Raw genomic sequence first — 57,291 nt, forward strand, 5'->3', positions numbered from 1 at the left:
TCTAGTCGCGTACCACCATCTCATGCGCAGCGGTCACGTTCAGCCGGAATGAGCGGTCACGATCACCGGAATACGCAATGGAGCAGGCGTTAAGAGATTGCACGGACTTTCAGTTACGAAATTCCCGTGGTCGCTACACGCAGTGACCCCTCAATTGAAGGGGCACTTTGCTAGAGGCCATCGATGAGAGGAAGACGGGGTATTACGGCAGCCGACGTAGTGCGGGCTTGCGTGTCGCTGCGAAAGCAGCGCCGGCGAATCGGTCCCAAAAATGTGAGGCTTGAGCTTGGAAAAGGGAGCTATGAAACAATCGTGCGGCATTTGCGCATGCTGGCATTTCGGGACTGCAGCGACCGACAGTCTTGATATTGCTTAGGAACTAAGGTGGTGGGAGGAGCACTACGTGTCTCGTTTTGCATCTCTGAATCTACCTATGAGTGATTGAGGCCCGTGCGAACGGGCCTTTTCGTGGGTTTGCGCGCGTACTATCAGAATCGCCGCCTCTGCCGGACCTTTGCCCGCCAAAAACATGCGGGCGGCCCGCAAGCGCCTCTTGGTCGCCTCGTCCACCACTTTCTTTGCCACGGCATGCATCACCAATCAATCTCCCAGAGATACGACGCACCAGCATCGCATCGGTTGTCATCTTTTATGGAATTCTCAATAGTGGTCGCAAATGGGGCGTATGCATAGAGCTCGGCGCCGCTAGCAACATACTGCGTGTGCGAAATCGTGCCGGACCCTACTCACGACGCTTCGCGCCAGCGCCGCAACTGCTCGGCCTGTAGCTTGTCGCGCGCACGCCGCCCAATGTGCAGCATGCAACATGAGGATGCTGGCAGCGCTGGCGAACGCCGGTCGGTAATCGGGCTGTCAGATTCTCTGCGGCAGGTTGATGCCGCTCTGCATCGGGTGTAAGGTGGCGCGGTGTGAGCACGATTGCATGATTTTTTTGAGCTGCTCATGTCGGTCACTCGCTATGATGAGACAGCGGAGAGCGCCAAACACTAGGAACCGCAGTAGTGGCTGGGAGGGTGATATCCGTATGGCAGACAAGGCAAAGGCGCGCTACTTGATTTCGTCCGAGACCGCGCAGGAAAAAGCCGAACTTTTGCAGAAACTGGCCGGCGGCAAGAACGCGTTGCGCATCAATCAAGCGCTTGAAACCGTGGCGTTAGGATGCGGATTCGACGAGTGGCGCGAGTTGGTCGCTATTACCGCGAAGCTGGAGGCAGGCGAGGCGTATTCCCTCGGCGTCTCTGCGCTCATGCTGGCCGATGACCAGCACGTTGACGCGGAGACACTATTAGCTCGCCGCGCGCTTCAGCTAGAAGCCGTTCGAGGTGTCATCACATGTTCCTATGCCCGAGCGCGAGAGCTCGCGATGCAATGGGCGCTCTCCGGCACGTCGCATGGTCCCGAAACATCTACCACAGGAGCCATTCGCGCAGACTACAGAGAGGGCGACGACAAAACAGCAACTCAAGCAGACTACCGGGAGGGTGACGACAAAACAGGCCGCTCGGTCGTCGGTGACGACTCAGAACCGACGCTTGAGGACGTGCTTAACGATGCGTTGTTTGCGGCCACACAGGAGTCCGGTCCTGACGAACCTCCGTACGCGCCGCCTTCTACGCCCCCTGCACCAGTCGCGGTGAGCTACAAGAAGCGTCGCTTACCAGCCGATGAGAGGTAGGTTGTTGGCTGTGGTGGACGAATCGCCGCCGTGTTGGCCACTAAAAGCCAGCATGAGCTCTCGACAGTGGCGATGCGGCGAGCTTCACATACGAAGTTGCGGTCAATATTCAGGGTACCGCCACGGATTTCAAACGAGACCGTCGACGTGCTCGCCGTCGAACATTAGTCGGTATTCGAGTGTCAGGCTAACCGAGCACAGTGAGGCAGCTTAAGATGTTGCGAGATTCAGGTCATGTTCCTCTAACTTGGTTCTTGGTTTGCAGCGCATCGAGAACTCCACGGGCGCTCCCCCCTCAAGTTTCCGTCGGTCAGGCCGTTACAGTATTGAGTAAACGAAGCGACCGAGAGCAGCAAATGGAATACAGCCCCGAAGTCGGACGCGCAATTGGGGTGGGATTTGGTGCGCAGACTGCTGCTACGAATTCGATGTTCGAAAAAATAAGAAATGCTAGACGAGAGTTTATCCAAAGGCCTTGCGACCCGATTCTTCAATGAGCATGCCGAGTATTGTTTCGCTTTAGACCGCAACCGACTGCGATGCGAGGCCGATGCTCGTAAATTTGCGCATCATCCTGACAAGTGGAGGCAGTGGCTTCGGAGCATCGACGGCTCACTGGGCAAGACGCTTCTGTCGAAGGTTGAAAATGGCGGCAAGCGCAAGTTCTTGACTGTCTTCCACTATCTTGGCGCCCCCGATAGCAATCCGGTAACTGAATGGGACGAGCCAATCATCCCGATTATGTTTCGGTCGTACACTTACCCTGCAGCGCAAGTGGCTCATAGATTTCCCGACAGATGCTACGTAAGCAAGCATGCATTCGCTCGGCTGATACAGCGGCTTGGCGTGAGCGAGGGCTCGAAGCAGGGTACGTACGACTTCTACACTCTTAACGAAGAGCTTGTTCCATTGGTGACGTGGTCAACGGTCTGGATGATGTGCTTGATGGACGTCGTTCATCTTGCTCAACTTCCGAAAGAACTCCTCGCTTTTCCTATTCCATCTTCCAACGGAATGTTTTTCGCCACGTTGAACATGTCGAGGCCGATGCTGAACATTCGAACCTGGGTCCATGACCGGCAGTTATCGGCACGTCAGCGCTCGCTTAAGTCCAAGCTTCAGCAATCGCTGGATGAGTCAGAAGCGAATCTGATTTCGTGCATAGCGGACGACATGCGGCCGCCCGGTTGTGGTTTTGCGGTGAAAGCCGTTTGCAGTCGTCTAGCCAGCTTCTCGAACGAGTTGCTTGATGCGGCCTTTGAACATCTGAGTGACTCTCCGGAGAAGGCAGACTTGCAAGTGCTTGTCCGCAAAACGGTTGAGGCATTCAAGCTTTCCCCGGGCACGCTTGCCGCTTATCAATCGCTTAGTCGTGAGGCGTTTCTGGCAGCGTTTCGCCGACCAGATGGCGAGCAGCATCTCATCATGCTGCTCGAAAAGGCTGTTCAGAAGGACCCGAACCTCGCGGAAGCCTTCGGGTCCGATTGAGAGAGCCTTGCCGCGGGGGACTCTCGCGGGGCGGTGGCCGAGTGCCGTGATAGATGCGAATTAGCCCGAGCGAAGCGGGCTTCTTGGGTTCCTAGAACTGAAATTACGCGGCAGCGGAGGTCTTTGTTTACGGCTAGTCCTCAAACGGGTTGCCGGTGTCTTTCACTTCGGTATTGAGGTTGTATTCCGCACGCACGGCTTTCAGCACGCCCTCGATGTCGCGCTCGAAGCCGACCGCGTTGCCGAAGTTGGTCATGTTCCAGTTGCAACCTGTCTTATCAGGCTCCTGCAATCGCGGCCGCGGCACACGAATCTTCACGCCATCCTCGACGACTTCCTGCCGTCGATGGATTCGCCGGTTGACCTCCTGCTGTAGCTGCGAGGCATTGAGCGTCTTGCGTATCACCGGAGTCTCCTTCAGTTTGCTCAAGCCAGTCTAGCTCAAGTGAGGCGTTCTGAGACACGTCGCCCTGGTTCGTTCGGGGTACGCGCGGAAACTGAGTCGGTGTGGATAATGCACGGAATTTGGCGAAGTCGGTAACGGTAGAGTGATAGTGCGCGGTCTGCGTTGGTAGTGTGTCGACGTCGAATAGTTGATGAAAAATGTGGTCAAATAGATGATGAAAATTTCATTACCTGTTTGACCATCCACCTGGTTCACCGATTTGGCTTTGCTTTATGCAGTAAAGCGCCCCAGCCACTTCGGCGTCGGTGGGCTCCCTTTTTCACGCGGGGGAGTTAGACGGAATTCACACCCTGCTTTTTTTGGCAGCCTACCCCTTATAGGCACTGAACTTTCTGTGCCTTCAGCTGCCGTTGCGTGTCAGTTGCGCTCGTGCTCTACTGCCACCGCTTTCAAAGACCAGCACCCACTCCACCGCCCCGGCCGGATACTCCTCCGGCCATGCCTCTACCAGCAATCCCACTGCGTCCCGCATCCGCGACTCTGCCTTTTCGCCGTCCAGCCCTCCTTTGCGCCATCTGTCCCGATTGTTTCCACGATGCTCTGCGCGCAGGCCATCCTGTCGATTGCACGTCACAGGCGTTCGCGCATCTGGTCGCGCAGGCCAAGTTCGCGCGTGACGACCTCGACGTTCGCGGCGTCTGATAGCAGAAGGTTGAGTAGTTGCCGCTGGCGTCGCGCCCGGGCTAAGCCGGGCAGCCGCTGGGCGTTATCGTCGTGAGGTAGCGAGTCCATCCGCTGTGTAGCCGACCGCTTTATCCGGCTGAACGAAGGAGAGATGGCGACTATCTGTCTTTGGGCGGCTCTTGCCCGTCTGCAGGCAGGTCATCGCGCGACCAATATTCCTCCGTCTGACCCGCGAGAAAGGTCTTAGCCGCTGCTTGCTGCTTCAGCTTGTATTCAAGTACATCGGACTCTTTAAGCATTCCATCCGTCGCGGCCAGGATTTCATCTTGAACGAGCTTTGCAACATGCGCGCGGGCTACTGTTAGCAGTCGCGCGGCCTCTCCAAACGTGATGAATTGTTCCGGCATGGTGGCCAGCTCCGGAGTGAAGAAGTGGTTCGACGAACCTGCCACACAGTGTAGCCCCGCCGCGACATGACGTTTCGACTGCAGCAATGAGACGCCTCAACGCCCGCCGCGTCTGCGAATCCGAACAGGCACCCACCCATCCGTCGCGTTTCGCGTCGGCCCCGCGCACCGGAACTGCTCCGACCTCGAGCCCTGCCGCCACAGGCACAAGCCCACATTCTTACTCAACAACTAACGTTCCGTGTTAGTTGTCGCAGAAAAAAGCACCCGAAAAAGTGCGGTCGGGGCATGGCGCCGCAAGGCTTTGCTTCTTGCTCTCAAGTATCCTCTGCAGATTTGCAACCAGACAAAGAGACATGTCTCACGTTTTCGAGCCCACGACGTGGGGGCTAATGTTCACGCGTTCGCGTAAATGGCGCCTGAGCCTCGATAGTGACACCCAAGAGATTCACCTTTTGCTCGAAGGTGAGCGTTACCGGGTGCATCTCGGGAGCAGTGACGAGCCCGTCCTTGTCCATCCTGGGATTCTCTGGTCGGCGCTTACTCTCCGGATGGATGGGCTGGCTCCGACCCGCGTTGACGGTCTGCCCGCTGGACAGGTGCGCGTGCTTCAGAAGGCGATTGTTGATGGGAAGGCGGCCGCCCAGCGAGTAGCCCGTCAGAAGGAATTCAACGCGGTGTACGCGCAGATAAGCGCCTGGGTGTCCGGGCTGATACGCGGTGGCGACAGCATGCGGGCCCGGACGGGCTGGGTGCCTATGGAAGACCAACTGGAGATGCTGAAGTCGCGCCCCAAGGTCGCACTCAGTACCGACGCGTTGCTAAGTCATGTGCGTGACCCGGCGAATCGCGCTTCCCTTCCGGGCGACCCGAGGACGCTCAAGAGCATTCTGAAGTTTGACGACGACCAGTGGCTGTCTTTTTGCCGGATTTGTAACGTCGGTGGCCTGGATGACGAAAAGAACTGGCCGCGTGAGCTCTTTGACCACATCGAAAGCAAGCCCCTGACGCCAGACCAGATTCGCGCGGTTATGTGCTTCGAGAACAGGATGCTGGTTGTGGCGTCCGCGGGCTCCGGCAAGACCTCCACCATGGTGGCAAAAGCCGTGTACGCCGTGCACCGCGAGATAGTGACCCCCGACCGGATATTGCTTCTTGCGTTTAACGCGAAAGCTGCCGAGGAGCTGGGTGCTCGAAGCGAGACCGCGTTCAAGCGTGTTGGCCGGCCCGACGTCACTGTGGAGGCCAAGACTTTCCATAGTCTCGGACTGAGCATTATTGGCAAGGCAACGGGGCGAAAGCCAACCGTGCCGGACTGGGCGGTTGACGCCGCCGCTGGCATGCGCAAGCTTGTAGCGCTGGTCGACGGCCTGAAGGACCGCTCGACCGAGTTCAGGACAAGATGGGACCTTTTCCGCGTGGTGTTCGGCCGCGACCTGCCAAAGCCTGGCGCCGCATCAGCCGCTGACGGCTGGAACAAGGACGGCGTCGGCTACGTGCGGACGATTCGGGGCGAGCGCGTGCGAAGCCACGAGGAACGCCTGATTTGCGATTGGCTGTTCTACAACGGCGTCAATTACGAATATGAGCGTCGATATGAATTTGACACGGCGACCGCCGAGCACCGTCAATACGTTCCGGACTTCTACTACCCGGACATCGACGTCTACCACGAGCATCTGGCGCTCAATGCCGCCGGCCAGCCGCCGGCTGAGTTTGCCGGATACCTCGACGGTGTCGCCTGGAAGCGCGCCGAGCACGAACGGCGCGGCACAAGGCTGATAGAAACTACGTCACACCAGTTGCGAACGCGCTCGCTGGACGACGTTTTGGGGAAGCAGTTGACCGCGCTCGGCATCGCCCTTGACCCCAATCCCGACAGGCCGATACCGGACGGCGGGTTCCCGCCCATGGAGAGCGAGAAGCTCGTCGCGTTGGTTCGCATCTTTATGACTCACGCGAAGAGCAACTGCCTGAGCATTGATGCCTTGTTGCGCCGGCTGAATAGCGAGGGGGGCGACAGGTTCATCCACCGGCACAAGATGTTCCTTGAAATCGCCGCGCCGGTGCTTCGCGCCTGGGATGATGCGCTTGCTGCCGAGGATGGCATTGACTTCGAAGACATGCTGAACCAGGCAGCGGCTCACCTCGAAGCTGGTCGCTATGAATCACCGTATCACCTGTTGATGGCCGATGAATTCCAGGATGCATCCCGTGTTCGCGCGCGTCTGTGCCGCGCCTTGGTCAACCGTCGGGGGCGCTTCTTCTTTGCTGTCGGTGACGACTGGCAATCGATAAACCGGTTCGCCGGCTCAGATATCTCGGTCATGACCGGCTTTGCCGGCTGGTTCGGCTATTCGGAAGTGCTTAAGCTTGAGCAGACGTTCCGCTGCCCTCAGGAGCTTTGCGATATATCGAGCGGATTCATCGGGAAGAACCCAAACCAGATGAAGAAGAAGGTTCGCTCGGAGACGCCCGCGTTCGGGCCGGTCCTCAGGGCATTTCAGGTCGACAGCCGCGGTGAAATCAAGGACGCAATTGACGCGTATCTCGCGCAGCTTCACCGGGAGATGGTGGAAGGGGCCGTGCCTCTGGGCAAAGACGGGAAAGTGACGGTTTTCGTCCTTGGCCGGTACAACGCAGACAACTATTACGTACCGGACAACTGGCGTGGGCGATATGGTCGGTTTATCACGTTGTCTTTCACGAGCATGCATCGCTCGAAAGGAGCGGAGGCGGATTACGTCGTTTTGCCGGCCATGCTCACCCGCGCGTTCCCAAGCACAAGAGTGGATGACCCCGTTCTGGACATGGCGATGCCTACTGGTGACAAGTATCCGCTGAGCGAAGAACGACGATTGTTCTACGTCGCCCTAACCCGCGCGCGTCGAGGCGTAACGATGTTCACGGTGAAGGGGGAGTCGTCTTCCTTCCTGGATGAACTGGTCCGGGACAAGGCGGTGAAGGTGGAAGCGACCGGCGGCGACCTGGTTGAAGAAGAGCGTTGTCCCGCATGCGGAACCGGCGTAATCGTTTCACGCGAAGGCCGCTACGGCTTGTTCGAGGCATGTTCTGCCTACCCTCGGTGCGAGTACAAACCGCGCCGGGCAGCCAAGACCGCGCGAACACGTCAGTCAGCCATATGAGCAACGTCATATTCATGCCATGGATTGGCGCAAAGTACGAGGCCGAGGGATTTCGCGGTCTGCGAATACTTATCGTTGCCGAATCCCACTATGGAAGCAAACGAAGCGAACGGCCCACGGCAACACCGGAGCTCGTGAAGGCGCTCGGTCAACGGCTCAAGCATCCAGATGCGACTGCACGTCTGCGGAAACATCCGCACTTTGCGCGGATAGTCACAGCGGTTAGCGGTGCGGCAAGGGCGTCGATGCTCACAACGCAGGAACGGGCGGATTTTTGGGAACGGGTCTGCTACTACAACTTCCTTCAGGAATTCATGTCTGCTCCGCGCGTGCTCCCGCCGGCGAAATCCTGGACGCTGGCAAGGACGCCTTCCTGGAAGTTCTTGCTGCCGTGCAGCCGGATGTTGTTATCGCTTTCAGCAAGCGACTTGGCGCCCTGCTAAGACCCCTTTGCTGCGAGGTGCCGTTGGCGACGGTGCATCACCCCTCTACCGGCTTCGCTTACGCGAGGTGGCAGCCAGTTATTGCAACGACCTTGGATGATGCATATGCCCGCCGCCGTTCGTTGGGCGTTGGCGCTTGCGACTCAGGCCAAAGCCCGCAGTACGTGGCATGGCGAAGGGCATCGCGAAAGGCAAGGGCTGCCCACGGGCCCCACCTGCCACCAGACGTGCTTGCCGACGTTCACGCTCGGTGGGTCGTTGAGATGGCAGTAGCAAAGGCGGCGGCGAGGTAACCTACGAAGGGCTTTGTCCTTGATGGAGTTACCTGATTAGCATAGGGGTGTGTCGGCGGGATGCCTTTTCGATTAGCGCCACCGGTGAAAGAAGAATCAACCCCTCCACCGCCCCGGCGGGATAATCTTCCAGCCCGCCTTGCCAGCAACTCGACCGCTTCCCGCATGTGCACCCGAAGCGCTGCTTCTTTGTCGCTCGTGCCCGCGCTTCTCACCCCGATTGTTTCCAAAACTGATTGCGCTCAAGCGGCCCGGTCCATTGCTCGACGCAATCCGCCGTGTTTCCGCTAGGCCCATACGCCGGAACTGCCAAGGCCTCCAAACCCCTGCAGCTATAGCAAACTCAATTGAACCTGTTCCCCTCGAAGGCTGGCTCAGATACGCTTCGGGTTTTAGCCCAACGTCCATCGCTCAACGCACTTTATTCATGGCAACAACGAAGCTCCCACCCGGTAATCAGTTCGATTTCTACGTTCCATGCAAACCTGCTGCAAAGAAATTCTCAAAGCCGGCCGGAGTCAAGCCCTCGGCCTTCGTTGGGAGCAATTTCAAGGCGGCCGCTGCAGTGCCCTTTGGCAGCAAAGGCATTCTTCCCGGCACAGTTTCTATCTCCAACACCGAGTTCGCGGCGGCCATTCTCGAATGTGGCTACGGCCGGCGAGCGGATTGGAAGGCGCACCTTGCACTTAATCCGCGCGAACGTGCCGACTTGAGGTCCTATTTGAAAGCGCGTTTGGCTCTGGTTCTTGCATGTTTCCACATGGACGGAAAGTGCCGACTTCCTCGACCGTTTTACAAACGAGTCGAACAATCAGAAAAGGTAGCCTTGTCGTTCATATTGGGCAGCATGGGTGCATACCTCGCCGCGCGTAAATGGCTCAAGGCGGGCGATGACCCAATGAAGTTGTGTTTGCATGTCGGCATTTACGCGAAGGTCAGCCTCAAGCCGGAGCGTCTGGTGTCGTTTGCATCTACCTCGAAAAAGTCTCCGGATTTCCTTGTCGAGGCAGATTCGGGCGACTGGCACGTCTTCGAAAGCAAAGGAGGTGTTGCGTCGGAAAGGTGGGCGAGGATATGCGAAGGTCTGAAACAGCTGGAAGGTCTTCCGGCTATCGGTTGGGCCGGCTCCCCGACAATGCCCGTCAAAACGGCGGTTTGCGTGCACACCAGCGTCGACATCGGCAAGCCGTTGGCGTTTATGGCCGTGGACCCTCCGTCTGACGTTCAGGCAGGAGACGAGGGCTTTGTCCTCATAAAAAGCGCTGCTCGTGTTCTTCAAATCATCGAAGCCATCGAGCAATTCAAAGCGCTTAGAGCGGATGCGGGCGTCCAAATTCCGGAACAGGAAGGCTGGACCGTCGCGCCGACTTCGGTTTCGATGGATATGAAAATTGGAATTCCCAATCGGTATCTGCGAGCAGAAGGGTCACTTCTCCGTGCAGTGGCAGTGTTCTTGGCCGTGCGTGAGTTTTTGGAAAGGGAGCGTCCGGCCAGCAAGTGCGAGACATTCTCGGACCGTATGCGCCGGTCCGTTCGCTTGAAACTAAGAGCGAGTTCAAATGGCGAAGATGCGCTCGTTGTTCCGCCTGCTTGGCTGAACCGCAAGCTCAAGAGACTGCCACGCCATAGAGACGAAGGCCTTTTTCTTTCGGAGTGTGCTCGGGTCCTTCGATTCGAGAGGCTGTTGAAGTTCGTCGAAGTCGTTGATACCGAGCGCGTGAGGATTACGATTGCGGAAGGCCCTGACACGCTTCTTACTTCAGCGGGTCTTGTCCTCCTGGGAAATTCTGCGGGGGCTTCCACGATTGAGAATGTTCAGGACGCTACCTCACGCGGCTAATTGCCATATCTCGACGGCACATGGAGAGACTGCTCCTCAGGTAGCCATCGTTTTATTCATACGTGGCAGCTTGCTAACAGAGGTGACGGCCCAGCAGCGGCCCTCGCAGAATGGACCGTGGTTACGCGAGCCTCACTTATATCCCTCGCACCTAGGCCTTGACCGATACTATTTACGCGCTATGCGCTACATCACAGTTGCCTCATTCCTGCCAAACTACCGGGTTATTCGTCTTATAAACAACGTCACTGCGTTCTCGAACCCCAACGATGTTGAATGAGGCGGCCCAGGTCCTTTGAGCCAATGCTAGGGGCTGGCGCGGTTCCCGACGCAGATTTGCGGGAACGTCTTACAATTGGCCGGCCCTCTGTCCCGTGAACGCGCACGCCAAATGACAATCTCCGAAACCCTTGCGAAGCAACTCCAGGCGCATAACTCTGGCCCATTCCTGTTTGCCGGTTCCGGTCTGTCTCGGAGGTACTTAGGTCTCGACGACTGGGCGGGACTGTTGCGTCGTTTCTGCAGTCATATCAAGGCATACGAGTACTACCTGTCTTCAGCGAACGGCGACCTCCCGAAGGTCGCCGCAGCCATGGCAGAAGATTTCCACGAAGTCTGGTGGAGTCACGCCGACTACGCCGCGTCTCGAGAAAAGCACTCGAAGAAAATCACCGAGCGTACCGGGCCGCTCCGCGTTGAGATTTGCGATTATTTAAAGAGTGTGGGGCTCACCGACCTGAGCCAGAGCCAATATAGTGAAGAAATTGCCGCGCTGAGCAGGTTGAATGTCGACGGCATCATTACCACTAACTGGGATACGTTCCTGCAGTCGCTGTTTCCTGACTACCGGGTTTACGTGGGCCAGGACGAGCTTCTTTTCTCGAACCCGCAGTCGATTGGAGAAATCTACAAAATTCATGGGTGCGTGAACACCCCCGGAGTCTGGTGCTGACGCAACCTGACTATCAGGGCTTTAACGAGCGAAATGCATATCTTGCGGCCAAGCTGATTACTATTTTTGTCGAGCACCCCGTGATTTTTATGGGTTATTCGCTGAACGATGGGAACATCATTTCTCTATTGCGCGCAATCTGCGCCTGCATTGGCCAAGACAAGCTGCAGCAGCTGAATAACAACCTGATTTTCGTGCAGCGCGCGCGTGATGCTGAGCCGGAGTCCGTCTCCCAGACCATCATCGCCCTAGAAACGGTTCAAATCCCCATCACGCTTGTCAAAGCAAACTCGTTCACCGGAATCTTTGAAGCCATTGAATCGACGAAGCGGAAGATTCCGGCACGGGTGCTCCGATACTGCAAGGAGCAGCTCTACGAGTTGGTGAAAACGACCGAACCGCACGGCAAGTTGGTCGTGGTGGACGTAGACCAGGTTAACGGCCGCCGGGATATTGAATTCGTGGTCGGCGTCGGCGTAGCGGCAGAACGTGAGGAAGAAGAACGTCGTAGGCTTGGCGATGTAGGTTACAGGGGAATTACCCCGCTCGATTTGTTCCATGACCTTGTTTTCAGAGACAAGGGGTACGAGGCACCGAGGGTACTGGCGGAAGCTATGCCGCGCCTATCAAGAGGGCTAACATACCTGCCCGTATTTTTCCTGCTTCGTGCCGTAGGCATCACGTCTGCGGCACAATATGCGGCCTCCGGAATCGACGTTGATAAATACGTCGACTTGCCGCCGAATGCTTTCCAGTTGAAGAGTCTTAAGAAGGGGTTCATGCGCAACTACCGCGACATGACGGTCACAGAGATGATTCAGCGCAACACGCCCGAGATTGTCGCCCAGTATCTGCCGTTCACGAAGTGGACCCTGGACGACTACGGCACGATACACGCGTTCCTTGTGGCTCACGCTGACCGCTTCAGCAACTCGAACTATTCGACAGCATTCCGCAAGTTGGCCTGTCTGTATGACCGCGCTGCTTACGGCTGGGAATAATCACGCTGTGTGACGTAGAAGTGCGGCTGAGGGATGGGTATTTTAGACTTCCGATTTTTCGACCGCGTTCCGTGGTACGATAATCGGAAGCTCACTGCCCGTGGAGGCGCTCTTGTCGCAATCTCTACCTGGCTTTTCCCCGTTACCCAATCACTCTGACTGCCGGGTGGTATCCGGGCCGGCGCTAGTAGCTGCCCGGTTGCTTGAACTACATTCCAGCCTCGACGAGGCGCTGCTTAAGGATGTCAACGAGCACGGTTTTCGAGCTCGCCGGGAAGCGACTGCTTCTCATCCTCCTACGGCTGCTGGCACGTATCACTGGATTGGGTCTGTCTTCGCATTGCGCTCGAACTTGACCTTACGAGATTGGACGAAGCAGGACCTGCGGAACTGCCCGTTTATCGTGTCGCCGGACAAAGCGGTTGCAATCGCTGTAATGACGGGTGATTCAGACACCGGTCTGGTGGCTGGGCGTCCAACAAATCAGGCTCAGAAGGGCGCCGTCATTAGGCAGGCAGTGGCAAACAATCGACAGTCGGAGCTTTTCGATGGGACGCTCGTCTCCGCTGAGCTCGCGCGGTCCGGAGAAGGTACGCAGCTTTGGATTTTGCTATACCACGCGGGAGTTGGCGAAGATGGCAAGGAAGAGCTGCGAGCGGAGCTGTCTTTCCCCTCCCGCTTTGAACGCAAACAGATTGTTGGATGGCGGGAACGGATTGTCCTGAGCGCTATACGGCCCGACGGCGAAACAGACGTTCGCCACGACGTTCCGACTGCCCCAATCGACGTACCTGTCGAGCGCCGCACTGGTACTGCCTAACCCGAGAGCTAGATGTTTTTCAACCCGTCGAGACTGGAATTCGCCCGCACGCGACGCGGCTGGACGAAAGCGCGCCTCGCGAAAGAGCTGGGCCTGCAGGTTCGCTCAATTCAAGGCTATGAGTCCGGGGAGTACGCCCCGGACCTGGAGCGGCTGGCAGTCATCAGTAGCCTGCTCCGATTTCCCGTCGACTTCTTTTCTGGAGACGACCTCCCTTCCATTGCTCCGGACACCGCCAGCTTCCGCTCGATGTCCAAAATGTCAGCAACTTTAAGGTACACGGCGCTGGGCGCGGGCGTAACCGCTTTCCTGCTCAATGACTGGATAGAGGAGCGATTTCGGCTTCCCGAAGCCGACCTTCCGGACTTAAGCGACCTTTCTCCAGAAGACGCTGCCGCAACCTTGCGGCGGATGTGGGGCCTCGGCGAGGCTCCGATTGGGAATCTCGTTCATCTTCTTGAATCGCGCGGTGTGCGCATTTACTCCCTCGCAATCGAAGCGAGGGAGGTGGATGCATTCAGTGTTTGGCACCGCGGGCGCCCGTTTGTTTTCTTGAACACTATCAAATCTGCGGAACACAGCCGGTTTGATGCGGCACACGAGCTGGGTCACCTCGTGCGTGACCGGCACAGCATGCTCCATGGAGAAGCACATAGTCCTGACATGGAACGCGAGGCGAACGCGTTTGCTTCGGCTTTCCTGATGCCAAGGGCAAGTGTGATTGCGCGCAAAGTTGGGCTGCTGACTCTCGACAAACTGATTGAGCTAAAGCGGATATGGGGGGTGTCAGTCGCTGCCTTAGCGTTCAGAATGAATCAACTGGGGATGTTCTCCGAGTGGACATATCGGAATCTCTGCATCCAGATTGCAAAGAACGGGTACCGGACCTCGGAACCCAGTCCTATGCGGCCGGAAGTCTCACAATTGCTTCGCAAGGTATTCGACTCACTTCGCAGTGAAGGCGTTACCCGCGGTGCGATGGCGAATCAGCTGTGCCTTGCGCAGAAAGACATCGACAATCTCACATTCGGTCTTGCGCTGTCGAGTGTCGCGACCGGCGATGGGGGAGACCGGACGATGGCAAAGGCTACGCACACGCCGACCACTGCTCGTCTTCGGATGGTGAGCTAGGCATCATCGGAAAATGATAGACCGTCAGCCCTACCGCATGGATACAAGATGGCCTCTCTGTTTTTTTTCGTATTCGCATGTCGACGAACGGCTTCGCGACCAGTTGGAAATTCACCTCGCTCAGCTAAAGCGGGACGGCCTCATTGAAGCCTGGCACGACCGACGCATTCTCGCGGGCTCGAATCTCGACGACAGCATTAACGAGCAGCTTCAGGCTGCTGATATCGTGCTGCTGCTTGTCAGTCCGGATTTCATCAATTCCGACTACTGCTATTCACGCGAGATGGCGCTCGCGCTGGAGCGTCAGGCACGCAAGGAAGCGCACGTGCTCGCTGTGATTCTTCGCGCGTGCGACTGGACGAGTTCGCCGCTTGGCAAGCTGCTCGCGTTCCCGACCGACGCGCGCGCTGTAACGTCGTGGCCGAATCAGGACGAAGCATTTACAGATGTCGCAAAGGCGATTCGCAAGGTTGTCAATTCGCTGGCGTCCAAGAATGCGGTTGCCGCGACGACCATTCGTCCGGCTCCTGTTGCTAGCGCTGCCGCACCTGCCGGGGCCTCCGCTGTGCCAGCGCCCGAGCCGCTTCCCAGGTCGAGCAACCTGAGATTAAAGAAAGAATTTTCTGACTTGGACCGCGATGTATTCATCAAGGACAGCTTCGATTTCATGGCCCGCTTCTTCGAGGGCAGCCTTCAGGAGCTGGAAGCGCGCCACCTGATTTCAAAGGTCGGTTTGAGCGAATTGACTCGCGCAAATTTACGGCCAGCATCTACAAAGGCGGGAAGGCCGTCGCGCAATGCACTGTCGCCCTCGGCGCGTTCGGGCGGGCGACTGGCGGAATCACGTACTCCGACCAAGTCTCGACTCACGCGAACAGCTACAACGAAGCGCTAACGGTCGGCGCGGATACCCAGCAGCTGTTTTTCAAGCAAATGATGAACATGACAGGCGGTGACGCGCGCGACCAGCTCTCAGCGCAGGGAGCCGCGGAGTATTATTGGTCGCGTCTCATTGAACGCCTTCAGGGTTAGACGCGTTTGGCCGCACCGGCACTTGGTTGGCTGGAAGCTCTGCTCAAACATTATCTTCTCCCGTCAGGGCTTGCCGAAGGTATGTCAGAAAGCCCTAGACTTGCGACCCCGTAATTTTGCCAATCGCTTCAGTCGGTTCGAATTCGAATCCGTCGAAAAGATAGTGAGTCGAATCACGCACGCCACAAGCTTCAATTTCAGCGAGGTCCATTTCATAGCGGCGGAGCTTGAAGCCATCATCGCGGCTCGCCATCTGGTAAAACTTGATGTCGTCAGCTGCTCCCGACATCAGCTTGACTATCGTTGTTGAAATCGAAACATCGCAACGCAAGCCGAAATGAACCGACTCAATGTGGAACGGTCGTCCATCGGTGCCGTTGGCTTTGGACACAGCACGCCAATCCTTTTCGTATCGCCACTGAGGGGCCTTTGCGTAGAAGTATTGTTGGAATACTTTATCCCGGGCTGCGGTGGAGCGTCCAATCATCCACTCAATTAGGTCGCTGACCTTCATATATCTTGATGAGCGATAGTTCACGGGTCCAAGTTGCTTGCACCGGTGGTCATCGGTCGAATACCCGATACAGAGTCCGTTGTGCTCTTCGGCATAGTGACTCCACATAAGTGGGCAATCCCAGCGCTCCGCTAGCGAAAGGACGCCATGCCCTTGATATCGCAAATTCACATAGTCGGTGATATCTCGGACCAAAAACCGGACGTAGGTGTCAGTTCCCTCGCCGTTGTCGTTGTAGGTTCCACCGTATTCGGTCGCGTTGTACCGGTACTCGCCCAACTGACGAGCCGCTTTCTCACGGGCGGCGTCCTGCGAATCACCTCGCGCCTGGTGGCTTCGAACGGCCACGCGTTTCCACAAGCGCTCGACCTCACTCATATCTACATCTGAGACAACTGCAGGGTTACAGTCGAACGGGTCGTTAAATGTCTCTGGTCGAGCAAAGTAGACTTCGGCTTCCGAGAACATTCGCAAAGTGTTTTTCGAAAACGCGCGATATTTGTAGAGTCTTCGAGGCAGGGATTTTTCGTTAGCCATATCTTTCGTTCAGTGTTAATGCAAATGGCTCTACACAGAGTCGAGCGGGTAGCATTCCAACGTCCCATGCTCATGGCGCGACAGCCTGCGCTTCGACGACCACGTCTTCCTCGTCTCCCAACGCGGCCTCATAGGCAATCTGTTGCCGGAACCACTTGTTACGAAGTTCCGGGTCAGACTCAATCTGACGGCCAATCGCGAGGCTTTCGCGATACTCCGCCGCCGTAGCCGCCATCGTCCACGTGACGTTCAAGCCCATGTCCTCGACTGTCGCGCGCAAGTCTGCCAGGCCCACGCGGAAAAACTCCTTCCGCGGGTTCACCTTGTTCACTTGGGCTTCGACGAACTTTCGGTGGAGGGTTTTTTCAAGGTCAGGCGCATTCTCGGACCAAATCATCGCATGAACATCGAATGCAAAGGGAACGCTGGCATCGCCGAGTTCGCGAACTCGGTCCATAGGTTCAAGGCGCCTTGTAAGCCCCACCTTGTAGACATGTTCCCCAAAGGAGCCGACGTTCGAGATGATGTAGACATGGCCTGCTTTCGTTTGTTGGGCCATGGACAGCGCGCGCTGGTTCTTTTCCTCTACCTGGCGGAGCTTCTCAGCAAGCTCGGCCAACTGGGCCTCGAACTGCGCCTTCTGCTCTTCCGTGGCACGGGCAATCTGACCTTGCGCCTTTTCCATTGCGCGTCGAATCGACTCTTCTTCCTTTGCAGCGTCGCGCATAGCGCGCTCATACTCACGTCGTGCCTTCTCTTCCTCGCGCATCTGCTCGCGAATCTGACGCTGTTCTTCTTTCTCGCGCTCGCGCAACTCGTGCGTGCGGACTGCCCACACGAGCTCCTCAATGCGCGCGTCCAGATACTCTTTCAGTATTCGTGCGTTGCGGAAGGCTGCGCCGTTATGATTGACGAGCGCGGCCGCGTCCTTAATTTCTTGCTGAAGGGTGCCGAAGTTATCGACTTTGGCTCGCGAGAGTATTGAGTCGACTTTTCCGTTGAACGCGTCGACGACAAACCGGATGGCGGTGTCACGACGCTGCTTCTCGACGTAGTCGCAATCGGCGGCTCTCTTTTGCGTTGTCATCAGTTTGGAGTAGTCCCGCACGAGCTTGAGCTGTTTTCCGGCTTCGGTGTGCGAGTAAGTTTCAGCCAAGTCGTCGAGTAGGCTGTGACTCGGAACCATGTACGACTCGCCATAACCGTCAACAACGTTCTTCATGGCGGCAACGGTTGCGGTCAGCCGGTCAGCATTTTCCAGTGCACGAAGTGCGTCGCCGCCTATCTCTTCGGCACGTTTGCGAGCGTCTTCGATGACTTTCGCCGCCTGAAGACTCGCACGTGAAACCATCTGCTCGGCTTCACCGCGCTTCTGCTTGGTGTCGACTTGCGCGTCCGAGATTAAGCGCGACGCCTCTTCCTGGGCGGCGGCAAGTGCTTCCGCCGCGCTGGCCTGTGCCGATGCTAATACCTCGGCGGCTTCATTCCGAATCCGCTCCGCTTCGTTAGCCGTATCGCGGATATCAACGAAACGTGACAGCGATTCCCTGTCCGCTTCTGAAGCTGCCAGACGGTCCTCCAAAGTTGAGATATCTCGGGAATTGCGATTATCGTTCTCATCCTTTGCCGCGCGCAACGCGTTGAATCGCGACAGAAGGTCGTCTGACTCGGTGCGGATTTTGCGCAGCGCTTTAGAAACAACGCCATAACGCCAAAGCAGCATTACAACTGCGATAGCAAGAGCAACGGCCGTCAGTGTCATGTTAGTTTGAAGAACGGTTGAATGCGTGTGCCGGACGCTGACATGCCCGGCTCCTTCTTGCTCGGTACCACGCGAAACGGGCTGCATCGCGGAGACAAAACCGATAGCGGGCATGGCGCGGTGCAGGGCTCTAGAATTGAGTCAGCCAACCAGAAACTTTTTGCGGTCCTTTGCTGCCGCGAGCCATGCAGGTACTCGTCCGCGACCGCTCCAGGTCGCGCGGGACTTTGCGTCGCGATACATCGCCGGTTGCGGACCCCGGACATACGGCGGCATCAACTCCGGCTACGGATTGATGAAGGCCAGCAGTTCGGGCAGTTTCCAGTCTTTCAGTCGCTCGTCGAGAAGGTTGTCGAAAACCTTGTAGTAGAGACTTACGCAAGACGGATTGCTACTGTCGTAAAACCCGAACTGAGCGTCAACGAGAGCTTCCGCGGCCTGTTCGGCCGATTCGAACGAGCGTCGTGCTTCTTCTCTAGTAATTTCTTGCATGTAAAACTCTCGCAATTAAACGTTTTCTGGCTCTTATACATATCGGCGCAGCTCTTGTTTTCTTTAATCTTGCCCTGACGCGACACCTAGTCCATAGATGTCGATGGATGCGCTAGCGAATCGCTCTTGACCGCTTCAAAGCGGTGCGGTCTGAAACGTGCGCCGCCCTTGTCGAGGGAACGGTCGCCGTAACCTGTCGGCTGCCTTCGTGCGCGCACAGCCATCGCGCGCTGTAATCCAATGACATTGAGGAGAAAAGCGTACGGGAAGGCGTGGCACACCTGGCAGATTGACAAAGATGCTGCCCTACCGCTCGGCATATACGCATCGCGCGTACGAACGAGCCCGCAAAGAGGAAGCGCGCTTGGGGAACGAGTTACTTCCCGGCGAACTTCCGACGACCGCGCAACGAAGGCGCGTGACTTCATCGACTCCGCTTACCGCGTTCGCGTTCCGCGCTATCTATTACGCGCCGACGGGCGCACCATCGTCATTCAAACATCGACCAAATCGAATGCGAAACAACGAGGTGTTACATGGCTTCCACAGTTTTTGAAGGCCACATCCGCTCGCGCGCATATGAGTTATGGCTGGAGGCAGGCAGCCCGGAGGGGCGTGCCGAGGATTTTTGGGAGCAGGCGCGTTTGCAACTGACGGAGCAGGAGGCTCCCACTCAAGAAGACATATTCGCGGACTCTGATGAGTTTGCATCCGCGTCCTCCGTAAAGGCAGAGACTGGCGACAAGCGGCCGTGACATTCACGGCCGCTTGTACGCGCTTTTGACGCCGCGCGTATTTTTATCGTCAGTCACCGCCAGGTCGTCGAGGCTTCATTTAGCAGTTACCTCGGACGACCGAGGTTCCAACCTGTGTTTGACGGGTGTTTCATAGCCCGAGAGGCAAGCCTGTCCAGAAACGTATCGGTGGCTTTCGGCATCGGCTCCACGGCGGTTAGTCCAGCCTGCCCTGTTCAGCAAGTTCGACTAGGGTCAACATGACGGTCGTCTACAGCCCGGCGAGCGGCGAGAGCGAGGCCATTGTGTACGAGTTCATCAACCAGGACGGTTCTTAGTTGCTCAATTACGCGTCGTTTTGACAGAGTAATCGAAGTCGTGCAGGCGCGCGGATTTGCCTGGAGAGCGGTCGGCGCTGTTGCAACCGCTTAACCAGGCGGGGCGTCAAGCGCTCCTCGCTTCCTTCGAGATAAACGTCAAAGTGCCTTCTTGAAGCAAACAGCGCTCGCCGGGCACAATTGCGAAAATTGCGTACTTGCGCGCAAATCTGCAGGCGCGATGTCTCGCTCGACAATTGTGTAGCCTGCTCGCGAAAGTAAGTCCGCAGCAGTTGTAGTGAGCAACCAAAGCTCACTAACGCCCGCAGCCCGCGCGAGGTTTTCGGCGTGAGCCAGCAGGCGACCTCCCAGTCCGGCATTGCGAGCACGGTTCGCTACCACCAGTGACCGCAGCAACGCGCTGCGACCAAAACGCTCAAGACAAACGCTGCCAACAATCTTGCCGCGCGCGTCTTCCGCTACCAGGAAGTCCACGATTAGCGCTGCATCCACATCGGCGACCGGCAGTTCGTTCTCTGCGAGCAACGCTCTGATGGAAACGATGTCATCGCTTCGAGCGGCACGTATTTTCATAGTCGATTTGTCCCTGAATAGCTCGGACGTGAAGTTAGGCGGTTCCGGGTGCCATGCGTCCACTGAACCGAACAGCCACAAAGAATGCAATCGCCGACAGTATCGACACGAAAAACACTGTCCACTCGACTGCCAGGTATCCATGCGTGAAGCTCCAGATGCTGGCGGCGGCAATCGGAGCGATTCCCTTGGCGACGTTTGATGGAAACGAAAGCATACCGCTAACCGCGCCATATCCCTCAGTCCACATCAGGTCCTGGACGATGGTGCCGCGGAGGATAGTCATCATGCCATTCGCGGCGCCGTAGCAAAGTGCAAACAACCATAGCAGCGTGGCCGAATCACCAGCGCCTATTAAGATAAGAGTGGAGACCGGGAAGAGCGTGACGATGATGATGCCCACGGTGCTGATATGCACCCCTCGACCGAACCCGAACCAGATTGCTCGAGCGGCCACCTGAGCCGGTCCGATGAGTGCCATCGTTGTCACGAGCACCGCGTTGGACACGCCGCGCTCGACCATGAGCGGCACCAGATGGAACGTGAGTGCCGCGAACGTCGCGTAGTAGGCGGTGAAGCAGACGGCGAGCGCCCAGAAAATCGGTGAACTGAGCGCGCGACGTGTGGCCGCATCATTCGCCAGCTTGACCTCGGTACTGTTAGGCCGTGACCCGACGTCGAACTTCGACGAACGGATTGCCAGCACGTGGATAGGCAGGCAGACGAGGAGGTTCAGTGCAGCCAGGACAACAAGCGACGTGCGCCATCCGACCGCGCCAATGAGCAACTGAGTCAACGGAATAAAAACCGTGCTGGCGAATCCGGCTACCAGAGTAATCAGTGTGATTTTGTTTCGGAAGCTTCGCGGGTACCGATGCGTCACAACGGCGAAGACAGGGTCGTAGAAGGTGGCAGCCATCGAAATCCCGAGACCTATCCATACAACGAAGAGGACAGTCAGCGAATGCGCGCCCGCCCAGAACAGCAGCATGGCCGCGGAGATGACCGACCCGATGGCCATGATGCGGCGCCCGAGTCCATGGTCAATCCAACGCCCGATGGGATAGGCCGCGAATCCTGAAACCAGTAACCCCACCGAGAGCGCGGCGTTCATCGCGGTCCGGCTCCAGCCCATGGTTTGCTCCATGGGAACGACCAGCAGGGAAAAGGAATAATAAACGGAGCCCCAGGACACCAGTTGTGCCAGCGCCAAGGCCCAAGTCACAAGCCTGTCCTGACTGTCGGTTGGTGCGGTCTCACCACTAGCGCTCTCGTCCCGATTCGATATTGTGCTCAATTTCTTCAGCCTCTCATCTGGCTAAGTGTGTTGACGGCGGTAGCGCCGGTGCGAAAGGCGTCGCAGCAAAAGAATGTGGTCGAAGCTAGTCTGTGGGCGATGACGGTGCCGACCCGCTCATGGAGGAGGTGACTATCGCGCGCCGACGCCATAGGCGGGGTTGTTTGTACAGCGCCGAGAAAGCCAACTCCCTCCCGTTCGCAATACCGCCGAACGCGTAGCGCGATGAGCCTTTCTCGCAGCCGCGTGAACACCCCAGTGACGCCGCCTTTCTCATGACGCGTGGTCAATGCGACAAAAAACTTGGACCCTTCATCGGCGAGGCGATTGTGGACTCGCAGCAGCGGTGTCTTCCAGTCACGCAGCGGCCATACATGGCTCAGGACTTGTGCATCCATGACAAGGACAGCAGCAGCTGAGCCATCCACAGCCAGGAATCGCGCTAGCTCGAGTTTGTCGTCAACTGCGGCTGTCAACGCAATCGCCGAGGTGGCGTATCCGGTTTGAGATTCAAACGCCCTTGCCACGTCGGTTGGAAGCGACCCGCGCCATGACTCCGTCGTGGCGCGACCGCTGCCAAGATGTGGCGCCGCGTTAGCGGTTCGCCCGTGTGCCATCAGCATGATGAATCCCTGCATGGAACGGCAATGCCACCCTCCCGACACTGGCAAGAGCGAATCAGTCGATGCTTGGTCTACGCAGTTCATGGCCGCCTCCGAAGATTTCACATTTCCAGAATACCGGAAATGTCGTAGAATACAAGTAACGAAGTGAGGAAGGTCGTGTTCCTTAGGCGCTGCAAAGCGCCTTGAATCGACCGAACACCTCCATATAATTGGAAATGTCACATAGCAGGGTAATGAGATGACAGTTCAAGCACTCAAGGGCGACCATGGCTTTCCGGCCGCCAGGACAAATTTTTTCGACACGGAGATTGCGGCGCGTCTTGGCATGGAGGGGCAGCCGCCGGTCAGGATTCTGCTGCTCTACGGCTCTCTGCGTGAGCGGTCGTATTCGCGGTTGCTTGTCGAAGAAGCCGCTCGCCTGTTGCAGACGTTCGGCGCGGAGACGCGCATTTTCGACCCGTGCGGTCTGCCACACGCGGACGACATCGACGTGAAGAACCATCCCAAGGTGAGAGAGCTGCTCGAGATGTCGCTGTGGTCAGAGGGGCACGTGTGGTGCAGCCCGGAGCGCCACGGCACCATCACCGGTCTGATAAAGACGCAGATTGACCACCTCCCGCTCGTCAGCGGAGGCATCCGTCCGACACAGGGACGCACGCTTGCCGTCATGCAAGTCAGTGGTGGCTCGCAGTCCTTCAACTCGGTTAATCAACTGCGTCAGCTTGGCAGGTGGATGCGGATGTTCACCATCCCCAACCAGAGTTCTGTCGCAAAGGCGTTCGAAGAGTTCGAAGAAGACGGCCGGATGAAGCCGTCCTCGTACTACGACCGCCTGGTCGACGTTATGGAGGAACTGGTCAAGTTCACTCTTCTGCTCCGCGGCCGCGCCGACTAATCTCGTAGACCGATACAGCGAACGCGTGAAGGAAGACCGTCCGCTCGACCCAGCGACCGACCTGGCCTCCCAGGCAATCGCTGACCATTCGCGAAAAGAAGTGCAGACGAGCAACCAATAAGAGGCACGTCATGGCAACGCTGGATTCGAAGCTGGCAGTCAAGGCGCTTGCAGCGCTCGCACATGAAACCCGTCTCGCGGTCTTCCGTCTTTTGGTGACAGCTGGACGCTCGGGTATGAGTCCAGGAGCAATTGCCGAAAAGCTGGGCCTTCCGGCGCCCACGCTGTCATTTCACCTGAAGGAGCTCGCTCACGCGGAGCTCATTGAAGGCAAGAGTCAAGGCCGGTTCATCATCTACTGCGCCAGCTATGACCACATGCAGACGCTCATGGATTTCCTGATGGAAAACTGCTGCGCGGCGGAGCAAGCAGAGCAATGCGGCTGCGCGACCAACGAAACGGAGGCGTAAATGAAGCGATTTCACGTACACGTTGTTGTCCCTAAGCTCGACGAAAGCGTGCAGTTTTACAGCAGCATGTTCGGCGCGGAACCGTCAGTGCTCAAGGACGATTACGCGAAGTGGATGCTTGAGGACCCGCGCATGAACTTCGCCATTTCGGCGCGTGGCGGTGAAGTAGGTGTCAATCACTTGGGGTTTCAAGTGGCGATAGCGACGAGGAGCTGACAGCTTTTCGCGAACAGGTCGTTGCCGGTAGCGTCGCGGTACAGGACCAACCTGGCGCCCAGTGCTGCTACGCCAGCTCGACCAAGTACTGGACGCAGGACCCGGCTGGCGTCCCGCGGGAGACGTATCACACCTTGGCGGCATCGCGATGTTCGGAGCGGACAGCCGGGAGTCGGCCGCCTCTGGAGCGGGCGGGGCCTGCTGTGCACCGGTTACCTCGATTCCAGCTGTGATTGAGAAAAAAGTCGGCTGCTGCTGATTCGCGGCAACAAAGGAAAACGGCCGCCCAAGGTTACGAGGCGGCCGTTGTGGTTGGATACTGATGCGGATGATGCAATTGTGTTCTGCGCGATTTACCGCAGTAAAGCGCCTGTTCATGCGGTCACGGGCTTGCACTTCACTTTCTTGGCGGGCTTGCATGCAGCCGAGTCCACTCCCTGGCAGCAGTTCTCAGTCAGAAAGCCAAGCAGGTCGTTCATGTGCTCGATTTCGGGCCCGTAATATACGAAGCGCCCTTCCTGCCGAGACGTTACCAAGCCGGCGTGCGTCAACTCCTTGAGATGGAAGGAGAGAGTCGCGCTAGCCAGGTCCAGGTGCTCCTGGATGACTCCGACGTTAAGACCCTCCGGCCCGGCCGTGACCAGCAGGCGAAAGATAGCCAGGCGCGTCGGCTGTGCGAGCGCGGCCAAAGCTTTGATGGCGTCTTTTTCCTTCATAAGGGCTCTGTCTTCAAGGTTATGTGCTGATTCTAACGCGACGCCGCCGGCGCAGGGCGCAACTACAGCCCACGAATGTCACGGCTGCTTGTGACGAACGCACATTGCGCCTGCGCTTGCTACGTCACAACAGTTCCATTATATTGGAGATATCGAGTTAGCAATTCCACCGCGACCAGACGTCGTCAGGAGAAGTCTGTGACAGAACACCGAAAGTACAACGTCCTATTCCTCTGTACCCACAATTCCGCGCGCTCCATTCTGGCGGAAGCCGCACTGAACGAACTCGCGAGCGACCGCTTCGTGGGCTATAGCGCCGGCAGCCATCCTGGGACGGCTCCAAACCCTTTTGCACTTGACCTGCTGCGTTCACAGGGGATTTCGACCGAAGGGCTGCGCAGCAAGAGCTGGGACGAGTTCGCTGAAGACGGCGCACCGCAAATCGATTTCATTTTTACTGTCTGCGACAACGCAGCCGGCGAGGTATGTCCGATTTGGCCAGGTCACCCTGCGAAAGCACACTGGGGCGTACCTGACCCCTCGACGGTCGAAGGCTCTGACGACGCCAAGCGCAAGGCATTCTTGCAGGCCTACGTGCAGATGAAGAAGCGCATTGACCTCTTCGCAAATCTGCCGTTTGAAAAGCTGGACCGTGTTGCGGTCCAGCAGGAAATGCAGAACATCGGCACGTCGCTGCGTGAGAAGGGAGAGTAACGATGGCAGGCAGTGAAACAGTCGCGAAAGTCGCGCGGCGGGCACCGAGCGGCATCGGCTTTTTCGAGCGCTATCTGTCCGTGTGGGTCGCGCTTTGCATTGTGGTCGGCATCGTTCTCGGCAAGCTGTTGCCCGGCGCTGTCCACACCGTATCCACGCTGGAGTTCGCCCACGTCAACATCCCCGTTGGGATTCTGATTTGGGTCATGATTATTCCGATGCTGTTGCGCATTGACTTCGCATCGCTCGGCAAGGTTCGCACCCAGCTGAAAGGCATTGGCGTGACCCTGGTCATCAACTGGGCGGTCAAACCGTTCACGATGGCGTTTCTGGCATGGGTCTTCGTGCGGCACGTATTCGCGTCGCTGCTGCCCGCTGACCAGCTCGACAGCTACGTGGCCGGCCTGATTCTTCTGGCTGCAGCGCCTTGCACAGCGATGGTCTTCGTCTGGAGTCAACTGACGAAAGGTGACCCGTACTTCACGCTGTCCCAGGTCGCGTTGAATGACCTGATTATGGTGTTCGCGTTTGCCCCGGTCGTGGGTCTGCTGCTCGGCATCTCGAACATAGCGGTGCCTTGGGATACATTGCTGACCTCGGTGGTGCTCTACATCGTCATCCCCGTCATCATTGCGCAGGTTATTCGCAAGACGCTCCTACGCCAGGGCGAGCAGGCCTTCCAGAAAGCGCTCTCGAAGATTGGTCCGTTCTCCATCGCTGCGCTGCTGCTGACACTTGTGCTGCTCTTCGCGTTCCAGGGTGAGCAAATCATTGCTCAGCCTCTCGTCATCCTGCTGCTCGCGGTGCCTATCCTGATTCAGGTGATTGTCAACTCGTCGCTCGCCTACCTGGCGAACCGGCAACTGGGCGTGTCGCACGACGTTGCTGCACCGTCCTGCCTGATTGGCGCGTCCAACTTCTTTGAGCTCGCTGTTGCGACTGCCATCAGCCTGTTCGGTCTGAAGTCCGGTGCGGCACTGGCAACAGTGGTCGGCGTGCTCATCGAAGTGCCGGTCATGCTGGTCGTCGTCAAGGTGGTCAACTCATCGCGACACTGGTACCAGCGGACATCGTAACTGAATCAGCCGCCTTCCCTGCGGAGGCGGCTTTCGTATTGGTGTGGCTCTGCGACGAAGCGGCATCGTCCTTATCACTTCTGTAGCACTGAACGTCCATCCGGTATCGGACACTCCGGCCGCGAGTCGCCGCGACAGTGAATTGCCAGATTTTCCATGGTCTGCTTCATCGCAGTTATCTCGCGAATCCGGCAGTCTAGCTCCGCGAGATGCTGGTTAATCAAGCGCTCGACCTCGCCGCTGGGCCTGCTGCGGTTTTGCCACAGCGCAAGCATGGTAGCGATTTGACTAATCGAAAAACCAAGATGACGCGCCTGCTTCACAAAGCGAAGAATTTCGATATCGGTCGAGCTGAAAACGCGGTAATTCGACCCGGTGCGGCCCGCTGGCTTGATAAGTCCAGTCCGCTCGTAGTGGCGAATCATCTTCGCCGACACACGGGATGCTCTCGCCGCTTCACCAATGTTCATCTCAGCCGCCTTTGTCTGGCCAGCCAATCGGCCGTAAATCTCTGTTTCTAGACCTTCCCGCAATGGGAACGTCAAGCGTCACACGACGGCGGACCGATGTCCGCCATCGAGTTACGGTATCGCTTCCGCTTGACTGCGAATGCGGAAGAATTTCTCCGCCGGAATCACCGCAACGACCCCATCTCCACCCGCGCCGACATGTGCGACATCCATGATGGTCTTCACAAGCGCATCGACGTTCTCCGCCTGCGCAAAGATTTCAATCTTGATGTGCTCCGTCGTCCAATCGTCGGCAAAGTAATTCGGATGTACGCCGAATCCCCGCACTTTGGTGACGGTCACGCCATGGATGTGAATGGCGCCCAACTTCCGTTCCAGTGCTTCCACTACATCGAGCCTGACAATGGCAACAACGCATTTCAGTTCCATGTCGTCCTCCTCAGCGGTTAATCGTTAGCGAAACCGTCTGCTGCTATCCGTTTGGCCCGTTTGGTGCCCACCTCCTATCCACTGCAGCTTGAATCTTGCCCGCGTCGTGAACGCCAGCTTGTGTCATCCGCAAGCCTATCTCTGCCGTACCCTGGCAAACCGCGCATGTCACCGCCATCTGGTCTTCGAAGCATTGAAGATTGGAGCGGTGTACACCGCGATTTTCACAACCGCACCAGCAATAGAGCTTGTTGAGCGTCGCAGGAATCTGGGTCGCGACCCAGTAGGAATGCCTTACGTCCTTATCAGCAAATTGATTTGGGTTCAGGACGTGTGACGCATCCGACCGGCCACTGGGAATAATGCGCAACCCATCAGGACGCAACATCCCCGCGTGCCACGCAGTTTCCGAATGCAACTGCTCTTGCAGACCCGCTTTCCCGGGCGTCGAACTAAGTACCGGGTACCGTGCGAAGAAAGGCCCCAGAACAACTGCCGCAGGTATCACAAGAATCAGCAAGACCAGCACCACCACGAGGCGCCACCTAGCTGCGATGAGTACCGGGGAACGCGCTGCGCGCGCCTGATGCTCCTCTTTTTTGCTTATCCGATTTTTCATTGCAACTCTCCTCTTTCACAGGCCAGCCGCTATCGCCAGAGACGCATCGCCTCGCTGCAAGACCGCAGACCATGCATGATGCTCACGTGCAGCACCGCCATGCCAACGGCACCGAGCACAGCGATAAGGCCAATGGCGGCGAAGACGACGATGACGACGTTGAGTATCCGAGCGTTGTCGAACATGATTTCCTCTGTCGCTTCGTTCGCAGGAGCAGCGCGACAAAAGCGAGGTCGTGCTGCTCACTGCGGATTAAATATGTCTCGCAAGAATCAGGTCATGATTTCTGCCCCCTCACCGTTTCATCCCGTGCGTCCGGCTTGTCGGCACCAGATTGAATGCCTCGCATCATGAACAGCATCGACAGCGGGCACACCAGCGAGCAGGCGACCAGGATGAGTGACGTCAGTGACCCTCGGAACTGGGGCAGCGCCCAGTAGCCGAGCGCGAGTATCAATCCGAACGCAAGTCCCATCGCCACCATCGTCTTTGTATTGCACTTCATGGTTGCTTCCTTACTGAAGTTAGATTGAATATCCGTGTGGAGAAAAAGTCCGCACACTTCTATGGTGCCGTTCTAGCCTGGTCGGCATACTTGAGCATGATGTCGCCCATCGCTTTCATCATTTCGCCGTGCATGCGCATCGCAGTCTTCGGGTCCAGTCCCATATTGCTGCTCATCATGGGACAGCTACCCATCATGCTTCCGCCCATCCCCATCATGGAGGAGCCGTGTTCTCGTGTGGGCGCTGGTGAACTGGGGCTGTTGCCTGTTCCACCGGCCGCCATGGCGACATTGCCAGCGGTCAACAGCAGTGACGACAGCGCTGCTGCGCGTAGAAATTTCGTGGTCATATAACTCTCCGGATTCGGTTTAATCGTGTCACTGCGAATGCAGTTGACGAACTGGAGGTCGACGTTCGTCACGTTCGTGGCAGACGTGCGCGAGCCACGGCATGGAACCGTTCGAACCTGGTCGAGAAGGAGTTACAGCGAGCGAGGAGGAGGCGCCGGCAGTTCGGGAATGAACTGTTCTGCGAAGGTGCGGGCGACAGCCCGATAGACAGGCGAGGAAAGGACAACCATAACGGCGTACGTGACGGGTATGGCAGGCACACCGCAAACGAGGCCGCCCATGCTGCCGTGGCATCCAGGCGGGGTGGTCATGGTTTGTTGTTTTGGACCGTGCTCGCACGGCACCATGTCCGACACGTGTGAGGCTTGCATCTGTTGATGGGCGGTTACCGACGACACCGTCGGGCAAAGCGCCGCCTGCGCCGGGTAGCCGAGCAATGGCAACCACGCAATTAGAAAGCAAGCGACGAATTTGGCCCAGACTTTCATAGATTTCAGTATAGGCGCTGCCGCAGCACATCGCTACGACACGTCGTCGAACTTGTGTGCTGACTCAACATTACTTCCCCCATTGCTTCAGATGCGCGAGGAACGCATCGGCACCAACGAATCCTGCGAGTTGGGCATCGGGCTCTTGCCGGCCGTTCCGGTCATAGAAAATCAAGGCCGGCGGTCCAAAGAGTCGGAAGCGACGCAGCATCGCCGTGTCCTCTGCAGTGTTTTTTGTCACGTCGACACGCAGCAACTTCCAGTGAGTGAATTCGCCGATGACGCGCGGGTCGGTAAATGTGAAGCGCTCGAGCTCCTTGCAGCCGATGCACCAGTCCGCATAGAAATCGACCATAACAGGCTGGCCATCCGCTGCTTTCAGCGCCTGGTCCAGCTCGGCATTTGTCCGTACCGCTTCAAAGTGCACTGTTGCATTTGCATCCAAGTTTCCGTTCGCCGATGACGACGCGCGCATCGTGCCACCGAGCGGTTCGAGGACGTCGAAGTTGCCAGATGCAACACCAACGAACTCGGCGACTCCGGCGACCAGCAGCAATACACCGAGCGCCTTTCCCACACGGGAAATACCGGGCGCATCGGGCGGTATTGGGTCAATGGCGCGCAGCATCATGCCGCAACTGGTCAGCAACAGTGCGACCAGTATCATCAGCAGCCAGCCTGGCAGAAGCGAATAGACAAACCACAATGCAGCGGCTAGCAGCATGACGCCCAGTGTGTTCTGTATCGCAACCATCCACCGGCCGGACTTCGGCAGCATGCGTGCACCGAAGGTGCCGACTGCCAATAGCGGAAGGCCTATTCCGATGCCCATCACGTACAAAGCCAGAGCTCCGCCTAGAACGTCGCGACTATTCGCGATGTAGAGCAACGCACCTGCCAGTACTGGCGTGGAACACGGCCCGACAATCAGTGCGGACAGCATGCCCATCACGAACACCGGAAGGATGCGCCCGCCAGACAGCCGATTGCTCCACGCCGTGATTCTGGTTTGCCAGCTGGCCGGCAGCTGCAGCCGGAATACGCCGAACATCCCCAGCGCGAACAGCACCATCAGCCCACCAAACGCGCCCAGCACCCAGGGTTTTTGCGTCATCGCCACCAACGGGATGCCGATGAGCGCGGCAATGGTGCCGGCGACCGCGTAGGTGATTGCCAGTCCTTGCACATAAGCGAGCGACAACGCAAAGCCTTGGCACAGGGATGACCGCTCCCGCGTTCCACCGATTACGGCGGTCACAATGGGGATGAGCGGATACATGCACACTGTGCCGGCCGTCAGCAGGCCGGCGAACAAAAAGCCCAGCAGTTCACGCAAGGAAATGCCGTTGGCTGGCCGGAGGTTAATACCAAAAACCGTCGGCGACTGGCTCTCGTCAGTGCTCGGGAATTCGACGACGGCAGCTGGAGCATTGCTCCCTGTTGCGACGGAAGAAACGGAGCCGTCGGGCGACAAACGATAGCTTCGGGTCTGCGGCGGATAGCAAACACCCAGGTCTGCGCATCCCTGCGACGTGACAGACAACACGACGCTGGTCGCGATGGGGCGAGACAAACGAATGCGGAGTTGCACCGGTCGGTGGTAAACCGTGACCATGGCGAAAGTCGGGTCGTTTTTCAGTTCGCCGGGCGGCATCTCGTCCGGCTTTATCGGAGTGCCGTCAGCCGCAAAGCTGAACCTGTCCCGGTATAGGTAATAGCCGGGTTGTATGTCGAAATCGAGCACGACCTGTTGCGGCGCGCTGAGCGTGACCTCCAACGGGAAGGCCTGTTCAGGCGGAAGCAGGTCGGACTCACTTACTGCGTGGACGGCCAGTGACGTCAGTGCAATCAGCATGCCGAGTGCGACTCGCAACGCACGGTTGAAGGTATCCTTCAGGTAGCCGACGCCCCGCTGGGCGCTGATTGATGTCGTTCGCACCGCTGGTTTCTCACGAAGACCGGACTACAGGTTCACCACAAACGATGAGCCGGTGGTCCGGTATCAGTACCTCATCAATGCTTTTCCAGTTTTACGATGGTCAGCGTACCGTCAACGTTTTCGACGCGGACCTTCACCTTGTCGCCTTCCTTGACCTGTTTGACCATCGCAGCGTCATTCGCCTTGAATGCCATCGTCATCGGCGGCATGCCGACGTTCTCTAGCGCTCCGTGCTTCAGCGTGACCATTCCAGTCTCAGGGTCCACCTTCTTGACCTCTGCATCGGTGAGTGCGGTCTTCGACGACGTCTTCGAAGCCACCGGCTTCGTGGACATGTTCATGCCTGCCATATCGTCGCCGGCGAATGCCGGGGCAGCAAAGACAACGGCAAACGCAGCGGACGCAACAATCAGTTTCTTCATTGAACTTCTCCGGTTTGGGTAGATGGCACTCTCGTGCCGGAAGGTATTGCATCGGAAGAACGGGCTGCGCTCGCCTGTCTTGCGCGTCGGCGCTGTAACAGGAACCAGGCGGCGGGAATAACGAACATCGACAGCAGCGGCGCCGTGACCATGCCGCCGACCATTGGTGCAGCAATGCGCTGCATGACTTCCGAACCGGCACCGTGTCCGACCATGATGGGTATAAGACCCGCCAGCACCACCGCGACCGTCATAGCCTTGGGTCGCACGCGCAATACGGCGCCTTCGCGAATCGCATCAAGCAGAAGTGCCTCGGTCATTGGCTCACCGGCTTCGAGCCTACGATTTAGCGCGCCCTTCAGGTACAGCAACATCACAACGCCGAATTCGGCCGCCACGCCGGCAAGAGCGATGAAGCCGACCGAAGTGGCAACGGATACTGCATGCCCCAGAATCCAGATGAGCCAGAAGCCGCCGACCACCGCAAGCGGCACCGTCGACATCAGCAGCAGCGCGTCGGCCGCCGAGTTGAAGGTAAGGAACAGCAGCACGAAGATGACGACGAGCGTCACCGGAATCACCGTGCGCAGTTTCGCCGCCGCGCGCTCCAGGTACTCGAACTGACCCGACCACGCAATCGAATAGCCCGGCGGCAACACCACCTTCTCCGCGACGACGCGTTGCATTGCCTTCACGGCCGACTGCAGGTCCGTGTTGCGAATGTCGACGTAGACGAAACCGGAAAGCCGCGCATTCTCACTGCGAATCGACGGCGGGCCGTCGGCAATGGCGATATGCGCGACATCGCCGAGCTGGATTTGCGCGCCCCGGTCTGTGACGACCGGCAGTTGCCGCAACTTTTCAAGCGAATCCCGGACCTCGCGTGGATAGCGGATGTTGATGGGGTAGCGCTCACGACCGGCAATGACCTCGCCAATGTTTTCACCACCCACCGCCGACGATACGACCGACTGGATGTCGGCCACCGACAGGCCATAGCGTGCTGCCGCAAGCCGGTCGATGTCCATGTCGATGTACCGGCCACCGTTCAGGCGTTCGGCGAGCGCTGAGGTCACGCCTGGAACGTCCTTCACCGCCGCTTCAACCTGCGCCGCAATCCTGTCGATTTGCGTCAGGTCGGGTCCCGAAATCTTAACCCCGACGGGCGTCTTGATGCCCGTCGACAGCATGTCGATGCGGTTGCGAATAGGCGGAACCCATACATTTGACAGGCCCGGCACCTTCACCGTCCGGTCCAGTTCATCGACCAGCTTTTCCGGCGTCATGCCGGGTCGCCACTCGCTGCGTGGCTTGAACTGAATTGTCGTCTCGAACATCTCGAGACCCGGTGCGGGGTCCGTGGCGGTGTCTGCGCGTCCCGATTTGCCGAACACGGTCGCCACTTCCGGCACGGTCTTGATGAGCCGGTCAGTCTGCTGCAGCAGCTCGCTCGCTTTCTCGGTCGAAATGCTCGGCAGCGCGGTCGGCATGTACAGCAGGTCGCCCTCATCGAGTGGCGGCAGGAACTCACCCCCGAGACGCGATACCGGGAACACGGTCGCAGCCAGTGCGACCACGGCAACCCCAATCGCAAGCCACGGGTGTCGAAGGGTTGCCTCGAGCAGCGGCCTGTAGAGTCGAATCAGCACGCGGTTGATGGGGTTGGCATTTTCATGGGGAATGCGGCCCCGGATGAGATAGCCCATCAGGACGGGCACGAGCGTCACAGACAGCCCGGCTGCGGCCGCAATCGTGTACGTCTTCGTGTACGCCAGCGGCGAGACCAGCTTGCCTTCCTGTCCTTCCAGCGAAAACACGGGAATAAAGGACAGCGTGATGATGAGCAGCGAAAAGAACAACGCGGGCCCCACCTCGGCGGCGGACTTCGCAATCAGTTCCCAACGCTGCGCGGCTGTTATCGACGCGTCCGGATGCTCGTGCTCGAACGCCTCCAGATGCTTGTGCGCGTTCTCTATCATCACGATGGCAGCGTCAATCATCGCGCCGATGGCAATCGCAATGCCGCCAAGCGACATTAGGTTCGCATTGATGCCCTGGTAGCGCATCACGATGAACGCGGCCAGTACGCCGAGAGGCAGCGACAGGATGGCCACGAACGCACTGCGCAGATGAAACAGGAAGACCGCGCACACCAGCGCAACGACAATGAACTCCTCGATGAGCTTGTCCTTGAGGTTGTCCACCGCGCGGTCGATGAGCTGTGAGCGGTCGTAGGTCGTGACAACCTCGACGCCAGACGGCAACGACCGCTTCATGTCAGCCAGTTTTGCTTTCACCGCTTCGATGGTCGTCAGCGCGTTCTTGCCGGAACGCATGACGATGACGCCGCCAGCGACTTCGCCCTCGCCGTTCAGTTCGGCAATGCCACGGCGAGTCTCGGGACCAATCTGGATGCGCGCCACGTCGCCGAGCAGCACGGGCGTCCCCGCATCGTTCGTGCGCAGCACGACGTTGCGAAAGTCATTCAGCGAATGAAGGTAGCCGGAAGAGCGGACCACGTATTCGGACTCGGCGAGTTCGACGACGGAGCCGCCTGATTCCTGATTCGCCTTGCCCAGCGCGTCGGCCACCATTGCCTGGGTGATGCCATACGCACGCAGCTTGTCCGGGTCGAGCACAACCTGATACTGGCGCACCATGCCGCCAATAGACGCGACTTCGGACACATCCGGCACCGACTTCAGTTCGAACTTCAGGAACCAGTCATTGAGCGCGCGCAGCTGTCCGAGGTCGTGCTGTCCTGTCTTGTCGACGAGTGCGTACTCGTACACCCAGCCCACACCGGTCGCGTCGGGTCCCAGCGAGACCATCGCCCCCGGCGGCAGGCGGCTTTGCACTTGATTCAGGTATTCAAGCACGCGCGAACGTGCCCAGTACTGGTCCGTCTTGTCGTCGAACAGCACGTAGACGAACGCATCGCCGAACGCCGAATAGGCGCGGATGGCTTTCGCACCCGGCACGCCGAGCAACGTCGTGGTGAGCGGATAGGTCACCTGGTCCTCGATGACCTGCGGCGCTTTGCCCGGGTACGAAGCCTTGATGATGACCTGCGTATCGGACAGGTCGGGCAGCGCATCGAGCGGGGTCTGGGTGACCGAATACACACCCCACGCCGTAACGAGCACCGTCGCGAGCAATACAAGGAACCGATTGTGAATGGACCAGCGGATGAGGCGCGCAATCATTGGGCACCTCCGGCGGGTTCGACCTTCGTCAACTGGTAGCCATCGCCGGACTGCCTGAAGACGAAGTGCACCGTCTGGCCTGCTTTCACATCCGGAAATGCATTGGGCGCGGGCTTGTTGAAGGTCATCGTCATTGCGGGCCAGTTCAGAGCCGGAACCGGCTGGTGCGAAAACGTGATGTCGCTGGCGGTCACCTTCTCGACCGTACCCGTGGTCTCGTATGCTTGGGCGGCAGTGGGCTGGGATGCCCGCGCAGGAGCTCCCGGACTGCTGCCTGCGCTACCTTCCAAGCGTGGCAGGACCGATTTCAGACTAGCTTCGGAGTCAATTAGGAACTGGCCGGAGGCGACGACCTGCTCGCCGTCGCTCAGACCGCTCAACACCTCGGTTTCATTGCCGACATCGTTGCCCACCGTGACCGTAACGGGCTGCAAGCGGCCATCACTGTTTCTCGCGATGACGACAGAGCGCTTCCCCGTCGTGATGACTGCCTCGGACGGGACGAGCAGGCGCGAAACCGCCTTCTGCCCACCGACATGCACACGCATCAGCATGCCGGGCGTGAGTTTCAGCGCGGTGTTGTCGATTTCGAGGCGTGCCTGCAGGGTGCGGCTACTTGTGCTGATGCCGGGCAGGATTTCGCGAATCTGTCCGTTGAAATGCTGTGTGGGGTCGCCCGAGAACGTCGCGTCCACCGTCATGCCCGGCTGCACACTGAGTGCAAGCGCCTCGGGGATTTCGACGATGAGCCACAGCTTCGAGAGCCCAGCTACCTTCGCGAGCGTCTGCCCTGGAGTGACCATCGCACCATCCCTGACGTTCAGTTCGCTCACGACGCCGGTTTCCGGCGACGACAGCACGACATGTGTCTGCGCCTTGCCGGACCGGTCCAGGGCCGCGACGACGCCGTCCGGAATCGACAGCGCACGCATACGCGCGCGTGAGGCTTCCAGCATGCTGCTGTCCATCCCACTATGCCTGAGCGCGAGGTACTCTTCCTGTGGTGCCAGCCAGTCGGGGACGAACAGAGACGCAACCGGTGCGCCCTTCGCAATCCGCTGCATTGGCGCGCTGGCGTAGAGGTGGTCGATGTAGCCCGTCACCCGTGTTTGCACGACGTCTGAGTGCGATTCATCGAACTGGGTGGTGCCAACGGCGTCGAACCCGTCCGACGTCTCCTGTCGGCGAACAGTCGCGTAGCGGATGCCGAGATTCTGCTGGAGGCCCGGGTCAATCTTGATGCCGGTGGCGCCACCGCCTTCGTCGGCGAAGACCGGCTCGAGCTGCATCTCCATGAAAGGCGACTTGCCCGGCTTGTCGAAGTGCTGGGCCGGGACCATCGGGTCGTGCCAGTACAGCACCTTGCGCCCCGTCTTCGGGTCCACCTTGTCGCTGGACTTGGCGGCGGCGACGGCGCCTGCCCCATCTGACGCCGGACGACGCGTACCGGCGACATAGCCGACACCGAGCAGCGCCGCTGCGGCAAACACCATCAGGGCCGCGCGTGCCAGTTGTTTTGTTTGCATGCGGTTCTCCTTCACTGACCCACGGACATCGAGGTGGGCACGACCTGGTATTCGAGCTGTGCCCAGGTCTGGGACACGTCGCGCCGCAGGTCCAGGACCTGAAGTTCAGCGTCGAGCTGCGACCGCCTCGCTGCAAAGGTATCGGCAAGCGAGCCAGTACCTGCCCGGTATGCGGCGGCCGCGAGGCGCACGCGCTGGCCCGCAGCCGGCAGCAGAGAATCAGTGAGATTCGCGATGCGTTCGCGACCGCTCGCGAGAGTGGCAGACTGCGCCCGGATGTCCGCTTCCACTTGCCGCTGCGCGTCCTCGTACATCAGCCGCGCCTTGGTGCCCAGTTCCGCCTTCTCGGCGGCGTCTCGGTTTTGGAGGTTCTTGCGATTGATGGGAAGTGGAATGCTGACGCCGACCGACACCATGTTCGAGTACGCTCCACCTCGCTGCTGGTAGGCGACTCCCCACGTCCAGTTGGGGCTGCGGTTGCTGTTCGCTACGGCCGTGTCGGCATCGGCGACCGCAATGTCCCGTGATGCTGCGATGAGCACCGGTTGCACTTGACTCAGTTCCTCCGGCGGCAGCGATGACACATAGGACTGCGGCGCCGGCGGCTCGCCGGTCACGTCCGAAACGGACGTCGCCGTCCACCGTGAAAGGCCGATAAGCGCGGTCTGCAACGTCTGCTGCGCCTTCAGCAACTGGTCCCGGGTCTGCGCGAGCATCGCGTGGGCCTGCGTCACATCGGCGGCAGTCGCTTTTGCTCCACGATAAGACGCTCTCGTTGCATCCAGTTCATGAGTCATGTGGTCAACGAGTCTCTGCTGAAGCGAAACCGCCTTCTTTGCATAGACCGCGCTCAGCCACGCTGTTGCGGTCTGCTGGCGTGTATTCGCGAGCTGGCCCAGGTACCCGGCCCGCTCGCGGTCCACCACATCATTCGCCAATGCGGACTGGAGTTGGCGCTTGTCGCTTGACACCCATTCCTGCTCGATGCCGATACGGCGCATCGTCATGAAATCCTGGCCGATTGTAAGTTTTTGCTGCCCGGTCACCGGCAGGTTGTCGACACCTGCTTTAAGCGTCGGGTCGGGCAGCTGGCCAGCTCGGACGGCCGCCTCCGAACTGGCGCGTACCGAAGCCAGCGCAGCCCCCATGGTGGAAGAGCGGTCAGTAGAGGACTGCAGCGCCGCATCAAGCGTGACGGGTGCTTCCTGAGCGCGAGCGGCAGCGCTCGCGAGAATCAGCGCGGCGAAAAGCGACCGCGCGCGCATAGGTGCACGCCGGTATGACGGCGCGCCAATAATTAAAGGCATGTTCTAACCCCAACGGCGGAATCCCAACGGGAATCCACGTCCTGAACGCAGGACGACCTCACCGCAAGTGCGGTGAACCTGTCAGAAAGGGATTAGATGGCGCGCGGAGGTCGCCACAGACCGGCCAGTTCACGGACGGTGAGCGACTGCGCGTAGTGGAATACGATGGGGCTGGAGAGCCCGGCGGGGCGGGTTACTTCAGTCGTGGATACCGGGTGATACAGACTACCAAGCTGGCATTGCGCCGTTACCTTGCAGAAGAAGCCTTTGGCTTTCCCCGGCTGCGAGGATTGCATGGTTTCGCAGCCAGGCATCTCCGAAGACATCGCACCGCTGTCGTCGGCGCCCATATTCATCTGCATCGGACATTCGCCGGTCAGCCCACTAGCTGCCAGCCCACTGATGGGCAGCACAGCGCAAAGCAGCAGGAGGAGCAATGTCCGGAAAAATTTCATGGCAGGGAGTATAGCCAACTTAACTTTTTAAATGTTACCGGCCGCCTCCCAGCACGGTCATAGCAGCACAAATTCGGCACGAGTTGGCCACTGCCTCGAAATGCGGCAACGCTGCGTCCGTTACCGGCATGCCGCTTCAGCGGGTGCGCCCGCTTATCACACATCGGACCGTGGATTGGGATTTTCAAACCATTTCGCCACCTCGTTCCACATCTGGTGATTGCCAAGCATCATCCGCAGAGCTCAAACGAGGGCGCGTTGCGTGCGAAAAATCATGTTTGCCTGTCAGGCTGGCACAAGCGCAAGGCAATCCAATCTTATCGCCATGGATTGCCTAGTCCGCAATCAGGATGATGTACCCAGTCACTTACGAAGAAGTCGAAGGCCGTTACAGACCACCAACAGGCTGGCTCCGACGTCAGCGAACACAGCCATCCACATGGTCCCGAGGCCGGCAAGAGTCAAGGTCAAAAAGACCGCCTTGATTCCAAGTGCCAGCGTGATGTTCTGAACCAGAATGGAATGCGTGGCCTTCGAAAGACGGATGAAGGCCGGGATTTTTCTCAGGTCGTCGTCCATCAGCGCAACGTCGGCCGTTTCGATTGCCGTGTCCGTTCCCATCGCGCCCATTGCGAAGCCAATATCGGCACGCGCGAGCGCCGGCGCGTCGTTGATGCCGTCACCGACCATACCGACCATCGCCGAACCACCCGACAGACGCTCCACCGCGCGAAGCTTGTCTTCCGGTAACTGGTTGCCTTCAGCCTCGTCGATGCCAACCTGCTGCGCAATTGCCTGCGCGGTGTGCGGGTTGTCGCCGGTCAACATTGCTGTGCGTACGCCGAGATTGTGAAGCTCTGAAATGGCCTCGCGGCTGCTGTCCTTGACAGTGTCGGCGACAGCAAAGAGCGCGAGCACCCGGACCTCGTCAATCAGCATCACAACCGTCTTTCCTTGACGTTCAAGGGCGTCGAGTCGCTCTTCCAGTTCCGCAGAACAGCGACCGAGTTCCTCGACCAGACGATGATTGCCGAGCGAGTAGTTCCTTCCGTCGACCAAGCCGCGAACGCCTCGCCCCGGGATGGCCTCGAATTCTTCGACCGGGTATTGGGTGACGTTGTCAGTCTCCGCAGCTCGAGCGACTGCTATCGACACAGGATGGTCAGAACGGCCCGAAAGGCTCGCAGCGAGTGAGCGGACACGAGCAGCATCGACGTCCGTGACACGGAGTTCGAACTCCGTCTGAACCGGTTTCCCATGAGTGATGGTTCCAGTCTTGTCCAACGCGAGCCACTTAAGCTTGCGCCCCTGCTCCAGATAGGTACCACCCTTGATAAGGATGCCTCGACGCGCGGCTGCAGCGAGGCCACTGACAATCGATACAGGCGTCGAGATGACTAGTGCACAGGGGCAGGCAATGACGAGCAGTACGAGCGCCTTATAAATCCAGTCGGACCAGCTTCCCGAAAAGAGAAGAGGAGGCACTATCGCAACAGCGATTGCTACGACGAACACAATGGGCGTATAGATGCGAGCGAACTGGTCGACGAACCGTTGCGTTGGCGCCTTCGAACCCTGTGCTTCTTCAACTGCGTGAATGATGCGTGCCAGGGTTGTGTTGTTTGCAGCAGCCGTGACCTGGTACTCGAACGAGCCCGATTCGTTGATGGTTCCTGCATACACCGTATCGCCTTCCGCCTTTTCGTCGGGAAGGCTCTCGCCTGTGATGGGTGCCTGATTGATGGACGACCTGCCGCTAGTGATTTCGCCATCGAGCCCGATACGCTCGCCTGGTTTTACGCGCACGACTGCGCCGAGAGCGACGGAATTCGCATCGACTTCAGCCCAAGTGCCATCTACCTGTTTGACCGTCGCCTTTTCCGGCGCGAGCCGCATCAGGCCCTGAATCGCGTTGCGAGCACGGTCGAGGGACTTGGCCTCAATGAGCTCCGCAATCGTGAACAGCACCATGACCATCGCAGCTTCCGGCCACTGACCGAGGAGCAGCGCGCCCGTGACAGCAATGCTCATCAGTGCGTTGATGTTCAAGTTGCCATTGCGGATGGCAATCCAGCCTTTCTTGTACGTTGTCAGGCCGGAACCGGCCACCGCCAATAAAGCAAGTGCGGCGACGAGCCATGAGGGTTGGCCCAGCCAACTTGCGGCTTCAGAAGCAACCGCGATAGCGCCGGCAAGCGCGAGCGGCCACCACGGCTTCTGCTGAGGCTGCCGGATGCTCACCGGTTGTTCATCTGCGCCGGCCAGTTCCGGCGTAAAGCCCAGCGACCGCAAGCCTTCGAGTACGGGGGGCAGCGCTTCCGGTTTGTGCACTACCGTCAGCACCCGCTGCATCAGATTGAATTCCATGCCCGTCACCGCCGGCATGCCCGCAAGCTTCTTGCGGATTAGTGCCTCCTCCGTCGGGCAATCCATCTGAAGGATGCGAATTTGCGTCCGGACCGCATCGCCTACCGCCCTTTGCACAGCAAGCGGGCCGAAAGTCAGGGTCGCCGAGGCGCAACAGCTGTTGCCAGAAGCGTGCTCGCGAGCGGGGCTACCGCCGTGCTCATGGCCGTGTTCGTGTGCAAGACCGTTCCCGAGTTTTTGGTCATTCTCGCCGTCGCAGCAGTGGGCGTGTGCGCCCGAGCAGCCATGTGTGAGCTCGTCTATGAGTCCAGTGTCTGAGCCGTGCTCGTCACGATTTTTCGAAGCTTGAACGTTTGACATGATGGTTTCCGTCCTTGATTTATGGTGTAGTAAACACCTTGGAGTAACTCCAAGGTCAAGTCGGGAAAGGAGAAAATCATGAAAATCGGTGAACTCGCACGACTCGCCAACTGCACGACCGACACAATCCGGTTTTATGAAAAGGAAGGATTGCTGCCAGAGGCCGACCGGACGGAAGCGAACTACCGTAGCTATAACGAGAGTCACATCGACCGCTTGCGGTTCATTCGGAACTGTCGAGCATTGGACATGACGCACGATGAGGTTCGCGCGCTGCTTGCGGCATCAGACAGCGCGGCCCCCGGCTGCGGCGCCGTCAATGCGCTGGTTGACGAACACATTGGCCACGTGAATAAGCGTATCGACGAGCTGCTCCAGCTTCGCGAGCAGTTGACCGCACTGCGCGAGGGGTGCGCAGGCGAGCAGCCGGTTGAGAATTGCGGAATCATTCACGGGCTGACGTCAATGGAGACCACCCAGCCGAAACCGAAAGCTTCTCACTTGGGCTAGGTAACGGGCAGGCTGGCTAAGGCGTCGTTCAGACGACGCAGCCATGTGATGGCGCACGGTCATGACACAGCAGCACCGGTAACCGTCGCGAGTGGCATGAACACGGCTACCTCATAGCATTGCCGCGTCGGCCGACGCGGCCGACGCGTGCCTACGGCCTAGGCCTGTTCAGACGCCGCAACGGCCAGACTGTTGCATCGGCGGACACTTGTTGGTGCCATACGAGCAGTACACGCAGCAATCTCCGGGTTTCGGCCGGAGCAATGCTTTGCAATGCTCGCATTCGTAAAACCATGCGCAGGCATCGGCGGGCATCGTCTCGTCTTTCCTATGCCCGCACGCTGGACACGTGATGGTCGAATTCAATACGACCGCAGTCATCACCGCGCCTCCTTTAGAAGCGACCCACTGTCGGCGCAACGGGACAAACCACAGAATACGGACTATAAGCACGGCCCGAGCGACTGTAGTCAAATGCCGAGCCGAAACAGTCGGGCTGACCCTTTATCAGCAAGCCCGTGGTAGGACAGCACCTTGGCACCTGCGGAATTTGCTCCTCCCGTCGCGAGGCCACTCAAGTCGAGGTCGTCAGTATTGATATTGCCGGGCGACAGAAGCGTCCGCATCGCTGATTACGGTGTCGCGCTGCATCAACGGGACTTTGGGAGCATCGCGCGACAACGTTCCAGCTCTCTATCGAGAAGCGCTATCTCCGCCTGCATGTCAGCCGCCCGTTTGAGTAGTTGTCCGACTTTGCGCCAGTAGGCATATCCTGAGCCTTCATCCTCCATACCTAATTCCTCGAACTTGCGAAGAGCAATCGCGAGGTCAATTACCTCATCCCGTTCCGTGTCATTTTCTTCTGCCGCATCAGCGGTGCTGTCGTCGCGCTGACGCGGCGAACATCGAAACAAAATTCCCTCATTCACGTATCTCTTCTTAATGCGCAACAAGACCAGCGTGAGGACGAGCGAGCACGCCGGCAGGACCAGCAAGGCCGGATTGTCGAGTGCGAATTGCCAAATTGCTTCGATGGTTTTCGTGCTTGTATGACGGTCATGCTTGATTGCCGACGGCAGAGATTCTCACCGCTCAACGAACATCGCGGCAGCACGAGGACTGGCAACAACTTGTGTTTGTGTCTAATCCATCGAAGCTTTATGGCTTCACGTGAATCCGTGCCCTAGCAGACGGAGTCTGTCTACGGCTAGAAGGGGCATCGCGAACTAGGCGTTTGAGTGGGTGTCGGAGTTTACTCCGACCTAAGATGAGCGGGGCCCCAGACAAAGTTAAAACCTCGTTCGCTAGATGTCTTTTTAACTTCTTCATTCAGCTAGAGACTTCCCTCAGACACAAAGCCATTACTGGGTGGGAAGTCTTTTCGTGAGCATCGGCGATTTGACGAGCCCAGACGACCCGACTGCTCAAGTCTCATCCTCATAGTCGCGGGCGAGCGATACCCAACCTCCAAACTTCTTGCGCAAACAATGTCGTTCCGCTGCCGTCGGAGTGTCCGTGCGGGGAATTGCTTGGTCCCACAGCTCGTTCGGAGGGGCTAGCGGTCGGCCGCAAAGCCTTACATTAACAGGCACCAAAGGGCCAGAAACGGTAACTCACCCGATTTCATCGCATGTTGGTTGCTCGGTGCATTATGAATACCTCCGCCGATTCCCGGGTCGAACCAGTCGCCGTCCAACTGGCGGAACTGACCAGAAGTCAAAAGGACGTAGGCTTCTTCTGGAGGGTGACTGTGGTCCGGATATCGGACATGTGGTGCCATGATTGAAAACCCCAACTGGACGTCGAGCCGACTTTCCGTGCCCCCTGGGCCGCAAATCATACCGTGCACATGTTTCTCGACGTAGTCGACGCTTCCATCGCGTCCCGACATACGACGGCTCCAGCTCAAATGAGGCTCCAATGCCCTGATGGCCTCAGCGATAGGACTGAATTCTGTTTGTCGTTCGGTATGCGGCGCGAGGGCGGTTTCGAGCCAGTCGCACGCAGGGTATCGAGCATGATGGCGCGTTCCATCATCGGAGAAAGCCTCAAGACGACGAAAGACCTGCGTTGCGACCCAGCGCCCCGCTTGTGGGAGCCTCTCCGATTGAAACAAAGGCTCCGCTATTTGGATAAGTCTACTGACAAGCTCAAGCCGGTTAGACATGTATTCTCCGAAGATTCTCTCTGAGTGCACAGACCAATCACGAGCCGTAGCGGTCAACCGCATCCGTGAGAACGAGACGCGCACCGACTGCCCAGGACTTACGGGCGTTGGGCGGGCGCAAGGTGTCAGCCGATACGCGCATCGCTGGCTTGGCCGACCGCGTCGAGTGTCAGGGGGTGAGAAATCAGTGTCAATGCGCTTTATTCTGCAGCTTCAGATACTTTAAGTTATATGTCAATCGAGTTGGCGCAACGACAGTGACTGGGATGACTCTTACCCTTACGTCGACATCGTCCAATTCAAGGCTGTAAGGCTATGAAGGTGACTAACGCTGCCATTGAACGTTCGTTGCGCCGGCAACCGTTGTCGGCGGGCATGCACCGATTAACGAGCTCACAAGCGAGACACAGTGTCGTCGGAGAGGCGATGGGCAGATTCGTGGCGCCGCGGATGCCGCAGCGGTATCTTGCGACCCCCGGCGCTACAAGTTGGCTACGCGTTCTCGTCCCGGCCGTCGTTCGACTTCTACAGCAACGCACGCGACTGTCTGGCGTGGGCGTCAGCTCCCGTCAAGAGTCCTTTCGAAGTGCTCGTGAATCTTGCTGTTGCTAAGGCGGCGCCGCGAGAAGAATTGTGCAGAGAAGCGCTGCTGTGACACAGCGCAATCTTCGTTGGACAGCAAATCGGGTTCGGACTAACCCTAGCTAGGACATTCCCTAGGCTGTGAGCGAGGCTCCCGCCAGCGTCAAGCTGGGGTTGAGGTCGGTGGTTTGTGCTGCAAAGCCCGCTCGGCAAGGGTCTGCGAGATTTGGTTATCCCGCGTCGTTGAATTCTGATACACGGTCGGTCGGTCCACCATTACCAAAAGTATGGGCTATAGCCAAGGAAATGTTTCTCGCGCTCCTCATTTGGCTTGTTACGCTCAATCCCGTGCATGAATGAACCGATGCCAAGCACTGGCGAATCCAGAAGTTGCGAGATTCCCAGCGAATCGAGCACTTTTTGCAATTCGCGTGACAAGCAGCCGCCGTAATGCGGCGCTACGAACCGGACAGCGCCGCAACGCGCCAATGAAGCGCGGGTAGCTGCTTGTTGAATGAAGCAGCCTTCTTGAAGATGCGCTCACCGGATTCCCTGGATATCAGTCGGAACAAAAGATGACACCGAACCTAACCCTTGCTCCAGACACCCTGTCAACGGCGCATCCCTCCAAAGACACACTGTCTGTCTCCAGCCGAGACGTCGGTGCAACTGCCGCTGCGGAGATTCTACAGGTCAAGAATCTGTCAAAAATCTTCGGCCCGAAGCCCGAGCGCGCGGTCGAAATGATGCGGCAAGGGATTGGACGCAATGAGATTTTTGAAGTGACGGGCAATATGGTCGCTGTGGACGACGTCAGCCTGAGCGTTCGGGCTGGAGAAATTTTTGTCGTCATGGGCCTGTCCGGCTCCGGAAAATCAACGTTGGTCCGTCTCCTTAACCGTCTGATTGAGCCCACGTCAGGCAGCGTCATTCTCGACGGTCGCGACATTGCGCCAATGTCAACGGTTGAACTGCGGGAAGTCAGGCGCAAGAAAATGGCTATGGTGTTTCAGTCCTTTGCGCTTCTGCCCAACCGCACAGTGCTCGACAATATCGCGTACGGACTTGAGGTATCAGGCCAGAAGAAGGCTCAGCGGTACGATACCGCCCGTGCGGCGCTTCAGCGCGTCGGGCTTGGCTCATACGAGAAGCTGCTTCCAAGTGAGCTTTCGGGCGGGATGCAACAGCGAGTAGGCCTCGCGCGTGCGTTGGCGGTCAATCCGGCGGTGCTTCTAATGGATGAGGCGTTTTCTGCGCTTGACCCGTTGATTCGTTTCGAGATGCAGAATGAGCTTCTGCGCCTGCAGAAAGAAGAGCAGCGCACCATCGTTTTCATTTCTCACGACATCGAAGAAGCCATCAAGATTGGCGGCCGAATTGGCATCATGAAGGACGGTCGCCTTATCCAAGTTGGCACTCCAGCTGAACTCATCCAGACCCCCGCGGATGAGTATGTCCGAGACTTCTTCAGAAACGTCGACGTATCGAGGTTTCTTAAAGCATCCAGCCTCATGCAGAAGCCTTCAAAGGGCGTAATTTCGTGTGATACCGGTACATCGGCTTCGCGGTATCTCACAGAGATGATTGACGCAAGCGTTGACTGCGCATATGTCTGCGACGAGGACGGCCGGTTTGTTGGTTGCGTCACGCTCGAGCGCCTACACAAAGCCGGTGACCGTTCCGTACGGGATGCGCTGCACCCCGACCTGCATGCGGTGCAGACGGAAGCGGATTTGCATGAACTCGCCTCGGTCGCACTCAACCGCGAATACGACGTGCCGGTGGTTGACGGCGACGGTAAATTCGCTGGCGTTGTGTCCTGCCGGACTATTTTGAAGCAAGTGTTGGAGCGGAGAGCAGCATGAACTCATCATCATCAATTTTCGGGAAATTTGCGGAAGACCTGGTCAACTTTCTGTTCCAGCACTTCCGAGGCGGTTTTGACGCTTTCTCCGCCGTGCTCGGTGCCTTCGTGAAGATGATGGAAGACGGGCTCGCAGCGGTTCCTTTTGTCGTGATGCTTGTCTTGCTGATGGCGCTCGCATTTTGGCGCCGCGGTGTCTTTTTTGCCGCGTTCGTAGGCGTAGCTCTGTACGTCATCAACTACATGGGCCTGTGGGCTCAGACCGTTTCAACGCTTGCGCTCGTAATTGCGGCTACGTTCTTCAGTCTTGTCATCGGAGTTCCAATGGGAATATGGGGGGCGCGCAACAGGCGAGTTGAGGTCATCCTCCGCTCATTGCTCGACTTCATGCAGACGATGCCTGCTTTCGTATATCTGATTCCTGCAGTCATCCTGTTTGGACTGGGCCGCGTCCCAGCTGTGATTGCGACCATCGTCTTCGCGATGCCACCGGTTGTTCGACTGACAACGCTCGGCATCAAGCAAGTGCGCGAGGAGTTGCTCGAAGCAGGCAGGGCGTTTGGCAGCACGGACTCGCAATTGCTCTGGAAGATTCAGTTGCCAAACGCTCTTCCGTCGATTATGGCGGGAGTCAATCAGACCATCATGATGGCGCTGTCCATGGTCGTGGTGGCTTCAATGATTGGTGCCGGTGGCCTGGGCGAGTATGTATTGAGCGGCATTCAACGATTGGACATCGGTATCGGGTTCGAAGGCGGTTTAGGTGTGGTGTTGCTCGCCATCGTCCTCGACCGCTTGACCGAGAGTTTTGGCCTTAAGTCGAAGAAGCCGCGCAAATCGGCAAAGTCGGTAAAGCAAACCTCAACCGGCGCCGCGAGAACCTAAAGTTCGTCCTCGACCGGACTGCACACGGTCAATGTGAGTCGGGCCAGGAATCAAATTTATAAGTTGTAACCATGCGGTACTGGCGCGTAGCGGAGACCGGCAAGCCAGGGATTCATTGACCGAAACCTTAATATTGTTTTAACTAAAAAGGAGTGCAAAATGGCAATCGGTATGCTTAAAGGGCTTGTCGCACGGGCAACCTTGGCGGTGACCTTCGGAGCGCTGGCGGCTTCGGCCGGTGCGGCTGAACCTATCAAAGTTGCGGTGACAAATTGGGCAGACGTTCTCGCTGTCGCGAACGTCGCCAAGTACGTGCTCGAAACCAAGCTGGACCAGCCCGTGAAATTTGTCCAGGCTGACATTGGTATCCAGTATCAGGGTGTCGCACGGGGTGACCTCGACATCATGGTTGGCGGATGGCTTCCGGTCACGCACGCGAGCTACTACGGACGGTACAAGAACGACATGGAGGATGTCGGTGTCATTTACACCGGCGGACGAAATGGTTGGGCTGTGCCTGACTATATTCCCGAAAGCGAGCTGTCCTCCATCACTGACCTCAACAAGCCCGACGTGAAGAGCAAGTTGAACGGGACGATTCAAGGCATTGAACCAGGCGGTGGCTTGATGCAGGCGTCCGAAAAGGCCATCAAGGAGTACAACCTCGCTGGATACAACTTGCAGTCGTCAAGCGAAGCTGGGATGCTCGCTTCGATTTCTCGAGGCTACCAAGCGAAGAACTGGGTTGTCGTCACGGTTTGGAGCCCGCATTGGTTGTGGCAGAAGTGGAAGATGCGCTACCTCAAAGACCCCAAGGGAGCTTTGGGCGGGGAAGAGCAAGTGCATGGCTTCGCTTCCAAGCAGTTCGCGACGAAATTCCCGCGCGCTGATGTCTTCTTCCATCACTTCAAGCTGACGCTTGCGGACGTTGAGTCAATAGAACTCGAGGGGAACTCGACCAACGACTGGCCGACAGCTGCCAAGAAGTTCGTCGAGGCTCATCCGGAAAAGGTTAAAGCGTGGCTTGAGAAGTGAAAGTTCGGGGTGTTCTCTCTGCAAGCAGTTTGCCCGGCGAGAGAATACCAAATGCGTTGCCTTGGCGTCATATAGCTTCATGGCCGTGAGCTGCTGCCTAGGTACAACGGTTGATTTACTACAAAGGTGTCGGAGCCGCATAAATGAACCAGACAACACGTTTTTTCTCGGAGACGCTTCAAGACCGCGACCCCGTTATCGCGTCGGAAATCACGCTGGAACTGCGTCGCCAGCAAACTCAGATTGAGTTGATTGCTTCCGAGAACATTGTCTCTGCCGCCGTTATGGAAGCACAAGGCACTGTCCTGACGAACAAGTACGCCGAAGGCTATCCGTCAAAGCGCTACTACGGTGGCTGTGAGCATGTTGACCGCATTGAGGCACTTGCGATAGACCGAGTCAAAGCGCTGTTCGAGGCCGAGTTTGCCAATGTGCAGCCCCATTCCGGAGCGCAGGCTAACGGCGCGGTCATGCTTGCGTTGGCAAAGCCCGGCGATACAGTGCTGGGAATGTCGCTGGATGCGGGCGGTCACCTGACGCACGGTGCAAAACCTGCACTCTCCGGAAAGTGGTTCAATGCTGTTCAGTACGGAGTAAGCCCGGAGAACTATCGAATCGACTTTGAGCAGGTTCGACGCTTGGCCGAGGAACATCGTCCGAAGCTCATCATCGCCGGCTACTCCGCCTATCCGCGGGCTCTGGACTTCGCAAAGTTCCGAGAGATTGCCGATAGCGTCGGAGCGCTTCTGATGGTCGATATGGCCCACATTGCCGGCATCGTCGCGGCGGGTCGTCATGAGAATCCGATTAGGTTTGCTGATGTCGTTACTTCCACGACTCACAAGACGCTCAGGGGTCCGCGCGGGGGCTTCATCCTGACAAACAACGGTGATATCGCGAAGAAAATCAACTCTGCGGTGTTCCCGGGCTTGCAAGGTGGACCGTTGATGCACGTCATCGCTGGCAAGGCAGTAGCCTTCGGCGAAGCGCTGCGTCCGGAGTTTAAAACGTATATTGACCAAGTACTCAAAAACGCGGTGGCGCTGGGTGAAGTCTTGACCTCTGGCGGAGTGCGTTTGGTCACTGAAGGGACCGACAACCACCTGCTCCTCGTCGACCTGCGCGCAAAAGGTCTTACAGGAACGCAGACGGAAAAGGCGCTGGAGCGTGCTGGCATTACTTGCAATAAGAATGGCATTCCGTTCGATACGCAGAGCCCTACCATTACCTCCGGCATTCGCCTGGGAACACCAGCCGGCACGTCTCGTGGCTTCGGTGAAAAGGAATTCCGGCTGGTGGGCGAGATGATTTTGGAAGTCTTGAGCGCGCTCGAGCAGAACGCGGAGGGAGACGAGTCGGTCGAGCGTTCGGTTCGTAGCCGTGTCAAAGGCCTCTGCAGCCAGTTTCCGATTTACTCATCGGCTGACGCGCTAGTCTGAGCTATAGGCCGAAGCAGCGTCAGTTAGAGCCAAAGCCCCCCGGGTGAAACAACGCCCGTACGATTGATGAACCGAATATAGAGAGAAGACAATGGTCAGCTTTGAAGGAGTGCACGCACCCCTGGTTACGCCTTTCACCGCGGACGGTGAAATCGACCACGTGCTGCTTGCGAAACATGCAACCGGCCTGGTAGGTCGTCTATCCGGACTCGGAGTCGGTGGCACGACCGGTGAGTACTATGCGCTTACGCTCGAAGAACGTGTCAAAACATTCGAGACAGTAACCGAAGCAGTGGGCGGAAAGACCGTCTTGAGCGCTGGTATCAACGCGACGACAACGAAGGACGTCATCCACCTCGGGCTTGCTGCAAAACAAGCAGGCATGTCGGCGCTTCTAGTGGCAGCGCCATATTATGCGCAGCCGACACAGGAAGAGCTTCTCGCTCACTTCTTGAAGGTCGATGATGCGGTCGACCTCCCTATCATGTTGTACAACTTTCCGGCACGTACGGGGACGGACATCAGCGACACGGTTCTGGAAAAGCTGCTGGAGCGTCCTAACTTCCGAGCAATGAAAGAAAGTACGGGCGATATCGGGCATCTTCACCACTTGGCGACGCACTTCGGCGAAAGGCTCGTGCTCAGTTGCGGAATGGACGACCAGGCGATGGAATTCTTCGCTTGGGGCTCCAAGAGCTGGGTCGGCGCGGCCGCCAACTTCATCCCCGAGTCGCATGTCGAATTGCTCGAAACCTGTATGAGTGGCGACTTTGCCAAAGGCCGCAAGCTCATGGCTGGGCTTCTGCCCGTCCTCGAGCTTCTCGAGCGTAGCGGCAAGTTCATCCAATACGTCCGCTACGGCTGCGAGCTCGCCGGTGTTCCTGTCGGGAATGCGCGTGCGCCACTTGGCACCCTGACCGACGAAGAGCGCAAAGGATTTGCTTCCGTCGTCGAACCGCTGCTGCGCAAAGGCAAGTGAACTGCATGAGCTCCAACCTGGACTTCGGGCGGGTGCCAACTCCTGATGGAGTGAACGGCTGGTGGGAAACGCTCCCGTCGCCCGCTAACGCTGAAAAGGTCGCATCGGACCTTCGTTTTGATTGGGTTGTCGTCGGTGGGGGCATCACAGGGTTGTGCGCAGCCCGACGTTTGGCGGAGCTCTGCCCTGATTCCTCCGTTGCTCTTGTCGAAGCAGACCGGATTGGACGAGGAACGGCCGGTCGCAATTCGGGTTTCTTTGTAGACCTGCCGCACGACATAAGCAGCGAAAGCTACTCGCGCAGCGTTGAAGCAGACAAAGCCGATGTTCGGTTGCAGCGCCATGGCATCGACTACGTTAGGTCCGCCGTCATTGAGCACAAAATCGACTGTGACTGGCGCGACGACGGGAAATATCATGCAGCGGTGACCAAGCATGGCATCGCTGCGCTCGAGCATTTTGCGGAAGGCCTAAAGCGAATCGACGAAAAATTCGAATGGTTGGATGAAGCGGGCATCGGTGCTATCACAGGGACGGGGTTCTACAAGAGCGGAATTCTTACGCCAGGGTGCAGCACCGTTCAGCCAGCGGCTCTCATGCGGGGGTTGGCAGCTGCTCTACCGAGAAACGTGAGGGTTTTCGAATTAAGTGCGGTGAAGAGCATCGAATCAGTCATCGGCGGGAAAGCACTCTCTTTCGCTGGCGGGAAGATTACTGCCAAGCAGGTCATCCTTTGTACGAATTCTTATGCCGCGACTTTCGGCAAGAATTCAAATGGCTTGCTACCGGTGTATACGTTCGCATCCTTGACGCGCGTGATGAACCAGGATGAGGTCAAGCGGCTCGGCGGCAAGTCTTCCTGGGCGCTCATACCGGCCGACCCCGTCGGGTCAACAGTGCGCCGACTGATTACCGACCGTATCTGCGTGCGTAACCATTTTGCGTTCCGACCGGAGGTCAGCGTCTCGCAGTTGGACTTGGCGAAGGCTCGAGCGTTGCATCAACGCTCGTTCGACCGACGCTTCCCGATGCTGAAGGACGTCGAGTTTGAATACACCTGGGGCGGCGCACTTTGCCTGTCGGCGAACAGTGGAGCACTGTTTGGGCGACGTGAGGAAGGAATCTACGAGGCGATTGGATGCAACGGGCTGGGACTGAGTCGCGGCTCATCATCCGGCAAGCTTATAGCGGAACACGCGCTTGGTCAGTCAAATGAGCTAATCAGTCAGGTGCTCAAGCAGCCGCGTCCGCGTCCGTTGCCAGGCCGTCCTATCTCGGACATTGCGGTCTCTACGGCTATCTGGTTCAAGGAAATCTCGGCAGGTGCCGAACTCTAAATTGTGAGGTCAAGCATGAGCACTTACGAACAGTGGAAGCAAGCGGCCGAGAGCACGTCGCTCGACGGTCGTGCCTTTATCGGTGGCCTTCGATGCGCTGCCGCGTCCGAGGCAACGTTTGATACGCTAAACCCGGCCAACGGAAAGGTGCTCGCAAAAATCGCCAAATGTGAGCAGGCCGACGTCGACCGCGCCGTCGTCGCGGCACGCGATGCGTTCGAGAGCGGCGTGTGGTCGAAGGCGGCTCCGTCGCATCGAAAGGCAGTTCTGCTCCGATTGGGGCAGCTCATTGATGAAAATGCGGACGAGCTTGCCTTACTGGAGGCCCTCGAAGCTGGCAAGCCCATCAGCGAATGCCTGGGTCTTGATATACCGGAGTCGGCTGCGTGCATTCGGTGGCACGCCGAGGTGACGGATAAGCGGTACGACGCTCTTTCGCCGTCGGGTGCGGGCGTAGTCAGCATGATTACTCGCGAACCCATCGGTGTTGTGGCCAGCGTGCTTCCTTGGAACTTTCCGGCGTTGATGCTTGCTTGGAAAATCGGTCCTGCGCTTTCTGTGGGCAACAGCGTCATCATCAAACCGGCGGAACAAACGTCCCTCTCAACGCTGCGAATTGCTGACTTGGCTGCGCAAGCTGGACTGCCCCCTGGTGTTCTCAACGTAGTCACCGGATTTGGCGAAGGCGCCGGTCAGGCCTTGGGACTTCATCCCGACGTCGATTTGGTCGCATTCACGGGTTCGACAGAAACTGGTAAGAGATTCCTGCGCTACTCGGCAGACTCCAACTTGAAGCGCGTGGTCCTTGAATGCGGGGGTAAAAATCCGCAGGTTGTGCTGCCTGATGTCGCAAATCTAGACGCGTGCGCGGAAAATGCGGTTGCAGCCGCGTTCTGGAATATGGGCGAAAACTGCAGCGCGGGGTCCCGCATCATTGTCGCTTCTAGCAAGAAAGCCGAACTTCTACATAAGGTTTTGGCGGTCCTCGAAGGCTGGAGGACCGGCGACCCACTTGACCCGGATGTGAAGCTAGGCGCGCTCATCGAAGCTGGGCACTGCGACAAGGTACTCTCGCATATCGAAAAAGCGAAAGCGGAGGGAGCAAACCTTGTATGTGGCGGCAAGGCGACCCTTACAGATTCTGGAGGTTGGTTCGTCGAGCCCACGATTTTTGACAACGTCACGCCCGAAATGAGTATCGCGCGAGACGAGGTCTTCGGGCCGGTCGTGTGTTTCATCGAGTATGACGACATCGACGACGCAGTCCGCATCGCCAACGACACATGCTACGGGCTGGCAGCGTCGCTCTGGACCGACAACGTCAACAATGCGCACAAAGTGGCTTCGCGCATTCGTGCAGGCACGGTGACGGTCAATTGCTTCGGCGAGGGCGACCTTTCCACTCCGTTCGGGGGTTTTAAGCAGTCGGGCTTTGGTGGGCGTGATAAATCAGTCTACGCGCATGACCAATACTGCGAGCTGAAGACGACTTGGATAAAGCTGGAAGATTGAAAATCCTTGGAAGCAGTACCGGCAGTCTCGACTAAGCCGAAACGGACTGCCGGCCTCACCATCGCATGGCATCCGACATCTGCATCCAGGTTGTGGGTTCGGTGCGATACAGGGCGGTTACGACAGCTCTGTTCTGCTCTGGCCTGCGGTTCGACGAAATTTTGTAGTGGCCACGTAATGCTCGTTGCTGATGAACCCGAGTATTCGGTCATTCGCGTACAGGCTGATGACACGAATCAGCAAGTTCTCGATTCCTGCGGTGTGGCCGTGCTTCCGGCCTGGCGCTTTCTCCACCCGCACAGCAACCATGTCCTCGCCTATTCATATTTGTCGAGGAGCAGTCCACGTGGCTTGGCCGTCGAAGCGCTCGAAATGCGAGTGCGCAGACATTTTTGGCGCGTTACTACTCACGGATATGCGCAACGGCGCAGCTCGCTGATGACTGTTCGCCGAAAGCTGACGATGCCTGCACAGCGCAAGGAAGCGTAAGCGAGTTGCTGCATCGCAATCTCGAGTTCCCCACGCGTAATCTGTCAGGTAAGACGCGCTCTGAAAGATGTTCAGGAGCGGCTCGCCCGCAGGGAGTAACATTAGTTCGAAGTCTTCCTCGACGCGAGCTTCCGCCTAGTTTTGAAGGTCACAAAGGGGACAACTCGCGGAGGAGCCCCGGATTGTAATATTGAACCAGTGCCATCAGGCACAAAGGTTTTAGACCATGCAGAAAAAGCAGCTCTTCGCTGACCGGCTGCTCGCGCAGATGCCATCGCTGCGCGCGCTAAAGTGTTTCGTGACCGCAGCGCGGTATGAAAACTTCACCCAAGCTGCTGAGGTCCTTTGCGTCACCCAAGCAGCCATCAGCCGGCAGATAAAGGACCTTGAGGATTCCCTGGAGGTCGCGCTTTTTGACCGCTCCGGAAGACACATCGCGCTTACAGAAGCTGGCCGAATTCTGTACAACGCCTCGTATCTGTCCATCATGAACATCGCAGAAACGGTAGAAGCGGTGCGACGAGCAGGCCGTGTCGAATTAACGATTTGCGTATCACATACGTTTTCGGCGCTTTGGTTGGCGCCACGCTTGCCAAGCTTTCGTAAGCAGTTCCCTGACGTGCGACTTCATGTAATCGTCACGGAGCATTTCATGGAGTTGGATAGGTTGATTGACCCCGACCTCATTATTACGAAGAACCCGCCTCGCGAGGCGGAGTATGAGGTCGAGCGCTTGTTCCATGACGTGGTGTACCCCGTTTGCAGCACGGACTTTTTCGAGCATGAGTATCGCGGGAGGGAACTGTCCGCTCTCGACCTACTGAAACACCCAACACTAAATCTATCGCCACTTGGACGCTCGCAGGTTTGCGAGCATGTCGACTGGCGAGTTTGGCGGAATTGGTTTCAGAAAGGCGACGGCGGCGAGCGCTTGATGGAGAGCGAGCATCTCGAAAGTAACGATTACCGCTTGCTTGTCTCGCAGGCCGAAGCGGGGGAAGGGACGCTATTGGGTTGGCATCATTTGGTCCACAGACAAATAGAACAGGGAATTCTGGTGCGGCCAATACAGGAAAGTCTCGTCTTTCGAGACCGTCATCACTTCCTTATCACCCGTAAGAACGCTGTCGAACGGCCAGAATACAAGCTTTTCCGAACGTGGCTCATTAGCGAGGTCAAGGAAATGATGGCGAGTTGGCGCGAGGAAAGTGAAGAGCCAGTAGTTCTATAGGTCAAGCGTCGAGCGTCCTCGTCGCATGAATCGACGCGTCTGCTGCAACGAGTGACGAATGTCTACCGAGGCTTACGGCTCACATCACATGGAACTCCGCGATGACGGCTCAAGGCGTCTGACATTCGGTATCGTCTTGTTGCCGAACTTCACGCTCACAGCATTCTCTGGATTTGTGGACCTCCTGAGGCTGGCAAGCGACGAAGGAGATATGAGCCGACCTGTGCGTTGCTCTTGGGCAGTAGTGGGCGAGTCCACACTGCCGGTAAGGGCCAGTTGCGGGATACAGATAACGCCTTGGGCAACCTTCGAGAAAGCCGGACCGTTTGATTATGTCGTGGTGGTGGGCGGGCTGCTTCACTCAGGCTCAGGCGCAAGCGACGCTACCATTCGCTTCATACGTTCAGCGGGAGACGGCCCCGCAACCGTAGTAGGAATCTGCACGGGTGTTTTCGCTATGATGCGGGCAGGCATCTTGAAAGGCTACCGCGCTTGCGTCAGCTGGTTCCACTACTGGGACTTCCTCGAGCGCTTCCCACAGGCAGAGGAGGCAAACCTTGTTGCGGACCGGCTGTTCGTCATTGACCGACGCCGTATCACATGCTCTGGAGGTAGGGCATCCATCGATGTGGCCGCGGCCATCCTTTTACGCCACATAGAGCCGAGCATCGTGCAGATAGCGTTGCGCATATTACTGGTTGATGACGCGCAAAAGGGCAACGCACCGCAGCCGCACCCCCTCGGACTGAAGCCTGCAGCCCACCCGAAAGTGCGAAGAGCCATTTTGTTGATGGAGCAGAGCGTCGGTCGACCGATGAGTCTCGAAGAGTTGGCCGGTAGGCTGGACATGTCTGTTCGGCAACTTGAACGGTTATTCTCCGCTGAAACTGGTCAATCGCCACATGCCTATGGCCGGAAAATGCGCGTGCAAACGGCCGCCTGGCTGTTGACCAGCTCCGATAGGACTGTCGCTGATATTGCTACGTCTTGCGGCTTTTCAGATGCGTCCCACTTTGGCAGAGAATTCAAAAAGGGCTTCGGCATTGCTCCGATTGCTTATCGAAATTCACAACTATTGAACGAGCATACTGATTCCAGTCGACTCGCGACCTCGCACAGCTAAGCATGCCTCCGACTTCCACCGGGCGTCGACTCGCAACCTCTTGAGTTCGTGAGTAGAATCCCTCGAACAGTGCAACTTGACGGAGATTGTCACCCACACCAACATGGCAAAAAGCACGAAAGGATATCGACGGATTGTCCCGTCGTTGACAGCATTAGTTGAATTCGAGGCGGTCGCGCGGTTAAGCAGCTTCACAAGTGCCGCGCAAGAACTGGGCGTCACACAGGCAGCTGTTAGCAGGCAAGTAAAGTTCTTAGAAGAGACGCTGAAAACCCGACTTTTTCATCGTCTCCATCGCTCGATTGCACTGACGAGTGATGGGGAGGCCCTGTATCTCGTTGTTGCTGAGAGCATGCAGAAGATAGCTGGCGTTTTCGACCGGCTGTCCAACAGCCAGCAGCAGAAGGAACTTGTCATCGTGGCAACAGCTGCGTTCTCGGCGTTTCGACTGTGGCCGAGACTGGCGGGCGTCCGCGAGATGGAACAACCGGTGCATATTCGTCTGAACACGCAGAACTTCACTTCGGATTTGCGACACGTCGAGGTGGATGTTGCAGTGCGGTTCGGAGATGGAAGCTGGAAAGACGGTAGCTCGACCCTTCTTTTCGATGAAGAGGTGTTCCCCGTTTGCTCACCAAGCTTCTTGGAGTGGAAGAGCAGGCCGACGACTCTCGAAGAACTGGCCGACCTGCCGCTGATAGACTCAGACCCAACCTATGAGGGTTGGATGGGCTGGGAGGAGTGGTTCAATTCCGCCGGCTATCGACCCGCAAAGCTTAACTACGCGCTCCGTTCGAGCTTATATGCCGACTCTGTACATGCCGCACGTCATGGTCAAGGCGTTGCGCTCGGTTGGGCGCGAATTGTTCACGACCTGCTGGTCTCCGGCGAGCTAGTGCGGCTTCCGATAGCGACATTTAAGCCAAAAGACGCGTACTACGTGGTCGTGCCTCATGGTCGTTCCGTTACGCCAATGGTGGCAACCCTGATTGAATGGCTCCGAGAAGAAGAGCCCATCGAGCACTAACTTTAAAAAGGTGCCGCAAAAAGCCGGCACAAGTCCTTCCTTGGAGGATTTCTTTGAATCGAAGCTGCTCGTTTTCTTGCTAGAAAAGAGCGGCAAAGCGACGACGTCTAAAAGTTTTACGCCGCCTTCTTCAGGCTACCGTGCGGGTCAATAACAAACTTCTTCGGAACGCCTGAATCAAACTCGGCATAGCCGGACGGCGCTTCATCAAGATTGATGACAGTGACGTTGACGGCATTAGCAATGTCGAGTCGGTCCCACAAGATTGCCTGCATCAAATTGCGGTTGTATTTCAGCACTGGCGTCTGTCCCGTGAAGAATGAATGCGACTTCGCCCAGCCCAACCCTAGACGGACCGAGAGACTTCC

53 protein-coding genes and 4 pseudogenes (1 of these 57 only partly in view) are annotated in these 57,291 nt (G+C 57.8%); 29 read left to right on the forward strand and 28 right to left on the reverse strand.

The annotated features are described in order from the left end of the window. Window positions 1–1,045: 1,045 nt before the first annotated feature. Window positions 1,046–1,696, forward strand: a complete 651-nt coding sequence (locus AWB68_RS16260) for a hypothetical protein (protein WP_087645383.1) — start codon at window positions 1,046–1,048, stop codon at window positions 1,694–1,696. Between the two features lie 447 nt (window positions 1,697–2,143). After that, complete coding sequence (locus AWB68_RS16265; protein WP_087645384.1) at window positions 2,144–3,184, forward strand: hypothetical protein; 1,041 nt, start codon at window positions 2,144–2,146, stop codon at window positions 3,182–3,184. Between the two features lie 133 nt (window positions 3,185–3,317). On the opposite strand, the gene AWB68_RS16270 is transcribed toward AWB68_RS16265, so the two are convergent. From AWB68_RS16270 to AWB68_RS16275, 3 genes are all read right to left on the reverse strand, one after another. After that, window positions 3,318–3,590 carry a hypothetical protein gene (locus AWB68_RS16270; RefSeq protein ID WP_087645385.1) on the reverse strand — a complete coding sequence of 91 codons (273 nt, stop codon included), beginning with the start codon at window positions 3,588–3,590 and terminating at the stop codon, window positions 3,318–3,320. A 630-nt stretch (window positions 3,591–4,220) separates the two neighbouring features. Beyond that, window positions 4,221–4,382, reverse strand: coding sequence for a hypothetical protein (locus AWB68_RS48220; protein ID WP_160110022.1), 162 nt, complete (start codon window positions 4,380–4,382; stop codon window positions 4,221–4,223). Window positions 4,383–4,432: 50 nt separating this feature from the next. Continuing rightward, window positions 4,433–4,681: a hypothetical protein gene (locus tag AWB68_RS16275; protein WP_087645386.1), complete on the reverse strand. Its 249-nt coding sequence runs from the start codon at window positions 4,679–4,681 to the stop codon at window positions 4,433–4,435. 392 nt (window positions 4,682–5,073) lie between these two features. Between AWB68_RS16275 and AWB68_RS16280 the strand changes: the two genes are divergently transcribed. From AWB68_RS16280 to AWB68_RS51995, 8 genes and pseudogenes are all read left to right on the forward strand, one after another. Further along, entirely contained in the window at window positions 5,074–7,827 is a 2,754-nt protein-coding gene (locus AWB68_RS16280; RefSeq protein ID WP_200828712.1) for a UvrD-helicase domain-containing protein, read from the forward strand. After that, window positions 7,824–8,270: a hypothetical protein gene (locus AWB68_RS16285; protein WP_087645388.1), complete on the forward strand. Its 447-nt coding sequence runs from the start codon at window positions 7,824–7,826 to the stop codon at window positions 8,268–8,270. The genes AWB68_RS16280 and AWB68_RS16285 overlap by 4 nt, the downstream gene beginning before the upstream one ends. Window positions 8,271–8,990: 720 nt before the next feature. After that, window positions 8,991–10,403 (forward strand): hypothetical protein, encoded by a 1,413-nt coding sequence (locus AWB68_RS16290; RefSeq protein WP_087645389.1) that lies wholly within the window; start codon window positions 8,991–8,993, stop codon window positions 10,401–10,403. A 391-nt stretch (window positions 10,404–10,794) separates the two neighbouring features. Next, window positions 10,795–11,355: an SIR2 family protein gene (locus AWB68_RS49475; protein WP_235028359.1), complete on the forward strand. Its 561-nt coding sequence runs from the start codon at window positions 10,795–10,797 to the stop codon at window positions 11,353–11,355. Further along, a complete protein-coding gene (locus AWB68_RS49480) occupies window positions 11,349–12,356 on the forward strand; it encodes an SIR2 family protein (RefSeq protein ID WP_235028360.1) in 1,008 nt (335 codons plus the stop codon). The genes AWB68_RS49475 and AWB68_RS49480 overlap by 7 nt, the downstream gene beginning before the upstream one ends. Window positions 12,357–13,188: 832 nt before the next feature. Continuing rightward, a complete protein-coding gene (locus AWB68_RS16305) occupies window positions 13,189–14,307 on the forward strand; it encodes an XRE family transcriptional regulator (protein ID WP_087645391.1) in 1,119 nt (372 codons plus the stop codon). Between the two features lie 37 nt (window positions 14,308–14,344). Beyond that, window positions 14,345–14,632 (forward strand): annotated as a pseudogene (locus tag AWB68_RS51990) (toll/interleukin-1 receptor domain-containing protein); the annotation flags it as partial. A 443-nt stretch (window positions 14,633–15,075) separates the two neighbouring features. Beyond that, window positions 15,076–15,339, forward strand: coding sequence for a hypothetical protein (locus AWB68_RS51995; protein ID WP_510183570.1), 264 nt, complete (start codon window positions 15,076–15,078; stop codon window positions 15,337–15,339). A gap of 94 nt (window positions 15,340–15,433) precedes the next feature. On the opposite strand, the gene AWB68_RS16315 is transcribed toward AWB68_RS51995, so the two are convergent. From AWB68_RS16315 to AWB68_RS16330, 4 genes and pseudogenes are all read right to left on the reverse strand, one after another. Beyond that, on the reverse strand, window positions 15,434–16,390 hold the full coding sequence (locus AWB68_RS16315; protein WP_087645392.1) for a DUF2971 domain-containing protein: 957 nt from the start codon (window positions 16,388–16,390) through the stop codon (window positions 15,434–15,436). Window positions 16,391–16,460: 70 nt separating this feature from the next. Then, a complete protein-coding gene (locus tag AWB68_RS16320; protein WP_235028361.1) occupies window positions 16,461–18,266 on the reverse strand; it encodes an SNIPE associated domain-containing protein in 1,806 nt (601 codons plus the stop codon). A gap of 33 nt (window positions 18,267–18,299) precedes the next feature. Next, a pseudogene (locus AWB68_RS16325) lies at window positions 18,300–18,419 on the reverse strand (H-NS family nucleoid-associated regulatory protein); the annotation flags it as partial. A gap of 18 nt (window positions 18,420–18,437) precedes the next feature. Continuing rightward, on the reverse strand, window positions 18,438–18,644 hold the full coding sequence (locus AWB68_RS16330; protein ID WP_087645394.1) for a hypothetical protein: 207 nt from the start codon (window positions 18,642–18,644) through the stop codon (window positions 18,438–18,440). A 240-nt stretch (window positions 18,645–18,884) separates the two neighbouring features. On the opposite strand from AWB68_RS16330, the pseudogene AWB68_RS51410 reads away from it, so the two are divergent. Then, window positions 18,885–19,013: pseudogene (locus AWB68_RS51410) on the forward strand (DUF1264 domain-containing protein); the annotation flags it as partial. A 167-nt stretch (window positions 19,014–19,180) separates the two neighbouring features. Further along, the gene (locus AWB68_RS16335; protein ID WP_087645395.1) at window positions 19,181–19,399 is read left to right on the forward strand and encodes a DUF2934 domain-containing protein; all 219 of its coding nucleotides are present in this window, start codon (window positions 19,181–19,183) and stop codon (window positions 19,397–19,399) included. 455 nt (window positions 19,400–19,854) lie between these two features. On the opposite strand, the gene arsN2 is transcribed toward AWB68_RS16335, so the two are convergent. The 3 genes from arsN2 to AWB68_RS16350 are packed head-to-tail and all read right to left on the reverse strand — an operon-like array spanning window position 19,855 to window position 22,293. Beyond that, a complete protein-coding gene (gene arsN2, locus AWB68_RS16340; RefSeq protein WP_087645396.1) occupies window positions 19,855–20,289 on the reverse strand; it encodes an arsenic resistance N-acetyltransferase ArsN2 in 435 nt (144 codons plus the stop codon). A 34-nt stretch (window positions 20,290–20,323) separates the two neighbouring features. After that, entirely contained in the window at window positions 20,324–21,586 is a 1,263-nt protein-coding gene (locus AWB68_RS16345) for an MFS transporter (RefSeq protein ID WP_087645397.1), read from the reverse strand. A 5-nt stretch (window positions 21,587–21,591) separates the two neighbouring features. Next, window positions 21,592–22,293 (reverse strand): hypothetical protein, encoded by a 702-nt coding sequence (locus AWB68_RS16350; RefSeq protein WP_125482950.1) that lies wholly within the window; start codon window positions 22,291–22,293, stop codon window positions 21,592–21,594. Between the two features lie 244 nt (window positions 22,294–22,537). Here AWB68_RS16350 and arsH point away from each other — a divergent pair. The 3 genes and pseudogenes from arsH (at window position 22,538) to AWB68_RS51415 (ending at window position 23,793) form a co-directional block, all read left to right on the forward strand. Beyond that, window positions 22,538–23,228: pseudogene (gene arsH, locus AWB68_RS16355) on the forward strand (arsenical resistance protein ArsH). A gap of 10 nt (window positions 23,229–23,238) precedes the next feature. Further along, entirely contained in the window at window positions 23,239–23,577 is a 339-nt protein-coding gene (locus AWB68_RS16360; protein WP_087645399.1) for an ArsR/SmtB family transcription factor, read from the forward strand. Then, window positions 23,578–23,793, forward strand: a complete 216-nt coding sequence (locus AWB68_RS51415; RefSeq protein WP_235028363.1) for a VOC family protein — start codon at window positions 23,578–23,580, stop codon at window positions 23,791–23,793. 374 nt (window positions 23,794–24,167) lie between these two features. Here AWB68_RS51415 and AWB68_RS16370 read toward each other — a convergent pair whose 3' ends face one another. After that, complete coding sequence (locus tag AWB68_RS16370; protein WP_087645400.1) at window positions 24,168–24,509, reverse strand: ArsR/SmtB family transcription factor; 342 nt, start codon at window positions 24,507–24,509, stop codon at window positions 24,168–24,170. 198 nt (window positions 24,510–24,707) lie between these two features. Here AWB68_RS16370 and AWB68_RS16375 point away from each other — a divergent pair, with 198 nt between their 5' ends. Both AWB68_RS16375 and arsB read left to right on the forward strand, forming a co-directional pair. Then, window positions 24,708–25,223: an arsenate reductase ArsC gene (locus AWB68_RS16375; RefSeq protein ID WP_087645401.1), complete on the forward strand. Its 516-nt coding sequence runs from the start codon at window positions 24,708–24,710 to the stop codon at window positions 25,221–25,223. Between the two features lie 2 nt (window positions 25,224–25,225). Then, window positions 25,226–26,299, forward strand: a complete 1,074-nt coding sequence (arsB, locus tag AWB68_RS16380; RefSeq protein WP_087645402.1) for an ACR3 family arsenite efflux transporter — start codon at window positions 25,226–25,228, stop codon at window positions 26,297–26,299. A 74-nt stretch (window positions 26,300–26,373) separates the two neighbouring features. On the opposite strand, the gene AWB68_RS16385 is transcribed toward arsB, so the two are convergent. The 13 genes from AWB68_RS16385 to AWB68_RS16445 form a co-directional block, all read right to left on the reverse strand. Next, window positions 26,374–26,769, reverse strand: a complete 396-nt coding sequence (locus AWB68_RS16385) for a MerR family DNA-binding protein (RefSeq protein WP_087645403.1) — start codon at window positions 26,767–26,769, stop codon at window positions 26,374–26,376. A gap of 111 nt (window positions 26,770–26,880) precedes the next feature. After that, a complete protein-coding gene (locus tag AWB68_RS16390; protein WP_087645404.1) occupies window positions 26,881–27,198 on the reverse strand; it encodes a P-II family nitrogen regulator in 318 nt (105 codons plus the stop codon). Window positions 27,199–27,241: 43 nt separating this feature from the next. Further along, complete coding sequence (locus AWB68_RS49490; protein WP_235028364.1) at window positions 27,242–27,817, reverse strand: PCYCGC motif-containing (lipo)protein; 576 nt, start codon at window positions 27,815–27,817, stop codon at window positions 27,242–27,244. Between the two features lie 29 nt (window positions 27,818–27,846). Further along, on the reverse strand, window positions 27,847–28,002 hold the full coding sequence (locus AWB68_RS48225; RefSeq protein ID WP_160110023.1) for a hypothetical protein: 156 nt from the start codon (window positions 28,000–28,002) through the stop codon (window positions 27,847–27,849). Window positions 28,003–28,094: 92 nt separating this feature from the next. Further along, window positions 28,095–28,322 (reverse strand): DUF2933 domain-containing protein, encoded by a 228-nt coding sequence (locus tag AWB68_RS16400; RefSeq protein ID WP_087645405.1) that lies wholly within the window; start codon window positions 28,320–28,322, stop codon window positions 28,095–28,097. A 59-nt stretch (window positions 28,323–28,381) separates the two neighbouring features. Next, complete coding sequence (locus AWB68_RS16405) at window positions 28,382–28,672, reverse strand: hypothetical protein (RefSeq protein WP_087645437.1); 291 nt, start codon at window positions 28,670–28,672, stop codon at window positions 28,382–28,384. A gap of 559 nt (window positions 28,673–29,231) precedes the next feature. Beyond that, on the reverse strand, window positions 29,232–31,100 hold the full coding sequence (gene dsbD / locus AWB68_RS16415; RefSeq protein ID WP_235028365.1) for a protein-disulfide reductase DsbD: 1,869 nt from the start codon (window positions 31,098–31,100) through the stop codon (window positions 29,232–29,234). 74 nt (window positions 31,101–31,174) lie between these two features. Continuing rightward, a complete protein-coding gene (locus tag AWB68_RS16420; protein ID WP_087645408.1) occupies window positions 31,175–31,522 on the reverse strand; it encodes a copper-binding protein in 348 nt (115 codons plus the stop codon). Further along, window positions 31,519–34,728 carry an efflux RND transporter permease subunit gene (locus AWB68_RS16425; RefSeq protein WP_087645409.1) on the reverse strand — a complete coding sequence of 1,070 codons (3,210 nt, stop codon included), beginning with the start codon at window positions 34,726–34,728 and terminating at the stop codon, window positions 31,519–31,521. Before AWB68_RS16425 ends, AWB68_RS16420 begins: the two co-directional genes overlap by 4 nt. Beyond that, window positions 34,725–36,254, reverse strand: a complete 1,530-nt coding sequence (locus AWB68_RS16430; RefSeq protein WP_087645410.1) for an efflux RND transporter periplasmic adaptor subunit — start codon at window positions 36,252–36,254, stop codon at window positions 34,725–34,727. Before AWB68_RS16430 ends, AWB68_RS16425 begins: the two co-directional genes overlap by 4 nt. An 11-nt stretch (window positions 36,255–36,265) precedes the next feature. Further along, window positions 36,266–37,561, reverse strand: coding sequence for a TolC family protein (locus AWB68_RS16435; RefSeq protein ID WP_087645411.1), 1,296 nt, complete (start codon window positions 37,559–37,561; stop codon window positions 36,266–36,268). A 92-nt stretch (window positions 37,562–37,653) separates the two neighbouring features. Next, complete coding sequence (locus AWB68_RS16440; protein ID WP_087645412.1) at window positions 37,654–38,016, reverse strand: hypothetical protein; 363 nt, start codon at window positions 38,014–38,016, stop codon at window positions 37,654–37,656. A 363-nt stretch (window positions 38,017–38,379) separates the two neighbouring features. Further along, the gene (locus tag AWB68_RS16445) at window positions 38,380–40,743 is read right to left on the reverse strand and encodes a heavy metal translocating P-type ATPase (protein WP_235028366.1); all 2,364 of its coding nucleotides are present in this window, start codon (window positions 40,741–40,743) and stop codon (window positions 38,380–38,382) included. A gap of 78 nt (window positions 40,744–40,821) precedes the next feature. Between AWB68_RS16445 and cadR the strand changes: the two genes are divergently transcribed. Further along, complete coding sequence (cadR, locus tag AWB68_RS16450; RefSeq protein WP_087645413.1) at window positions 40,822–41,253, forward strand: Cd(II)/Pb(II)-responsive transcriptional regulator; 432 nt, start codon at window positions 40,822–40,824, stop codon at window positions 41,251–41,253. A gap of 168 nt (window positions 41,254–41,421) precedes the next feature. Here cadR and AWB68_RS49495 read toward each other — a convergent pair whose 3' ends face one another. The 3 genes from AWB68_RS49495 to AWB68_RS16465 form a co-directional block, all read right to left on the reverse strand. Then, window positions 41,422–41,634 carry a GDCCVxC domain-containing (seleno)protein gene (locus tag AWB68_RS49495; RefSeq protein WP_087645414.1) on the reverse strand — a complete coding sequence of 71 codons (213 nt, stop codon included), beginning with the start codon at window positions 41,632–41,634 and terminating at the stop codon, window positions 41,422–41,424. A 269-nt stretch (window positions 41,635–41,903) separates the two neighbouring features. After that, the gene (locus tag AWB68_RS16460) at window positions 41,904–42,182 is read right to left on the reverse strand and encodes a hypothetical protein (RefSeq protein WP_125482951.1); all 279 of its coding nucleotides are present in this window, start codon (window positions 42,180–42,182) and stop codon (window positions 41,904–41,906) included. A 647-nt stretch (window positions 42,183–42,829) separates the two neighbouring features. Further along, a complete protein-coding gene (locus AWB68_RS16465) occupies window positions 42,830–43,420 on the reverse strand; it encodes a dimethylsulfonioproprionate lyase family protein (protein ID WP_087645416.1) in 591 nt (196 codons plus the stop codon). A 1,157-nt stretch (window positions 43,421–44,577) separates the two neighbouring features. Between AWB68_RS16465 and AWB68_RS16470 the strand changes: the two genes are divergently transcribed. The 11 genes from AWB68_RS16470 to AWB68_RS16520 all read left to right on the forward strand — a co-directional run bounded on the left by AWB68_RS16470 (window position 44,578) and on the right by AWB68_RS16520 (window position 56,923). Continuing rightward, window positions 44,578–45,867: a quaternary amine ABC transporter ATP-binding protein gene (locus tag AWB68_RS16470; RefSeq protein ID WP_087645417.1), complete on the forward strand. Its 1,290-nt coding sequence runs from the start codon at window positions 44,578–44,580 to the stop codon at window positions 45,865–45,867. After that, a complete protein-coding gene (locus AWB68_RS16475; protein WP_087645418.1) occupies window positions 45,864–46,751 on the forward strand; it encodes an ABC transporter permease in 888 nt (295 codons plus the stop codon). Before AWB68_RS16470 ends, AWB68_RS16475 begins: the two co-directional genes overlap by 4 nt. A 159-nt stretch (window positions 46,752–46,910) precedes the next feature. Continuing rightward, window positions 46,911–47,786 carry a glycine betaine ABC transporter substrate-binding protein gene (locus AWB68_RS16480; protein WP_087645419.1) on the forward strand — a complete coding sequence of 292 codons (876 nt, stop codon included), beginning with the start codon at window positions 46,911–46,913 and terminating at the stop codon, window positions 47,784–47,786. Between the two features lie 143 nt (window positions 47,787–47,929). Continuing rightward, window positions 47,930–49,225 (forward strand): serine hydroxymethyltransferase, encoded by a 1,296-nt coding sequence (gene glyA / locus AWB68_RS16485; RefSeq protein ID WP_087645420.1) that lies wholly within the window; start codon window positions 47,930–47,932, stop codon window positions 49,223–49,225. Window positions 49,226–49,316: 91 nt separating this feature from the next. Beyond that, window positions 49,317–50,204, forward strand: a complete 888-nt coding sequence (locus AWB68_RS16490; protein ID WP_087645421.1) for a dihydrodipicolinate synthase family protein — start codon at window positions 49,317–49,319, stop codon at window positions 50,202–50,204. A 5-nt stretch (window positions 50,205–50,209) separates the two neighbouring features. After that, complete coding sequence (locus AWB68_RS16495; RefSeq protein WP_087645422.1) at window positions 50,210–51,541, forward strand: NAD(P)/FAD-dependent oxidoreductase; 1,332 nt, start codon at window positions 50,210–50,212, stop codon at window positions 51,539–51,541. Window positions 51,542–51,556: 15 nt separating this feature from the next. Further along, window positions 51,557–53,053: an aldehyde dehydrogenase gene (locus tag AWB68_RS16500; RefSeq protein WP_087645439.1), complete on the forward strand. Its 1,497-nt coding sequence runs from the start codon at window positions 51,557–51,559 to the stop codon at window positions 53,051–53,053. A 177-nt stretch (window positions 53,054–53,230) separates the two neighbouring features. After that, window positions 53,231–53,542 (forward strand): hypothetical protein, encoded by a 312-nt coding sequence (locus AWB68_RS46545; protein WP_125482952.1) that lies wholly within the window; start codon window positions 53,231–53,233, stop codon window positions 53,540–53,542. A 226-nt stretch (window positions 53,543–53,768) separates the two neighbouring features. Beyond that, entirely contained in the window at window positions 53,769–54,773 is a 1,005-nt protein-coding gene (locus AWB68_RS16510; RefSeq protein WP_087645424.1) for a LysR substrate-binding domain-containing protein, read from the forward strand. 58 nt (window positions 54,774–54,831) lie between these two features. Further along, complete coding sequence (locus AWB68_RS16515; protein ID WP_235028367.1) at window positions 54,832–55,896, forward strand: GlxA family transcriptional regulator; 1,065 nt, start codon at window positions 54,832–54,834, stop codon at window positions 55,894–55,896. Between the two features lie 103 nt (window positions 55,897–55,999). Then, on the forward strand, window positions 56,000–56,923 hold the full coding sequence (locus AWB68_RS16520; RefSeq protein ID WP_087645441.1) for a LysR substrate-binding domain-containing protein: 924 nt from the start codon (window positions 56,000–56,002) through the stop codon (window positions 56,921–56,923). A gap of 116 nt (window positions 56,924–57,039) precedes the next feature. On the opposite strand, the gene fdhA is transcribed toward AWB68_RS16520, so the two are convergent. After that, window positions 57,040–57,291, reverse strand: partial view of a formaldehyde dehydrogenase, glutathione-independent gene (gene fdhA, locus AWB68_RS16525; protein WP_087645425.1) — the final stretch only. Its footprint extends 951 nt past the window's final position; only the last 252 of its 1,203 coding nucleotides appear in the window; the start codon falls outside the window, past its right edge; the stop codon is at window positions 57,040–57,042.

This window comes from Caballeronia choica, from assembly GCF_001544535.1.
GTDB lineage: Bacteria > Pseudomonadota > Gammaproteobacteria > Burkholderiales > Burkholderiaceae > Caballeronia > Caballeronia choica.

Bases quoted from the DNA above. Each gene is read 5' to 3' on its own strand.
- AWB68_RS16350 (WP_125482950.1), bottom strand. From the start codon at position 22,293: ATGAACTGCGTAGACCAAGCATCGACTGATTCGCTCTTGCCAGTGTCG.
- AWB68_RS49495 (WP_087645414.1), bottom strand. From the start codon at position 41,634: ATGACTGCGGTCGTATTGAATTCGACCATCACGTGTCCAGCGTGCGGG.
- AWB68_RS16520 (WP_087645441.1), top strand. From the start codon at position 56,000: ATGGCAAAAAGCACGAAAGGATATCGACGGATTGTCCCGTCGTTGACA.
- AWB68_RS16465 (WP_087645416.1), bottom strand. From the start codon at position 43,420: ATGTCTAACCGGCTTGAGCTTGTCAGTAGACTTATCCAAATAGCGGAG.
- AWB68_RS16470 (WP_087645417.1), top strand. From the start codon at position 44,578: ATGACACCGAACCTAACCCTTGCTCCAGACACCCTGTCAACGGCGCAT.
- AWB68_RS16430 (WP_087645410.1), bottom strand. From the start codon at position 36,254: ATGCAAACAAAACAACTGGCACGCGCGGCCCTGATGGTGTTTGCCGCA.
- AWB68_RS51415 (WP_235028363.1), top strand. From the start codon at position 23,578: ATGAAGCGATTTCACGTACACGTTGTTGTCCCTAAGCTCGACGAAAGC.
- AWB68_RS16305 (WP_087645391.1), top strand. From the start codon at position 13,189: ATGTTTTTCAACCCGTCGAGACTGGAATTCGCCCGCACGCGACGCGGC.
- AWB68_RS16500 (WP_087645439.1), top strand. From the start codon at position 51,557: ATGAGCACTTACGAACAGTGGAAGCAAGCGGCCGAGAGCACGTCGCTC.
- AWB68_RS16390 (WP_087645404.1), bottom strand. From the start codon at position 27,198: ATGGAACTGAAATGCGTTGTTGCCATTGTCAGGCTCGATGTAGTGGAA.
- AWB68_RS16285 (WP_087645388.1), top strand. From the start codon at position 7,824: ATGAGCAACGTCATATTCATGCCATGGATTGGCGCAAAGTACGAGGCC.
- AWB68_RS16275 (WP_087645386.1), bottom strand. From the start codon at position 4,681: ATGCCGGAACAATTCATCACGTTTGGAGAGGCCGCGCGACTGCTAACA.
- AWB68_RS16420 (WP_087645408.1), bottom strand. From the start codon at position 31,522: ATGAAGAAACTGATTGTTGCGTCCGCTGCGTTTGCCGTTGTCTTTGCT.
- AWB68_RS16280 (WP_200828712.1), top strand. From the start codon at position 5,074: ATGTTCACGCGTTCGCGTAAATGGCGCCTGAGCCTCGATAGTGACACC.
- AWB68_RS16360 (WP_087645399.1), top strand. From the start codon at position 23,239: ATGGCAACGCTGGATTCGAAGCTGGCAGTCAAGGCGCTTGCAGCGCTC.
- AWB68_RS16335 (WP_087645395.1), top strand. From the start codon at position 19,181: ATGGCTTCCACAGTTTTTGAAGGCCACATCCGCTCGCGCGCATATGAG.
- AWB68_RS16385 (WP_087645403.1), bottom strand. From the start codon at position 26,769: ATGAACATTGGTGAAGCGGCGAGAGCATCCCGTGTGTCGGCGAAGATG.
- AWB68_RS16405 (WP_087645437.1), bottom strand. From the start codon at position 28,672: ATGACCACGAAATTTCTACGCGCAGCAGCGCTGTCGTCACTGCTGTTG.
- arsN2 (WP_087645396.1), bottom strand. From the start codon at position 20,289: ATGAAAATACGTGCCGCTCGAAGCGATGACATCGTTTCCATCAGAGCG.
- AWB68_RS48220 (WP_160110022.1), bottom strand. From the start codon at position 4,382: ATGGACTCGCTACCTCACGACGATAACGCCCAGCGGCTGCCCGGCTTA.
- AWB68_RS16425 (WP_087645409.1), bottom strand. From the start codon at position 34,728: ATGATTGCGCGCCTCATCCGCTGGTCCATTCACAATCGGTTCCTTGTA.
- cadR (WP_087645413.1), top strand. From the start codon at position 40,822: ATGAAAATCGGTGAACTCGCACGACTCGCCAACTGCACGACCGACACA.
- AWB68_RS16260 (WP_087645383.1), top strand. From the start codon at position 1,046: ATGGCAGACAAGGCAAAGGCGCGCTACTTGATTTCGTCCGAGACCGCG.
- arsB (WP_087645402.1), top strand. From the start codon at position 25,226: ATGGCAGGCAGTGAAACAGTCGCGAAAGTCGCGCGGCGGGCACCGAGC.
- AWB68_RS16315 (WP_087645392.1), bottom strand. From the start codon at position 16,390: ATGGCTAACGAAAAATCCCTGCCTCGAAGACTCTACAAATATCGCGCG.
- AWB68_RS16370 (WP_087645400.1), bottom strand. From the start codon at position 24,509: ATGAAGGAAAAAGACGCCATCAAAGCTTTGGCCGCGCTCGCACAGCCG.
- AWB68_RS16330 (WP_087645394.1), bottom strand. From the start codon at position 18,644: ATGCAAGAAATTACTAGAGAAGAAGCACGACGCTCGTTCGAATCGGCC.
- AWB68_RS48225 (WP_160110023.1), bottom strand. From the start codon at position 28,002: ATGTTCGACAACGCTCGGATACTCAACGTCGTCATCGTCGTCTTCGCC.
- AWB68_RS16400 (WP_087645405.1), bottom strand. From the start codon at position 28,322: ATGAAGTGCAATACAAAGACGATGGTGGCGATGGGACTTGCGTTCGGA.
- AWB68_RS16475 (WP_087645418.1), top strand. From the start codon at position 45,864: ATGAACTCATCATCATCAATTTTCGGGAAATTTGCGGAAGACCTGGTC.
- AWB68_RS16490 (WP_087645421.1), top strand. From the start codon at position 49,317: ATGGTCAGCTTTGAAGGAGTGCACGCACCCCTGGTTACGCCTTTCACC.
- AWB68_RS16445 (WP_235028366.1), bottom strand. From the start codon at position 40,743: ATGTCAAACGTTCAAGCTTCGAAAAATCGTGACGAGCACGGCTCAGAC.
- AWB68_RS16320 (WP_235028361.1), bottom strand. From the start codon at position 18,266: ATGCCCGCTATCGGTTTTGTCTCCGCGATGCAGCCCGTTTCGCGTGGT.
- AWB68_RS49475 (WP_235028359.1), top strand. From the start codon at position 10,795: ATGACAATCTCCGAAACCCTTGCGAAGCAACTCCAGGCGCATAACTCT.
- glyA (WP_087645420.1), top strand. From the start codon at position 47,930: ATGAACCAGACAACACGTTTTTTCTCGGAGACGCTTCAAGACCGCGAC.
- AWB68_RS16440 (WP_087645412.1), bottom strand. From the start codon at position 38,016: ATGAAATTTTTCCGGACATTGCTCCTCCTGCTGCTTTGCGCTGTGCTG.
- AWB68_RS16435 (WP_087645411.1), bottom strand. From the start codon at position 37,561: ATGCCTTTAATTATTGGCGCGCCGTCATACCGGCGTGCACCTATGCGC.
- AWB68_RS16515 (WP_235028367.1), top strand. From the start codon at position 54,832: ATGTCTACCGAGGCTTACGGCTCACATCACATGGAACTCCGCGATGAC.
- AWB68_RS46545 (WP_125482952.1), top strand. From the start codon at position 53,231: ATGCTCGTTGCTGATGAACCCGAGTATTCGGTCATTCGCGTACAGGCT.
- AWB68_RS16290 (WP_087645389.1), top strand. From the start codon at position 8,991: ATGGCAACAACGAAGCTCCCACCCGGTAATCAGTTCGATTTCTACGTT.
- AWB68_RS16510 (WP_087645424.1), top strand. From the start codon at position 53,769: ATGCAGAAAAAGCAGCTCTTCGCTGACCGGCTGCTCGCGCAGATGCCA.
- AWB68_RS16495 (WP_087645422.1), top strand. From the start codon at position 50,210: ATGAGCTCCAACCTGGACTTCGGGCGGGTGCCAACTCCTGATGGAGTG.
- AWB68_RS16265 (WP_087645384.1), top strand. From the start codon at position 2,144: ATGCTAGACGAGAGTTTATCCAAAGGCCTTGCGACCCGATTCTTCAAT.
- AWB68_RS49490 (WP_235028364.1), bottom strand. From the start codon at position 27,817: ATGAAAAATCGGATAAGCAAAAAAGAGGAGCATCAGGCGCGCGCAGCG.
- AWB68_RS16480 (WP_087645419.1), top strand. From the start codon at position 46,911: ATGGCAATCGGTATGCTTAAAGGGCTTGTCGCACGGGCAACCTTGGCG.